Here is a 54,123-nt window from a genome sequence, read left to right on the forward strand (position 1 = left end):
GCGGCTCGGGCCCGCAGTGGCTCCGCGCGAAATCGCCTTCGACCAGCACCTGCCGCACACCCGCAGCGGCAAGGTCATGCGCCGTCTGCTGCGGGCCCGTGAACTGGGCCTGCCCGAGGGCGATCTGTCCACGCTGGAGACGCCGTCCGAGGAGACATCATGACCGGCACACGCAAGCGGACTCCCAAAGCGGAGCCCGGCACGGTGAAGGCCGTGCCCGATACGGCAAAGGCCACGCCCGACACTGCGAAGGCCGCTGAGCGTGCGGCCCGTGCGGACGACGCCGTGGCCAAACACCACAGCGATCTGCTCGCCACGATGCTGCTCATCCGCCGCTTCGAGGAGCGCTGCGTCGAGCTGTACAGCGCCGCGAAGATCCGCGGCTTCGTGCACCTCTACATCGGCGAGGAAGCGGTGGCCACCGGCATCGAAGCCGCGCTCGCACCCGAGGACGCCGTGGTGTCCACGTACCGCGAGCACGGCCACGCGCTGGCCCGCGGTGTGCCCGCCGCATCCGTGATGGCCGAGATGTACGGCAAGTCCACGGGCTGCAGCGGCGGCCGCGGCGGCTCGATGCACCTCTTCGACGTGCGGCGCCGCTTCTACGGCGGCAACGCGATCGTCGCGGGCGGGCTGCCGCTCGCCGCCGGCATCGCGCTCGCCGAGAAGCTGCGCGGCAGCGATGCCGTGGTGTGCTGCTACTTCGGTGACGGCGCGTTCGCCGAGGGCGAGTTCCACGAGACCGCCAACCTGGCCGCCCTGTGGGACCTGCCGCTGCTGCTCGCATGCGAGAACAACCTGTACGCGATGGGCACCCCGCTCGCCGTCGAGCACGCCCAGACCGATCTGGCGATGCGCGCCGCCTCGTACGGCATGCCGGCGTGGGCGGTGGACGGCATGGACGTCCTGGCCGTCGAGTCGGCCGCGCGCCGCGCCGTGGACGGCATCCGCGCCGGGCACGGGCCGCACTTCCTGGAGCTGCGCACCTTCCGCTACCGCGCGCACTCCATGTACGACCCGGACCGCTACCGCACGAAGACGGAGATCGAGCAGTGGCGCGCGCACGATCCGATCACCGCGCTCACCGAACGGATGCGGAACGCGGGCGAGTTGGACGAGGCGACCTACGAAGACCTCGACGCCCGTGCACAGCAGGAAGTGGCACGCGCGGAGGCCGCTGCCGAATCGGCCCCGGTCGAGCCCGTCGGTGACCTGCTGCGCCACATCCACACCGAGCCCGCGGAGGCACAGCCGTGAACAACGTCAGCAACGCGAGCGGCGTGAGCAAGCAGACGAAGCTCACCTATCGCGAGGCCCTGCGCGCGGCGCTGCGTGATGCGCTCGCCGCCGATGAGCGGGTGTTCCTCATGGGTGAGGACGTGGGCAAGTACGGCGGTGCGTTCGGCGTCAGCCTGGGCCTGGTCGAGGAGTTCGGCACCGAGCGGGTCCGTGACACCCCGCTGTCGGAGTCCGCGTTCACCGGCATGGGCATCGGCGCCGCGATCGCGGGCCTGCGGCCGATCGTCGAGATCATGACGGTGAACTTCAGCATGCTGGCCCTCGACCAGATCCTCAACAACGCAGCGACGCTGCGCCACATGTCCAACGGTCAGCTCTCCGTGCCGCTGGTCATCCGTATGACGACCGGCGCCGGACGCCAGCTCGCCGCACAGCACTCGCACAGCCTGGAGGGCTGGTACGCGCACATCCCCGGCATCCGCGTGCTGGCCCCGGCGACGCTGCGGGACGCCCGCGCGATGCTGGCGCCCGCGCTCGCCGACCCCGATCCGGTGATCATCTTCGAGCACGGATCGCTCTACAACCTCGCCGGTGAACTCGACGGCGGCGAAGGCCCCGTGGATCTCACGAGCGCTGCCGTACGCCGGTCCGGTACGGACGTCACTCTCATCACATATGGGGGCTCGCTGCCCAAGACGCTCGCCGCGGCGGACCTGCTCGCGGCGGACGGGATCGAGGCCGAAGTGATCGATCTGCGGTCGCTGCGGCCGCTGGACGACGCCACGATCATGGCGTCCGTGGCGCGCACCCACCGCGCCGTGGTCGTCGACGAGGCGTGGCGCACGGGGAGTCTGGCCGCCGAGATCACCGCGCGGATCACGGAGCAGGCGTTCTACGAACTGGACGCCCCCGTGGGCCGGGTGTGCAGCGCCGAGGTGCCGATTCCGTACGCCGGGCACCTGGAGGAGGCCGCTCTGCCGCAGGCCGCGGGCATCGCGGCGGCGGCGCGGGAGGCGGTGGGCGGCCATGGGTGAGTTCCGGATGCCCGCGCTCGGCGCGGACATGGTCGAAGGCACGCTCACCGAGTGGCTGGTGAAGCCCGGGGACGTGGTGGCCAAGGGCGCGGTGATCGCCGTGATCGAGACCTCCAAGTCGGATATCGAGGTGGAGGTCTTCGAGGCGGGCACTGTGACGCGGCTGCTGGCTGAGCCGGGGGATGTCCTGCCGGTGGGGGCGCCGTTGGCGGTGATCGGGGAGGCGGTCGAATCGGCTCCTGTCGAATCTGCTCCTGCCGAATCGGCTGCGGTCCAATCGGCCGAGGTGGCGGCAGCGCCTGCTGCCGAGACCGTGTCCGCAGCCACCGAGCCACCCGCGTCCACCGTGCCCGCTGCCGTCGAGGCACCGCCTCCCGGCGCAGGGGTCGCGCCACTGCCCGTACGGACTGAGGTGGACGCATCCGCACAGGCGACACGGCCCGCCGGGCCACCGCACCTGGAGGCCGGACCGCTCGTACGGCATCTCGCCCATGAACGGGGCATCGACCTCGCGACGGTGCACGGCACCGGGCGCGGCGGCCGCGTCACCCGGGCGGACGTCGAGCAGCTCCCCCCGCCTGGCAACGGCATACGCATCAGGGCCACCCCCTACGCACGCCGGCTCGCGGCCGAACTCCGCGTCGAGCTCGCCACCGTCCACGGCACCGGCCGGGACGGCGCGATCAGGGCCGCGGATGTACGCGGCGCGAGCGCGCGGAGGCACGAGGAAGAGGCCGTACGGTATCCGGCCGCCCACAAGAAGGCGCCGGAGCGCAGGGGCACCGACAGGACGCCTCAGGCGGCCCCGGCCCCCACGGTCACCGCGGGCCGACCCGCTCAGGGCGGCGCCTCCGGTCGGCGCACCGCCGCGATGCGGCGCGCCATCGCCGAGCTGATGAGCCGCTCGAAGCGGGAGGTCCCGCACTACTACCTGTCCACGACCATCGATCTGACGGCCGCGACGCAGTGGCTGCACCGCGCCAACCGTGACCGCGCCCCGGGTGAACGGCTCGTGCCCGCCGCCCTGTTGCTCGCCGCGACCGCCCGCGCGGCCCGCGAGGTGCCGGAACTCAACGGGTTCTGGCAGGAGGACGCATTCGTGCCCGCCGATGCCGTGCACCTCGCCGTCGCCGTCTCGCTGCGCGGCGGCGGCCTCCTGACACCGGTGATCCACGACGCGGACCGGCTGTCTCCGCAGGACCTCATGGCCCGGCTCAAGGACCTGGTCCAGCGCGCCCGCCGGGGCAGGCTCCGGGCGAGCGAACTGTCGGGCGGCACGCTCACGGTCTCCAACCTGGGCGACCAGGGCGTCGAGTCCGTGCTCGGCGTGATCCACCCGCCGCAGGTGGCTCTGGCCGGCTTCGGCGCCGTGGTCGAACGCCCTTGGGCGTACGACGGCATGCTCGGCGTCCGGCCCGTCGTCACCGCCACGCTCTCGGGCGACCACCGCGCCACCGACGGCGCCGTCGGCGCCCGCTTCCTCACGGCAGTCGACCGACTGCTCCAGAACCCAGAGGGGTTGGCCTCATGAACGCGATGACCCGGACCACGGCGTACGAGATCGTGCAGGACGCGATCCGCGAGATCGTGCCCGACGCGGACTTTTCCGCCGTCGGACCCGACGACAAGTACCGCGAGGCGCTCGAGATCGACTCGCTGGACTTCGAGAGCCTGGTGGAGCTGCTCGCCGAGCGCACGGGGCTGCGTATCGACGAGGACGACTATCCCCGCCTGACCACCCTCGGCGATGCCGCCGACTTCCTCGCGGAGCGGCAGAGCTGACCTCGGCGGGCCCCTTGCATGGAACATCCCCGGCGCGCACTCCGCGCCGGGGATGTCGTGTCGCGGACCGGTGTCAGCGGTTCACGGTCAGCGGCACGGTGTCGACGACGACCGCACGGCCGTCCTTGGGTGAGATGTAGTACGCGGTCAGCAGGCCCTTGCCGGACCGTGCCGCCTTGTACGGAACGGTCACGTCGAAGGTGCCGCGCGTGCCGCTGCCGGAGGTCGCGGTGACCATGACGCCGGCTGCGCGCCGCCCCGACACGTCCGTGATCTTGAGTCGGAACGTCGCCTCGAAGGTGTTGGCGCTCCCCCACACCCTGACCGGGCTGCGCACGCTGTCGCCGGTCATCGGCGACTCGACGAGGACGGCGGGCGAAAGGTCCTCGAAGTCGGCCCGGGTGACCGGGGAGTTGAGGACGATGCCCTCGCCGCCGAAGGTCTTCACGGGCTTGCCGTCCAGTTCGAACTGCACCTTCTGGATGCCCGGGAACCGGGTGGCGGTGAAGACGACCTGCGCGAGCCTGGCCCGCATGGACAGACTGCCGCCGCCGTCGTCGTAGCGCCCGGACAGGTCGACGGTGGCGATGTGGTTGCGGACCACGATGGAGTGCAGGGCCGTTCCCGTCGGGATGGCCGTGGTGCGGCCGTTGCCGCGCTCGTAGGCGTTCGGTCCGGCGAGCAGCGCGCGCAGGGCGCCGGCCGCGGTCGCCGGTGCGGTCACCTGGCGTGGTGCGGGCGACATCTGCTCACCGTGCAGGAAGTACACGCCTGTCCGCATCCGGTGTCCGCCGCCCGGACCCATCGGGCCGGAGGGAGTGGTCGACGGGTTCCCGGTCACGGGTGCTCCGGGAGGGCAGGTGAAGGTGGGGCCGGAGCCGGGGCTCTGCGACCCCTGGCCACCGGTGGTCCCGCCCGTTGCGCCCGTACTCGGCTGTCCCGTACGGGAGTTGCCACTCGATGCGGCCGGACCGGACGTGGCTGATTCGTTCCCGCACGCGCTCAGCGCGAGGGGTGCGACGAGAACGGCGGCGAGCGCCACCGTACGGGCTGCGCGGAGCCGGACCCTGCGGGATGTCGTGCGGACCTGGGTGTTCATGGCGGCCTCCTCCTCCCACACCACCAGCACACACCCGCGGGCCGCGCCGCCCAAGTGCCGTACGGACCAGATCACTTGGACCGTACGGCACCTGTGGGGACCAGTGGTCCCGGGGGTCAGCTCGCCCCGATCGCGACGAGCACCACGACGTCGAGCACCACACCCATGGACAGCCAGGGGTGGAACCAGAGCACCTTCAGGGTCAGACCCACGAGCGCGGCGGAGACGGCGAGGTCCGCAAGGGCCGCGGAGTGTGCGGCGACGGCCGCGGCCGAGAACACGTACAGGACGGCGGCCGCCGCGGCGAGGCCCGCACCCGCCCGGCGGACGGCCCGCGGCTGGGGCAGCCGCGCTGCCGCGAACACCCAGGAGCGCCGCGGATCGAAGGGCGCGGGACGGCCCGCCGCACCGCCGGCGGGCGCCAGCCACACCGGCAGATGCACCAGGCCGTGCGCGATCAGGAAGGCGGCGATCAGCGCCGTGGCCATCACACGGACTCCCGTTCCTCGCCGCCCTGGTCGAGGCGGAACGGCGGATAGACGTCCGTGAGCAGCGCCGCATACGCGGCGACGCGCAGCGCCCAGCGGTTCAGACCGGTCACCAGGTCGAAGAGGCCGCGCGGGTAGCGCCCGGTGAACAGGAGGGAGACTCCGGCGAAGAACACCAGGAGGCCGATGAGTCCGCCGCCGGCCCACGGCACCTTGATCCCGCCCAGCAGGAAGCCCACGACGAGATAGTGCGGCACGGCGAGCAGCCACCACTTGACCAGGACGAGGCCACGCGACAGGTGCTCCGGGTAGACCACGTCCCAGCGGGCCGGGTAGTCCGGCACGTCGGCAAGAGTGAAGGGCGGGTAGCGGTCGGTGCCGAGCGCTCCGTACGCGTAGTACGAGACCCGCCAGCTCCAGCGCAGGACTCCGACGTTGAAGTCGAAGAGCGGCCGGGGGTAGCGCCCCGTGAACAGGATGGCGAAGAACGCGATCACGCTCACACCGACGAAGGCCACCCACAAGAAGGCCAGGACGACCACATGGGGCAGCGCGAGGAGCCACTTGACCAGCCACAGCCAGCGGGACAGCGGCGGGTCGAGCGTGGCCTCGAGCAGAGTGGGGCCGGGCGGAGCGACGGCAGCCCCCGGTCCGTGAAAGGAGTTCTTGCTGGACATGGAACGCGTCCTAACTCGACGGCGGGACGGTTTCAGTGGCGGAAGCGCTCACGGTCCACGGGCGTCATCAGACCGATCAGCGCGGCGATGATCAGGGCCCAGCCCACGACGTGCCCTCCCGTGCCGAAGACGAGCACGGCGCCGAGTACGGCGGCTGCGACGAGAATGAGTGCGGTCATGGCCACGGCCCTCCAGGGGCGGCGGGGTGCACCGAATACACCCTCTGTGGTCAGGCTGCCGGTGGTGCGTCTCCCTGGCACCCGTCCGAACGTCCCCGGCCACTCCCCCGGTCGGCCCTTGTTCAGGCCCGCTCGGCCCCTGGGCTCGCAATGCCCCGGGGAAGGACGCTGGAGGCAGGAAGAGGGGGTGGGGACCATGCTCCTGCCGATCGTCGCGGGGATGGACGGCTCGCCGGAGAGCCTGGCCGCGGCCGACTGGGCCGCACGCGAAGCCCTGCACCGCGGGCTGCCGCTGCGTCTTGTGCACGCGTGGGAAGTGACCCCACCAGCGGACGATGAGCAGCCCGCACTGCCCGAACTCCACGTTCCCCAGTACTGGGCCAGGCGCGTGCTGCGCACCGGTCTCGACCGTCTCACCGAGCGGTATCCGCAGGTCCGCATCACTGCCGAGCAGGTACCCAGGCCCCCGGTTCCCGCACTCATCGGCGCGGCGCAGTCGGCAGAGATGCTGGTCCTGGGCAACCAGGGCCTCGGCCCGGTCTCCGCGGCGTTCGCCGGATCGGTGGCGGGGGCGGTGGTGGGTCAGGTGCGGCAGCCGGTGGTGCTCGTACGCGCGGGCTGGACGCCTGCGGAGGAGCAACTGCCCACAACCGACGGCGACTTGGCCGCACGACGGCCAGTAGTGCTCGCTCTCGATGTCCGCCACGACTGCACGGAGCTGCTCGGCTTCGCCTTCGAGTCCGCCCGCGAACGGTCGGCCCCGCTGACGATCCTGTACGCCTGGCACCTCACCGAAGGTCCGGGCGCCGGGCGCAGCCGGCGGCTCGACCTCGCTCAGCTGGAGGCCGACTGGACGCTGGCGGCGGTGGTCGAGCCGTACCGCGAGAAGTATCCGACGGTGGAGGTTCGGACCGAGGCGGTGCACGACCGCCCCGCGCATGCCCTGGGCCAGGCCTCGCAGGAGGCAGCCCTGTTGATCGTGGGCCGCCGGCTGCGGCATCCGCGGGTCGGCAGCCATCTCGTACGGGTCGCGCACTGGGCGATCCATCATGTGCACTGCCCGGTCGCCGTGGTGGCGCATGAATGAGGGAGACGGAGGGGGCGCGGAGGGCCATCGCCGGTCGGCGGTGGCCCTTCGTGTGTCTGCGACGAGATCGGCTCGGCAGGCGAGGTCTCGCCCGGCTCAGCAGATCCGCGGCAGCTGCTCCCCCAACGGCATGTCCACCACGCGCCGCGCGCCCACCAAGGTGCGCAGCACGACCCGCCCCGCGGGCCCCGCGGTGACCTCGCCGATCCGAACGGCCCCGGCGCCTTCGGGCAGCGACCGCAGGGCCGCCAGGGCGCGGCCGGCGGCTTCGGCCGTGACGAACGCGACCAGGCAGCCCTCGTTGGCGACGATCAGCGGGTCGAGGCCGAGCAGATCGCAGGCCGAGGCGACGGCGGGTGGCACCGGCAGCGAGCGCTCCTCGATCTCCACGGTGACGGCCGAGGCCTGGGCGATCTCGTTGAGCGTGGCGGCCACGCCGCCGCGGGTGGGATCGCGCAGGACGTGCAGGTCGCCCCCGCAAGGGGCGAGGGCCTTGACGAGCCGGTGCAGGGGGCGGCTGTCGGAGGCGAGGTCGGTGGCGAAGCCGAGGCCCTCGCGGGTGGAAAGGACCGCCGTGCCGTGCAGTCCGATCGGCCCGGACAGGAGCACCGCGTCGCCCGCGCGCGCCCGCGTCGCCGAGGGGTCGAGCCCGGGGATCCTGCGGCCGATGCCGGTGGTGTTGAGGAACAGCTTGTCGCAGGCGCCCCGCCCGACGACCTTGGTGTCCCCGGTGATCACCGGCACCTCCGCGTCACGGGCGGCCTTCCCCGCCGACACGAGGACGGACCGCAGCTCGGCAAGCGGCAGTCCCTCCTCCGCAATCACCGCGAGCGACAGGGCGAGCGGCATCGCGCCGCGCATGGCGAGGTCGTTCACGGTCCCGTGGACGGCGAGCGAGCCGATGTCACCGCCGGGGAAGACCAGCGGGCTGACGACGAACGAGTCGGTGGAGAGCACCAGTTCGTCCTGTCCGGGCAGCAGGGCCGCGTCTTCCAGGGCGGCGCCGGGTACACCGCCGAGCGCGGGCAGGACGAGCGCGTCGAACAGCTCGGCGGTCAGCCTGCCGCCGGCGCCGTGCCCGAGCAGCAGGCACTCGTGCTCGGCGTACGGGAGGGGGCATTCGGGGGTCATGTCGGCTCCTGGGACAGGGAATCTGCCGGGGTGTGCGGGTCGCGGGTCCGCCCCGCCGAGTGGAAGGCGGCGCAGGTCCCCTCGGTGGACACCATCGGCGCTCCGAGCGGGGTGCGCGGCGTGCAGCGGGTGCCGTAGGCGGGGCAGTCCGTGGGGAGCGCGGCGCCGGTCAGGACGGCGCCCGCGATGCATGCCGGATCCTCGACCGAGGTGAGCTCCAGGACGCCGAACCGGCGGGCCGCGTCGAACTCCGCGTATTGCGGCGTGAGTTCGAGCCCGCTCGCGGGCAGTGTGCCGATGCCCCGCCAGGCCCGGTCGCCGACCCGGAAGGCCTCCCGCACCGCCGACTGCGCCTGGGCGTTGCCTTCCCGGCGCACGGCGCGCGCGTACTGGTTCTCCACCTCGTACCGGCCGTTCTCCAGCTGCCGTACGGCCATGAGGATGCCTTCGAGCAGATCGAGCGGCTCGAAGCCGGTCACGACGACCGGCACCCGGTAGCGCGCGGCGATCGGCTCGTACTCGCGCCAGCCCATGACGGCGCACACATGTCCGGCCGCGAGAAACGCCTGGACCTCGCAGTCCGGATCGTCAAGAAGCGCGGTCATCGCCGGCGGTACGAGGACATGGCTGACCAGAAGGGAGAAGTTCGTCAGTCCGAGGCGGGCCGCGTGCAGCACGGCCATGGCGTTCGCCGGGGCCGTGGTCTCGAACCCGACCGCCAGGAAGACCACTTCACGGTCGGGCGCGGCCTGCGCGATCCGTACGGCGTCCATCGGCGTGTACACCACGCGGACGTCCGCGCCCCGCGCCCGCAGCGACAGCAGATCGGTCTCGCTGCCGGGCACCCGCAACATGTCGCCGAAGCTGGTGAGGATCACGCCGGGCCTGGCCGCGATCGCCATGGCGCGGTCGAGGGTCTCCAGCGGGGTGACGCAGACCGGGCAGCCGGGGCCGTGGATCATCCGGATGCCGGCGGGGAGGAGTTCGTCGATGCCCTGGCGGACCAGGGTGTGGGTCTGTCCGCCGCACACCTCCATGATCCGCCAGGGCCGGGTGGCGACGCTGCTCAGTTCGTGGAGGAGGCGTCGGGCGAGCGCGGGATCGCGGTACTCGTCGAGGTACTTCATCGCGGTGCCTGCCCGGGGGTGGCCGAAGAGTCGGCGCCTGGGTCGACAGGGACCGCAGGGGTTGCGGCACCCCGGTCGACCGTGAGGTCCAGGAAGTGCGTGGAGCAGGAGATGCACGGGTCGTGGTTGCGGATGGCCCGCTCGGCGAGCACCCTCAACTCCTCGTCGCCCACGTCCCCTTGGGCCAGTGCCCGCTCGGCGATCCGCCGCAGGTCCTCCTCGATCGCGCCCTGGTTCTGCGCGGTCGGCGGGACGAGCCGGGCGTCGGCGACCAGCCCGGCGGAGTCGAGCAGATAGCGGTGGTAGAGCAGCCCGCGCGGCGCCTCGGTCGCGCCGTGGCCGGTCCCCGCGACCGGGGGCACCTCGACGTAAGGGTGCTCGGGCGGCTCGTAGTTCGCGGTGATCCGCAGGGCCTCGTCGATCGCGTAGACGATCTCGACGGCCCGCACGAGGATCGACCGGAACGGGTTGCGGCACACAGCCCCCGCGCACGGATCGCCGAGCCCCGCCTCTCGTGCCGCCTGCACCGCCGTACGGGAGAGCCAGCGGCCGCTGATCGCGAACCGCGCGAGCGAGCCGGTGAGATGGCGGCGTCCGTCGAGGCGGGCGTGCAGCGCGGTGGAGTGCGGCACCTGCTCCTCGCGCACCCTCGACAGGAAGTCGTACACGGGGAAGGTCTCGATGCGGCCGTCGGGTCGCAGTACGGCCGGTGTCCCGCGCTCGATCGCATACGTACCCGGGGCGGCAAGGGCCAGGAAGTCGGCGTCCACCTCCGCGTCCGGGAAGTCGAAGCCGGCGACCCAGCGCACCGTCTGCCATGCGTCGTCGGCGGCGCGCCGCAACTGCTCGGCGAGTGGCGCGAGTTCGGCCCGGGTGGGCGCGCGGTGGAATCCGCCGAGGCGTACGTTCACGGGGTGGATGGCCCGGCCGCCGATCAGTTCCATGACGGCGTTGCCGGACTGTTTGAGCCGCAGCCCGCGCTCGACCTCGGCGCGGTGGGTGCGGGCGAGGTCGATGGCGCTGTCGCGGCCGAGGAAGTCGGGAGCGTGCAGCAGATAGATGTGCAGGGCCTGGCTCTCGATCCACTCGCCGCAGTACAGGAGCCTGCGCAGTTCCTGCACCTGGGGGTGCACGGTGATCCCGCATGCGTCCTCGATGGCCGCGCACGCGCTCATCTGGTAGGCGACCGGGCAGATCCCGCAGACGCGGGCGGTGATGTCGGGCGGCTCGGTGTGGGCGCGGCCGCGCAGGAAGGCCTCGAAGAACCGCGGCGGTTCGTAGATCTGCAACTGTGCGCGGGTGACCCGGCGTCCGCGCACCTTCAGGTGCAGTGCGCCTTCTCCTTCGACGCGGGAGAGCGAGCCGACGTGCAGTACGCGCGATCCTCGGTGCGTCATGAGCGCGGCTCCTCGTCGAAGGCTGCCTCGTCGAAAGCGGCCGCGTTGAACGTCCGCAGGAAACGCTCCACCGCCGCCTCGTCCATGCCGTCGCGCCGCAGCAGCGGGATCAGGGCCGGCAGGTTCGCCGACCGGCCCGGTCCGAAGCAGCCGTAGCAACCCCTGCCGTACGCGGGGCAGATGGCCCCGCAGCCCGCGTGCGTGACCGGGCCGAGGCAAGGCGTGCCGTGCGCGACGGTGACGCAGACCGTGCGGCGCCGCTTGCAGTCGAAGCAGACGCTGTGGTCGGGGATGTCCGGCTTGCGGCCGGCGAGATAGGCGGTGATGACCTCAAGGAGCTGTCCGCGGTCGATGGGGCAGCCGCGCAGCTCGAAGTCGACGTCCACATGGGCGGATACGGGTGTGGAGGTGGCGAGGGTGTCGATGTAGTCGGGGCGGGCGTAGACGGTGCGGCGGAACTCGTCGACGTCGGCGAAGTTGCGCAGCGCCTGGATGCCGCCCGCGGTGGCGCAGGCGCCGATGGTCACCAGATGGCGGGATTCGGCGCGGATCCTCCGTATGCGCAGGGCGTCGTCGGCGGTGGTGACCGACCCTTCGACGAGGGTCAGGTCGTACGGTCCGGGCCGCACCACGCTGGACGCCTCCAGGAAGTGGGCGATCTCCACCTGTCCGGCGAGCGCCAGGAGTTCGTCCTCGCAGTTGAGCAGGGTGAGCTGGCAGCCGTCGCAGGAGGCGAGCTTGACGACGGCGAGCTTCGGGAGCGCGCGCTGCGGGGTGTTCATGTCATAACTCCCTTACTGCCATGAGCGGTTCGGCCTGATCCCACCCCACGACCGCTCCGTCGCGGCACAGCAGCAGCGGTCCCAGCTGGCAGTGCCCGCAGTGCCCGGTGGCGCAGCGCATGTTGCGCTCCAGGGAGACCCGGACACGAGCTGCCGGAACTCCGCGGTGGACGAGCTCGCGGGCGGTGGCGCCGATCATGGGTTCGGGTCCGCAGAGGTACGCGGTGGTCCCGGCCGGATCGAAACGGGCCCGGTCGATGAGCCGGGTCACCAGGCCCTCCTCGCCCGTCCAGCCGCGGTCGGGCCGGTCCACGGTGACGCCGGTGTACGCCGTGGGCCACAGCAGGCTCTCGGTCTTGAAGATCAGGTCGTCCGGAGTGCGTGCGCCGATGAGGACGCTGATCCGCCCGTACGCCTTCCGGTCGGCCAGCGCCGCATGGATCAGTGGCCGCAGCGGCGCGAGTCCGATGCCGCCCGCGACGACGAGGACGTCCTGGCCGAGTGCCTGACCGAGGTCCCAGCCGGTGCCGTACGGGCCGCGCAGTCCGAGGATGCTGCCGGGCCGCGCCGCGCACAGGCCCTGCGATACGGCGCCGACGCGGCGGACGGTGTGGGCGAGGTGACCGCCGGGGAGCAGGGCGCTGACGGAGACCGGGATCTCGCCGCGGCCGAAGGCGTAGACCATGGCGAACTGGCCCGGCGCGAAGGGCCCGAGCGCCTCGCCGGCAGGTTCGATCCGCAGGGTCACCGTGTCCGGGGTCTCGTCCCTGCGGCCGATCACGCGGTACGGCACGGGGAGTTCACTCATCGTCCGCGCCCTCCCGCTCCGCAGCCAGTGCGGCGACCTCCTGCGTGAGGTCGATGCCGACCGGGCACCAGGTGACGCAGCGGCCGCAGCCGACGCAGCCGCTGGAGCCGAACTGGTCGTGCCAGGTGGAGAGTTTGTGCGTGAGCCACTGGCGGTGGCGGCTGCGGGCCGAGGTCCGCACCGCTCCCCCGTGGACGTACGAGAAGTCCAGATCGAAGCAGGAGTCCCAGCGCTGCCACCGTTCGGCGTGGTCGCCGGTGAGGTCGGTGACCTCCTCGGTGGTGGTGCAGAAGCAGGTGGGGCAGACCATGGTGCAGTTGCCGCAGGTCAGGCAGCGGGAGGCGAGGTCGTCCCAGCGCTCGGACTCCGGGCTCGCGCCGAGCAGCGTCCTGAGGTCCACCGGCGGCATCGCGCGGCCCATGCGGTCCCGGGCCAGCGACACGCCGCCTCGGGCGCGGGCCTCGGTGTCCATGTCCGCCACCTCGTGCGGCACCGCGGCGAGCAGCCGCGCCCCTTCCTCGCTGCCCACCCGTACGAAGAAGCGGTGGCCGAGATCGCTGATGACCTCGGTCAGAGCGAGGTCGAAACCGGCGTCGGCGGCGGGTCCGCCCTGCATCGAGACGCAGAAGCAGGTGGCACCGGGCTCGGTGCATTCGGCGGCTATCAGGAGCGCCCCCCTCCGGCGCTCCTGATAGCCGTCGTCGGCGAAGCGGCCGCCGGCGAGGACCCTGTCCTGGATCGCGATGGCCCGCAGATCGCAGGGGCGTACGCCGAGGAAGGCGTACGACGGCTGCTCGCCGCGCTCGTCGCGCACGGTGAGTGCGCCGTCCGGGCCGCGTTCCGCGCTCCACAGCTTCTCGCGCTGCGGGTGCAGGAACGTCTTCCAGGACTGCGGGCCCGAGCTGTGCGCGAAGCCCGCGCCGTCCGTGCGCCGCACCAAGCGGTAGTGCCCGGCGTCGAGTTCGGTGCCCCAGCCCCAGGGCAGTGCGTCGGCGGAGTCGAGCTCGGCCAGGGTGACCGCACCGTCGCGGACGGTCGGGCCGATGACCGTGCGGCCGTCCGCCGTGAGGGTCTTGATGAGGGCGTCGAGGCCGGCGCGGTCGATGACGGCGGTGGCCTCGGTCCGGGCGGTGGCCTCGGTCCGGGCGGTGGCCTTGCCGCGACTGGTGCCCTCGCCGTGCTTGGTGACGGCCATGGCGCCTCCCTCTGCCGGAGTTCGGTCACCTTCACGATCCGGGGCCGGGGCGGCGCGCAGGAGGGGCCGAACGGCCCCGTTCGAGGGCGGTTCAGCTCTCCTCGGAGTGTTGCTCGGCGCTTTGCGGCGCCGCGGCAGCCGGCAGGACTTCGCCCAGTTCGCCCTCGACCGCCCCGGCCATGGCGCGCAGGACCTCGAGGGTCCGTTCGGCCTCGGCCTCGTCGACGGTGGTGATGGCGAACCCGACGTGCACGATCACATACGTGCCGACCTCCGCCTCGGGCGTGTACGCGAGGCAGACCTCGCGCCGTATGCCTCCGAAGTCCACGGTTGCCATGCGCAGTTGGCCCTCGTCGTGCACCTCCTGTACGCGCCCCGGTATGCCCAGACACATCGCTAGCCCCTCTCCTTCGCGAGCCGGGCCGCGGCGACGGCGGCCTGGCCGTAGCTGATGCCGCCGTCGCCGGCCGGGACCTGGGCGCCGACCAGGACCCGAAGGCCCTGGGTGCGCAGCAGACCGCGGACCTCGGTCAGGAGGCGGCGGTTGGCGAAGCAGCCGCCGCCCAGACACACGGTGCGCGGCGCGCCTTCGGCCACGGCGCGGGCCACGAGCCCGGCGGTGACCTCGGCGAGCGTCGTGTGGAACGCGGCGGCGCACCGGGCTGCCGTCTCGCCGTCGGCCAGCCGTACCAGAAGGTCGACGAGTGTCGGCGTCGGGTCGTACACCCACAGCCCTTCCACCCGTACGATCCGGTGCGCGAGCGGCTCCGGGCGCCCGCCGCCGGCCAGGGCTTCGAGGCGGACGGCCGCCTCCCCCTCGTAACTCACGCTGTCCGCAAGGCCGATGAGGCTCGCGACGGTGTCGAAGAGGCGTCCGGCGCTGGAGGCACGTGGCGTGTTGACCCGGTGCTCGATCATGGAGCGCAGCCCGGCCACAGACCGTTGCTCGTGCCGTGCGGTGAACCCGGAGGTCAGCCAGGCGCCGGGCCGGGGCACACCGAGGGGTTCGGTGCCGTACAGGTGGCCGATCGCCATCCGCCACGGGTGCCGTACCGCCGCCTCGCCGCCCGGCAGCGGCGCGGTCGCGAACCGCCCGACGCGCCGGTACTCCGTCAGGTCTCCGACGAGGATCTCCCCGCCCCACAGCGTGCCGTCGTCGCCGAGCCCCAGACCGTCGTACGCGACTCCGGTGAACGGTCCGTGCAGCCCGTGCTCGGCGGCCACCGCGGCGACATGGGCGTGATGGTGCTGCACGGCGATCCGGCGCAAGGGCTGCCGCTGCGCCCACTGCGTGGACAGATAGCCCGGATGGAGATCGTGCGCGAGCACCTGGGGCGGGATGCCGGTGAGATCCCGCAGATGCGCGTAGGAGGACTTGAAGGCCTCGTACGTGGCCACCGCCGCCAAGTCGCCGGTGTGCGGGCCGAGATGGGCCCGGTCCTCGGTGGCGAGCGTGAAGGTGTGCTTGAGCTGGGCGCCCGCGCCGGCCAGTGGGACGGGTGCGGGGATCCGGAGCGGCAGGGGTGCGGGGGCCAGGCCGCGGGCGCGCCGGACGGTCAGGACATGGCGCCCGGCGACCTGCACCACCGAGTCGTCGTAGCGGGCGTGGATGGGCCGGTCATGGGTGAGGAACCCGTCGGCGACGCCGGCCAGTTGCTCCTGTGCTTCGGTGTCGTCGATCGTGATCGGTCCGTCGGTGAGGTTGCCGCTGGTGACGACGAGGGGGCGCGCCAGATCGTGCAGGAGCAGGTGGTGGAGCCCTGTGGTGGGCAGGAAGAGCCCGACGTGGCGGATGCCCGGGTGTACGGCCGGCGCGACATGGTGCGCCGCGGCCTTGCGTGCCCGCAGCAGGACGACCGGACCGGCGGCCGAGGTGAGCGCGGCGCGTTCCGTGCTGCCGAGCCACGCGAGTCCCGCGGCTGCTTCGAGATCGGACACCATCACGGCGAGCGGTTTGACGGGCCGGCGTTTGCGTCGTCGCAGCTCGGCCACGGCCGCCGCGTCGGTCGCATCGCACACCAACTGGTAGCCGCCGAGCCCCTTCACGGCGACGATCCCGCCGCCCGCCACGACCGCGACCCCCTCCCGCAGCGCCTGCTCACCGGTCATGCCCTGCCACGCGAGCCGGGGACCGCAGACCGGGCAGGCCAACGGCTCGGCGTGGAAACGCCGGTCGGCGGGATCGCCGTACTCGGCCGCGCACAGGGTGCACAGCGGGAAGCGGCGCATCGTGGTGCGGGCGCGATCGTAGGGAAGCTCCTCGATCACGGTGGCACGCGGGCCGCAGTCGGTGCAGTTGATGAAGGGGTAGCGGAAACGGCGGTCGGCCGGATCGAAGAGCTCGGTCAGACAGGCCGCGCAGGTGGCGGCATCCGGCGGAACCTCGCGTGCCGGGCCCTGGCCGGCCCGCTCGGCCGACGTGCTCAGCCGGACGGCGAAGCCCGTACCCGCGTCCTGACCGTCCACGGCTTCGTGCAGCCGCACCTGGCGCACCCGGGCGAGGCTGGGTGCTTCCGTGCGCAGTCGGCGGGCGAACTCCTCGATGGCCTCCATCTGTCCGGCGACCACGCCTTCCACGTGCCCGTCGACGTTGGCCGCCCAGCCGCCCAGACCGAGCCGAGTGGCCGTGCGGTGCACGAACGGCCGGAAGCCCACGCCCTGCACGATGCCGGCCACTTCGAAGCCTCGGACCGTACGCGTCACCGGGCCTCACCACCGGCCGTCGCAATACGGTGCCGCACGATCTCGTCCTCGACGCTGCGGACCAGCGGCTCCACGACCGCCTCGACCTGGGCCGAAAGCCCGGTACCCAGCGAGGTGTCGGCGACCTCGACGGCGAACACGACCAGCCGGTCCGGCAATCGGCCCAGCTCGCGGGCGAGCTCCACGGCTTCGCCGAGCCCCAGTCCGTGCGAGCTCGTCGTCGGCGGACTGCTCAACGCCTCGGCGTCCAGCTGGAGTCGGTGGATGCGACCGGGCCGCCCCGGATGCGCGTGTGCCGCGTCGACGACGAGGGCGAGCCCCGCGCCCTCCCACAGCCCGATCAGCCGCCCGGGCTCACCGTCGCATTCGGCGAGCACCGTGCCCGGCGGCAGCGGGCACCCGCTCGCGCGCTCACGCAGCCGGGCGACGACCGCCCAGCCCACACCGTCGTCGCGGCGGAACTCGTTGCCCACTCCGATCACGGCGATCCGAGCGCCGCGCGTTCCCGAAGTGTCCATACCGTCCACGGTCACTGCTCACCGCGGTCCGGCACAGGGGCCGACCGGCCCTCGTTCCGGGGCCATCCGGTTGCCGCCGGCGGCGGAGCTCCCGCGGCCGTGGAGGGCGGTCCGGTGGACCTGGGCGCCTCTCCCACTCCTCTCCGGTCACGCAGTGAGCAGTTCAGTCCGGGTTCTCCTGCGAGGTGCTGTCCATCTCGGTCGCCCAGCGCCGGCTCCAGGCGTCCAGTGGATTCAACGCCTCCACGAGGTCGCGCCCGAGCGGAGTGAGGTCGTAGCCGCCTTCCCGCAGCGCGAGCAGGCGGGCTTCGGTCAGCTCGTCGAGCCGTGTGCTCAGCACGCTGGAGGACATGCGCTCGCAGCGGCGCTGCAGTTCACGGAAGCCCGCCGGCGTCTGACTCAGTTCCCACAGGATGCGCATCGTCCAGCGGCGCCCGAGCAGATCGAGTACCGCCATGACCGGCCGGCCCGACTCGGACCCTCGCACCGGTACACCGGGCCGTGGTGCTCTGCCTTCCATGCCCACTCCTTGCGCTTCGGTTCTCGAAGCATCATAGTGATTCGGAAATCGAAGCAGGAGGTGCCCCATGCCGCGCATCGAACCGCTCCACCCGCCCTACCCCGCCGCGGTCGACGGCGCAATGCGCCGATGGATGCCACCGGACGTGCCGCACGAGCCACTCACGCTGTTCCGCATACTCCACCGCAATCCGGAACTGGCCTCACGGATGTTCGCCCTGGGCGCCGGACTGCTGGGCCACGGGCTCCTCCCTGCCGTCGACCGCGAGCTCGTCATCGCCCGCGTGACCGCACGTGCCGGCTGCGCATACGAGTGGGGCGTGCACGCCGCGACGCTTGCGCGGCAGGCCGGACTCAGCCCGGAACAGCTCCGGGCAACCGCTCGGACCGACGCGGCGGTTGCCGCCGACTGGTCGCCCCGGCATGCGGCACTGCTCGCCGCAGTCGACGAACTGCACGACGCGGCACAGCTCTCGCAACCCTCCTGGGACGCCCTGCGAACCCACTACGAGGACGCCCAGCTGCTCGAACTCCTCGTCCTGATCGGCTGGTACCGCACCATCAGCTGTGTGGCCAACGGGCTTCTCGTCGAAGAGGAGTCCTGGGCCACGCCGTTCCCCACGTCCTAGCAACCCGTCATTCCGTCCCGAAACACAGGAGATCTCCATGGCCAAGGGCTACTGGGTCAGTTGCTACCGCACCATTTCCGACCCCGAGAAGCTCGCCGCCTACAACAAGCTGGCCGGTCCGGCCGTACAGGCGGGAGGCGGGCGGATGCTCGCCCGCGGCGACCGGGTCGTCGCCCACGAGTCCGGAGTCGCCGAGCGCACCATCCTGATCGAGTTCGACTCCTTCGAACAGGCGGTCGCGGCGCACAAAAGCGCGGCCTACCAGGAGGCGCTGGCCGCCCTCGCCGACGGCGTCGAGCGGGACTTCCGCATCATCGAAGGCCTCGACTGAGCTCGCCGCACCGGGCGATCAGATGCGCGTTCTGGTGCACCAAGGCCGAGGCGACGGGCCCGAGTCCCGAGCCGCGCCCGCCCGGCCGCCGATCAGCCGGAGCGTTCCCCCCGAACGGCTGGAACCGGTCTGCCGGGTGGCTGGTGTCCCCGGCGGACGCTCCGGCGATCATCGCGGCGGCCGTACCGTCTAAGAGGCAAGCGATCACCGTACGAGAGCAAGGACGCCCCTCCGCACTCGTACGGATCGCCGCCAGGCGCAGAGAACAGACGAGGGTGAGGCGGAACGCCGCTGATCCGGGTAGTGGTGGTGGACGACGAGGCACTCGTGCGGTCCGGGTTCGAACTGATCCTCAACGCCTCCGACGGCATCGAGGTCGTGGCGACCGCCGAAGGCGCGCAGGCGACCGACGCGATCCGGCGCGAGCAGCCGGACGTCGTGCTCCTCGACATCCGGATGCCGGACGTGGACGGTCTGACCGTCCTGCGGCAGATCCAGGAACTGCCCGCACCCCCGACGGTGGCCATGCTGACCACCTTCGACACCGACGAGTACATCCTCACCGCGCTGCGCTCGGGAGCCTCGGGCTTTCTGCTCAAGGACACCGAGCCCGAACAGCTCGCCCAGCTCGTGCGCACGCTGGCCGCCGGCGGGGTGGTGATGTCCCCGAAGGCCTCGCATGCTCTGCTGCGCGGTCATCCTGGAGGCGCCGGCCCGCAGGACGCAGACGTGGCCCGGGTGGATCTCCTGACCGATCGTGAACGTGACGTCCTCGTCCTGATCGCCGCAGGTCTGTCCAACGCCGACATCGGCAGCCGCATCCACCTGAGCGCAGGCACCGTCAAGGACCATGTCTCCTCGATCCTCACCAAGCTGAGAGTCTCCAGCCGCGTCCAGGCCGCACTGCTCGCGGAACGGGCCGGGCTGCTCGGCCGGCACGACGACGGCTCGGCGCAGGACAGCGCGCGATGAGCACAGGCCAGGCCCTGTGGCGACAGGTCCCGCCCTGGGCCGTCGACACGAGCCTCGTGGTGCTGGCCGCGATCGACGCATGGATCAGCCTCCAGGACGAGGGGACCCCCTCGTTCACATGGGCATGCGCCGCGCTCGGCTGCGCCGCTCTCTTCCTGCGCAGACGTTTCCCGTTGGCCGTCGTCCTGCTCACGCTGCCCATGGCCGTGCTCCAGGACGTGGCCGTCGCGCCGATGGCCGCCCTGTACACACTGGCCACGTCCACCCGCAACCGGCCGCTGCTCGCCGGCTGCGCCCTCCTCAATGCGGCAGCGGCCACCGTCCTGTGGCCCCTGTCCGACACGTTCACCGCCGAGGACCGCACCTGGACGCTGATCCAGTTCGTCTACACACTGGCCACGGCCTTCGCCCCGGTCCTGTTCGGGCAGCTCGTCCAGGCCAGGCACGACGTGGCCCGCCAGCTCGTCGAGGTCGAAGAGGCCCGCGAACACGAGCGCGCCCTGTACGCCCAGACCGTCCTCGCCCGCGAACGCGCCCAACTGGCGCGCGAGATGCACGACGTGGTCTCCCACCAGGTCAGCCTGATCGCCGTACAGGCCGGAGCTCTGCAGGTCGCCGCCAAGGACTCCCAGGCCCGCGAAGGCGCCCGCGCCATCCGCATTCTCAGCGTGAACACCCTCGACGAACTGCGCCACATGGTCACGCTGCTGCGCGCCTCCGGCGGCAAGGAGACCGAGCTGACCCCTCAGCCGACCCTCGCCGACCTCCGGCAGCTGATCGCCAACAGCGGTATCGAAACCACGCTGACCGGCGAACTCCCGTCCGGTATCGGCACCACCGCCCAGCGCACCGTCTACCGCACGGTCCAGGAGGCCCTGACCAACGTGCGCAAGCATGCCCCCGGAGCCCGTGCGCAGGTCAGTCTGTGGCAGGACGCACGGCACTTCGGCGTCACCGTCACCAACACCGCCCCCACCCGCGCTTCGATCGCCCTGCCCAGCGACCGGCACGGACTGGTCGGCCTGAGGGAACGCGCCGAACTGCTCGGCGGCACTCTCACCGCCGAGCCCACCCCGCAGGGCGGGTACAAGATCGAGCTCCGGGCGCCCACCCAGGCCGCCTGACCACGGACCTCGCAGGGACCATCCGCGCAGGCCGGCTGACCACGGTCCGTGCAGCGAGGCCGCTTGACGACAACCCCTGCAGGGGCCCTCAGGACGGCCGGCTCAACCGATGCAGTCGCAGCGCCAGTTGGAACTCCAGCGCCCGCGCCGGCGAGTTCCAGTCCTCGCCGACCAGCCGGCCGATCCGTTCCAGGCGCTGCACCACCGTGTTCACATGGACGTGCAGCGCGTCCTTGGTACGCGTCAGGCTGGCGCCCTGGGTGAAGTACGCGTCGAGGGTGGCGACCAGGGCCGTGCCGCGCTGCTCGTCGTAGTCGAGCAGCGGACCGAGAGTGCGCCGGACGTAGCCCTTCAAGTCGGCCTGGTCGCCGAGGAGTACGCCGAGGAAGCCGAGGTCCGCGAGCGCCGCGCCCTGTCCCGTATGCCCGAGTGCGCGCAGCGCGGACAGACAGCGGGCGGCCTCGGCGTGGGCGGCGGCGAGCGCCGCCGGACCGGGCGCGGGGCCGGCGGCGCCGACCGTCACCGGTGCGCCCAGCGTCTGCGCGAGCTGACCCGCCAACGTCTGGGCGCGGGATCCAGGTTGGTCGCCGGGCAGGACCAGGACGACCTGTTCGTGGTGGATACCTGCGAGCCCGCCCTGCGCGAGCCGCGCACCGGAGGCGAGCAGTCGATGACGGGGCGCGCCCTCGGCGTGCAGCACGAAGACCGAGTGCGGCCGGGTCAGGGTGACCCCGAGGCGGCGGGCCCTGGCGGTGAGCGCCGCCGGGTCGCCGGTCGAGGAGAGCAGATCGCTGAGGAGTTCGCCGCGTACCCGCTCCTCCGCCTCGGCCACCGAGCGCCGCAGCAGAAGGAGCAGCGCGGTGACCACCGCGGCCCGTTCGAACAGGAGCCGGTCCGCATCGGACAGGTCCGCGCGCCCGGTGAGGGCGAGGGAGCCGAGGAGTTCGGGCCCCGCGAGTACGGCGCAGACCCAGGTGCCGTCGCGCTCGACGGCGCGGCCGCTGCTGCGCGACGCGGTCACGTCGGGCGCGGGCAGGGCGCCCGACTGGCCTTCGGTGGCGGCGAGTTCGGCTCCGTCGGCGTCGTGCAGCAGGATCCCGCCGTCGAGGATGTCGGCGAGCGCCGCGGCCACCTCGTCCGCGCCCCCGCCGCGCAGCACCAGATCGGTGAGCTGGTCGTGGGCCTCCTCGGCCCGGCGCATCGCGGCGCTGTGCGCGCGGATGGTCGCGGACGCGGCGTTGAGATCGTCGAGCGCGGCCCGTGTCTCCTCCAGGAGGCGCGCGCTGTCGATGGCGATGGCGGCATGGTCGGCGAGGGACGACAGAAGGTTGACCTCCTGCGGCGAGAAGGTGCGCGGGGAGCGGTCGGAGGCGAACAGGACACCGATCACCTTCGGACCCAGCATCAGCGGCACGCCCAGGATCGCGTGCAGCCCCTCCTCGCCCACCGCGCTGTCGATGGTGAACGTGTGCTTGAAGCGCGGGTCGTCCTGGTAGTCGCCGGTCGCGTACGGGCGGGCGGTGTGGGCGACCAGTCCGCCGAGGCCCTCCCCCATCCCGAGCCGCAGCTGCTGGAACGCGGCCGAGACCGAGCCGTCCGTGACCCGCATGTACGTGTCGCCGGCGGCGTCGTCGTTGAGCGACATGTACGCGACGTCCGTGCCGAGGAGCAGCCGCGCCCGGTGCACGATCGCGCGCAGCACGGCGTCCAGATTGCGCAGCGCGGCCAGGTCGCTGGCCGTGTCGAACAGGGCGGTGAGTTCGGTCTCGCGCCGCCGGTGCTGGCTCAGAGTGCGCCGGATCCGCAGGGCCACCTCGGTGGCCGCGGTGATCTCGCGCAGCTCGGCGGCGTCCGCACCTGCCTCGCGGGCCTCGGCGGCGGGCCGGGCGAACTCCTCGGCCCCGGCACCTTCGGCGAGCAGGTCGAGCAGGCGGCGCAGGGCTGCGCCGCAGGTCAGGGGGTCGTCGCCGAGGCCGTTCATGGTGGGGAGCATACGGTTCCTGTACGGGGTCGGGGCCCGCCGTGCCGCCGGAGAATCCCGGCACGGCGGGCCCGGCGGTCAGCCGTTCACCGAGGCGGTCACCTTCGCCTCGCTCTCGGTGCTCTCACCGTCCTTGGCGAGGTCCCGGCCGAGGGTCTCCTTGGCGATCCAGACCGTGACGGCGGTGACGAGCGCCGCGAACGCCAGGTACAGAGCGACGGGGGTGGAGTTCCCGTAGTCCTTGAGCAGTTCGACGGCGATGATCGGCGCGAGCGCACCACCGATGATCGAGGCCAGCTGGGAGCCCATCGAGGCACCGGAGTAGCGCACCTTCGTGTCGAACAGCTCGGAGATGAACGCGGCCTGCGGCCCGTACATGGCGCCGTGGAAGAGCAATCCGATGGTCACCGCGAGGGCGATCACCGGGAAGGACTCGGTGTCGAGCAGGGCGAAGAAGGCGAACGCCCACAGGGCCATGCCGACCGCGCCGATCAGGGTGACCGGCCGTCGTCCGATGCGGTCGGAGAGGGAACCCCACAGCGGGATGGTCACGAAGTGCACGGCGGAGCCGATCAGGACCGCGTTCAGGGCGGTGCTCTTCGGCAGCTCCAGATGGACGGTCACGTAGACGAGCAGGAAGGCCGTCAGGATGTAGTACGAGATGTTCTCGCCGAAGCGTGTGCCGATGGCGGTGAGCACCTCGCGCCAGCTGCGCCGGAACACCTCGACGACCGGCGCCTCGTCCTTGACGCCCTGCTCGGCGCGGGCCGCGGCCTTGGCCTGCGCCTCCAGGAAGACCGGCGACTCGGAGACGGAGATACGGATCCACAGACCGATCACGACGAGGACACCGGACAGCAGGAACGGGATGCGCCAGCCCCAGGCCTGGAAGGCGGCGTCGGACTGCACGGCGGCGAGCAGCGCGAGCACACCGGTGGCGAGCAGATTTCCGCCGGGTGCGCCGGCCTGCGGCCAGGAGGCCCAGAAGCCGCGCTGCTTGGCTCCGCCGTGCTCGGAGACGATCAGGACAGCGCCGCCCCATTCGCCACCGAGCGCGAAGCCCTGCACGAGGCGCAGCAGCGTCAGCAGGATCGGCGCGCCGACGCCGATGGTGGCGTGGGTGGGCAGCAGACCCATCGCGAAGGTCGCGCCGCCCATCATCAGCAGGCTGATGACCAGGAGCTTCTTCCGCCCGATCTTGTCGCCGTAGTGGCCGAAGACGACGCCGCCGAGCGGACGGGCCGCGAAGCCGACCGCGTAAGTGAGGAAGGAGAGCAGTGTGCCGACGAGGGGGTCGCTGTCGGGGAAGAAGAGGGTGTTGAACACCAGGGCCGCGGCGGACCCGTAGAGAAAGAAGTCGTACCACTCGATGGTGGTGCCGACGAGGCTCGCGGCGACGATCCGGCGGATCCCGCCGGGGGTGGGCGGTGCGGAGCTGACGCTGGTCATGGTGAGGCCACCGTTTCGGTCGGCTGTGCGGGGACGTGGGTGTACGGGCTGGACGGGTGGCGAGGGCTAGTTGGCGCCCCAGCCGCCGTCCACGGGGAGGGAGGTGCCGGTGATGAAACCGGTGTGCGGGCCGCAGAGCCAGAGCACGGCGGCGGCGACTTCTTCGGGTTCGATCAGGCGCTTGATCGCCGAGCGTTCGAGGAGGACCTCGCCCACCACGGCCTCGGGGTCGATGCCGTGGGCCTCGGCCTGCGCGGCGATCTGGCCTTCGACCAGCGGGGTGCGGACATAGCCCGGGTTCACACAGTTGCTGGTGACGCCGTGCGGGGCGCCTTCGAGGGCGGCGACCTTGCTGAGGCCTTCGAGCCCGTGCTTGGCGGTCACGTACGCGGATTTATACGCACTTGCCCGCAGCCCGTGCATGCTCGAGATGTGGACGAGGCGGCCCCAGCCCTGCGCGTACATGTGCGGCAGACACCGTTGGATCATCAGGAACGGCGCCATGACCATGACCTGCTGCAGCAGGGCGAAGCGCTCGGGCGGGAACTCCTCGATCGGCGCCACGTGCTGCAGGCCCGCGCAGTTGACCAGGATGTCGATCTCGCGGGGCAGCGCCCCCAGTGCGGCGGTGTCGGCGAGGTTCACGGCGTGCGCGATGCCGCCGGCCGCCGTGGCGGTCTCCTTGGCCGACTCGGCGTCCAGGTCCACCACATGGACCTGGGCGCCGGCCTCGGCCAAGGCCAGGGCACAGGCCCGGCCGATGCCGCTGCCACCGCCGGTCACCAGGGCGGTACGCCCCGAGAGGTTCACGGCGGCGGCCGCGGCAGGGCCGGGCGGCCCGGAAAGTTGGCTCGTCATGGCGGGAAACGCTAGAGACACACCGCCTGGCGGCCCATGTGTCGCGCGGCCACATATTCAGGGTGCCGAGTGTGGGCGAGCGCTACCGCCGGGGTCTTCAGACCTCCTGGCGCACGCTCACGGCGTCGAGGCGGATCGCGAACTGGGCCGTGTCCTGAAGCGTCAGCGCGAGCACCCGGTCCATCGGCAGGGCCACGTCGATCCGTACACAGAAGGAGATCGCGTACAGCGCGCCGTCCGTTTCCTCGTCCTGCAGGGCGAACAGCAGATCACAGGTGTACGAGGTGGAGTCGGGCCCGCCGTCGAGGAACCGCAGATGGGCGGCGCCCTGGTTGTCGCCGAGGCCGGTGACGGACTCTTCGAGCGCGCTCTCCACGCGCGTCCAGAACGTCTCGTTGGTGAAGGTGTCGACGAGCGCCTGGCGCACGCCTTCCTTCAGAGTCAGCACGACCACCTGTACGGGCGCGGTCTCCTGCAGGCCGAACCCGGGGATCACCCGGACCACACGGCTGTCGGGCAGAACGCGCGCCGCCTTCTGTATCCGTCCGAACACCTCGGCGCGGGGTGCGGCCAGGGCCTCGGTGAAGCGGGCCCCGATCTCCTTGAGTGCCACGGCACTTGAGGCCTGCGTTTCGTGCACCACCCGGTAACCGGCCTCGCCGCGGGTGCCGTCCCCGGCCTCGGCGTGGGTGCCGTTCTGCTCGCTCATCGCTCGCTCCTTGTCACGTGTGCCTGGTGTCCGTCGCGCCCACCCGAGTGATCTTCGGGAGCGCTCAGTATGACGGGCCGCCAGGCCCTGCCGATCGGCCGCCCGGGTTCCGGACAGGGCGGCAACAGCCCAGGTCGCGGGGCGTTGTCAGTGCCGTACGCAAGACTGGTCGGTCCGAGGCCTTCAGGGGGAAGGCCCGAGACCTTGCACGAAAGGGCAGTTGACATGACCGAGCTCGAACTTGTCGCAGCGCAGGCCTACATCCGCCTTCTCCAGACGGCACGCGCCGCGCTCGAGGACCCGCGGAGCGCGCCCATGGCGATCACCGTGCTCACCCCGCCCATGGCCGAGGCGGACCAGGCACTCGCCGCGGCCGGACTCGCGGGCAATGAGCGCCGGTTGTTCGAGCTGGTGCATCAGGTGTGTCCGCGGTTGCCGGTGGATACGCCTGCGTAGGTGGTTGCGGGGGTTGGGAACTCCCCGTGCCTCGCAGGCGTCGCTTAGGGCAGTCGGCTGGATCATCGGGGTGCCTGCGGGGAGGGGGACGGGGTGGGCCGCTTTGCGTTCGGGGCGTACCGGACTCTCGTGCTGCTCGGCTCGGGCGGTATGGGCCGGGCGTATCTGGCGCGTTCGGGTTCGGGCCGGCTCGTCGTGGTCAAGGTGGTGCATCCGCATCTCGCCGACGAGCCCTCGTTCCGGGCCCGGTTGCGCCGGGAGGTGCGGGCCGCGCGAGCGGTGTCGGGTCCGTACACGGCGGCCGTGCTCGACGCGGATCCGGCGGCGACACCACCGTGGCTGGCCGTCGAGTACTGCGCCGGGCCCACTCTGTCCGACGCGCTGCCCGCCGCCGGTCCGCTCGGCTCCGCCGACCTCGCGTCGCTGGGTGCGGCGCTCGCGGAGGCGCTCTCGGCGATCCATGCGGCGGGCCTGGTGCACCGCGACGTCAAGCCGGCCAACGTCGTGGTCACGCGGACCGGTCCGCGTGTCATCGACTTCGGCCTCGCCAAAGCCGTCGCCGGTGGCGGCGGCTCGGCTGCCCGTTCCGCCGAGGACCGCGTGACGGGCAGCGGTGAGTTCATGGGCTCCCCGGGGTTCATGGCACCCGAGCAGATCGCGGGCACGGCCGAACCGGCGGCTCCCAGCGATGTGTTCGCGCTGGGCGCGCTGCTCGCCCTGGCGGCGACGGGCCGTCCCGCGCACGGTGCGGGTTCGGTGGCGCAGATCGTCTACCGGACGCTGCACGAAGAGCCCGACCTGGCAGGTCTGCCGGACGACGCGTGGGCGGAGTTCCTCGGGCGCTGTCTGGCGAAGGCACCGGCCGACCGGCCGCCGCTCGCGGAGGTCCTCGAGTGGTGCGCGGCGCGTGCCGGTGAACAGCCGTGGTGGGAGCGGGCCGAGGTGTCCGCCCTGGTCGACGAGGACGAGCAGGCGTTGGCCCGCAAGGTCGCCGCCGCGTCGCAGGCCGAGGAGACAGGCGCCACCCGCGTCGGGCTTCCGACAGCGCGTACGCATCCTCCTTCCCGTAGGCGGATCATGGCCTGGGCCGGGGCGGCCGCGATGATCGCCGCAGCGGGTACGACGGGGGCGATCGCCCTCAACAGCGGTTCGAAGAGCGGGTCCAAGAGCGGCCGGAAGCCACCGGGACCGACTTGGCGGTCCGGCACCCCGCAGTGGACACGCGAAGTGGGCGCGCTGGAGTACGGAGGCGCCCTGACCGCCGCCTCGGGCGCGGTGTACGTGCGGGTCGACGGCGTGGCGCGCCGGCTCGACGCACGCACCGGTGCGGTGGCCTGGGAGTTCGAGGGCGCCGACACCTTGGAAGTACGCGACGGTACTGGGTATGCGACCGTGTCCGCATCGGGTCTGCCACCCCATGAGGTCGTGGCATTGGACCTGCGTACGGGCAGACAACGCTGGCGCACCGAGCACCTCAGAGCCAACCCGAAGCGGCGTGCGGCCTTCGGCTCGCTGGACGGCGGTTCGGCGCTGCTCGCGGTCACCGGCCGCACCGCGTGCCTGGTCACCTGCGCCGCGTACGACACCCGATGGGCGCGGCGCACCAATCGTGGGCAGCGCTGGCGGGCGTACGGCTTCGATGTACGCGACGGGGGCGCGCTGTGGTTCACCGAGGGGACGGCCGCGCAGGTGACGGCGGTGCACGCCGCGGGAGGCCGGTTCGCGCTCGCCACGGCGGCGCAGGCGCCGGGCCCGCTGGTGGTGCTGCGGGAACGGACCGGGGCGATCGAGGTCGAGATCCGCGACGGTTCGGCCACGCCCGAGGTGCATCCGGGTGCGACGGGTTCCCGGTTCTACGCGGACGGGACGTCGGTACGGCGGGTCGACTCGGCGAGCGGGCGGACGAGTTGGCGGCAGGCGCTGGCCGACGCGACCGTGTCCCCACTGGCAGGCGGGCAGTCGGTCGCCGTGGCGACCGCGGAAGGCCTCGGCGCGCTGCACTCGGCCACCGGGCAGCGGCGTTGGTGGCGCGAGGGCCTGCGCCCGTTGACCGCCACGGACGGACGCCCCGTCACCGACGGCTCGACCCTCTACGCGACGGGTCCCAGCCCCGGCACCGAGGGGACGGGCTCGTGGGGCATCCATGCGCTCGCTGTTTCGACCGGCTCTCTGCTCTGGGCCGTCCCTGTCGACGGTCTCGGCGGGACCTCGTTCGGGGCCGGCTCGGGCGGGTTGGTCCATGTGTGCACGGAGAAGACGCTGCAGACCTTCCGCGCCCCGGAAGGCGCCGCATGATCACCGCGGGAGCCGGCGGCCACCGCATCGCTGCTGCCCACAGGAGACAGCCGATGACGCATCCGTACTCCCCACGTGGAGACGGCCGATGACGCATCCCCACTCTCCACGTGGAGACGGCCGATGACCGCATCCCCACTCCCCACCGGAGACAGCCGATGACCGCACCCCTGCTGACCGAGGACCCACGGGAGCTCGGCCGTCACCGCCTGGTCGGCAGGCTCGGAGCCGGCGGCATGGGGCAGGTCTATCTGGCCCGCTCCCCCGGCGGCCGGCATGTGGCGCTCAAGACGGTCCACGCCCACCTGGCCGCCGACCCCCACTACCGGGAACGCTTCCGGCGCGAAGCCACCGCCGCCCGCAAGGTCACCGGGACGTACACGGCGCCCGTGCTCGACGCCGACCCGGACGCCGAACTCCCGTGGCTGGCCACGGCGTTCCTGCCCGGCGTCACCCTGCGGCAGGCCGTCGCCGCGACCGGCCCGCTGCTCGCACCCGCGGTCCGCGCGCTGACCGCCGCCCTCGCCGAGGCGCTGCGCGACATCCATGCGGCCCGCCTCGTGCACCGCGATCTCAAGCCGTCCAACATCCTGGTCACCCGCGAAGGGCCACGCGTCGTCGACTTCGGGATCGCCCGCGCGGAACACGATGCCGCGCTCACGGAGACGGGCGGCATGATCGGCACACCGGGCTACATGTCCCCCGAGCAGATCGTCGACGGCCGCTCGGTGACGGCCGCGACGGATGTCTTCGCGCTGGGCGCCGTGCTCACCTTCGCGGCTACCGGCGAAGGCGCCTTCCGTGCGGATACGGTCCCGGCACTGCTGTACCAGATCGTCAACGAAGAGCCCGACCTCTCCGGCGTACCCGAGGATCTTCGCGAACTCATCGGGCGCTGCCTGGCCAAGTCCCCGCAGCAACGCCCCACGCCTGATGAGCTGCTCAGGAGCACCGCCGCCGCGCAGCCGGCGACGTGGTGGCGCGACGAGCCCGTCCACTCCCTGGTGACCGACGCGGAGGGCGCCGTACGCGCCCTGCCCGAGCCGGAACCCGCCACCAAGCCGATGCCGCAGGCACCACAACCACCCTCCTGGCGCCGGGAGTTGACCCGTCGCGGCCTGCTCACGGCCGGCGGCGCGGGCCTGATCGGCCTGTTCGGCTACGCACTGGCGCACTCCCCCGCGGACGCGGACGGCGGCACCGGAGAAGCCTGGAAGGTGACCCGAGGAGCGGGCGGCCCCGGCGGCATCCGCTGGCAGCTCGGTACCGAGTCCGGTCATGTGGACGCCCTCCTAGCCACCCCCCTCGGGATCGTGTTGCACGGCGCCGAGGACGTGCCCTCCAGTACCGGCGTGGTCCAGCTGCGCACCGCAGCCACGGGAAAGCGGCGCTGGTCCGCCGAGAGCGGTTCCGACGTCCCTGCCGACTGGGGCGTCACCGGCGACGGCATCCTGCTCGCGGGCGGCCTGGGGCTCACTCCCACCACCGTCGCCACCGGCAAAAGCCTCCCGAAGCCGACGGCCCCGGATCCGGCACAGAAGTGGTACGTACCGGCAGGCACCGTCATGGTGATCTGCGAAGAGCGGCTCCTGCGCGCGGTGTCGCTCACCTCCGGCGCCGAACTGTGGCGGCGTGACCAGTACACCGACCGGCGCCGCCCCGCGGTCGCCGGCGGACGCCTCCTGCTGCCGCACGACTACAACGAACCCGCCTGCGTCGACGCGAAGAGCGGCGAAGTGCTGTGGACCTACAAGGAGTTGGGCGACGGCGCATCGGTGGCGGCGGTCGGCACCCTGCCCGCGGACCGGTACACTGTGCTCACCACCGCCGGAACGCTCCACATCATCGACGCCGCAACAGGCCACCGCCTGGCGAGCCGCACCCTGGACGCCGAGATCGCGCACGGCGCCACGGCCCTCGCCTCCGTCGGCCCTGCCGGTCTGCTGCTCACCGGCACCACCGTGCACGGTTTCACCGCCGACGACGCACGGCTGCGGTGGAGCTCCCCCACCATCGGTCTCGACGCGTCCTGGACCCGCCTCCCGGGCGGCGCCGCTGCCCCTGTCGTCGCGGGCGGCCTGCTCCTGAACTGGCGCGACGACCGCACCCTGACGGCTCTCGACCCGCGTACGGGCCGGATCCTGGGCCGCCCGCAGGAGTTCGACGGCACGAGCCCGGCCCAGTGCCCGCCGGCCGTGGCCCCCGGACAGGACACGGTGTACGCGGCGGCGGGCCGCACCTGCACGGCATTCCGCGCGACCGGCACCGGCCTGACCCGCGTCGCCGGCCGGACGGCCCCCGCACAGGTCACCGCGCTCGCGGCCGACGCACTCGGCTGGTACGCGTGCGCGGGCCGCAAGACCGTGCTCGCCGTGAACGCCTCATGACCAGGCGGCCGTCAGGCGGTCACGCGACGCGGTAGCGCAGCCAGACGAGGCCGTCGTCGAAGGTCTCGTTCGCGATGAGTTCGAGGGTGTGCGCGGAGTGCGAAGCCGACCCGTACCACTGATGCCCGCCCGTCGCTCCGGCCAGGCACGGGTGGACGAGCAGGCTCACCTCGTCGAGCAGACCCGCGCTCAGGAGGGCTCCCGTGAGGGATCCACCGCTGTCCACACGTACGACCTCGGCACCTTCATTGCGCCCCAACGTGTCGATGGCTTCGGCCAGATCGACGCGATCGGTCCCGGTGACCAGTTCCGGTACGGACGACCCCGGGGGCCTGGCGGGAGTGGACTCCGCGTAGAGCGCGATCACACCCGACCAGTGCCCGACTTCGCGCAGGGCGTCCCACTGCCGGATGCGCCGTCTCGCGTCCACGACGGCGAGCAGCGGCCCGTCGGCGGCGGGCCCCGGGCGCGGGGCGGAGGCCAGTGCCTTCTCCTGCGCGAGGATCGTGTCGGCCCCGGCCAGGGTGATGTCCTCGCGCCAGGTGGCGGCCAGCGCGTAGAAGCGTTCGGTATCCGGCGCGAACCCCGTGGTCGCACCGTCGAGTGCGACAGCGGTGTGCGCTACGACATAAGGGCGCCGCTGCGGGCGGGAGTTGAAGGGCGCCATGCCACAAGTCTAGGTCCGCGCTGCCGACGACCGGTTCGTTCCGGCTGCGCCCGACCCCGTGACCCGCACCGGACATCGAACGATACTGAGGGCCGAGACGCACGTGTGGCAGCCGGCACGATCCATCGATCCGGAGGTTCCCATGAAGATGCTCATCAATGTGGCGGAGACGGTGGTCGCGGACGCGCTGCGCGGAATGGCCGCCGCCCACCCGGAGTTGACGGTGGATGTCGAGAACCGGGTGATCGTACGGCGGGACGCGCCGGTGGCCGACAAGGTGGGCCTGGTCTCGGGCGGCGGAAGCGGTCACGAGCCGTTGCACGGAGGATTCGTGGGGCACGGGATGCTGTCGGCAGCCTGCCCCGGCGAGGTCTTCACCAGTCCCGTACCGGATCAGATGGTGCGGGCCGCGGCAGCCGTGGACAGCGGCCAGGGCGTGCTGTTCATCGTGAAGAACTACACTGGTGACGTCATGAACTTCGACATGGCCGCCGAACTCGCCGAGGACGAAGGCGTCCAAGTCGCCAAGGTGCTCGTCAACGACGACGTGGCGGTCACCGACAGCCTGTACACCGCAGGGCGGCGCGGCACCGGCGCCACGCTGTTCGTGGAGAAGCTCGCGGGCGCGGCCGCCGAGGAAGGCATGCCGCTGGAGCGGGTCGAGGCGATCGCGCGCCAGGTGAACGAGAGCTCCCGCAGTTTCGGTGTCGCCCTCAGCGCCTGTTCGACGCCCGCCAAGGGCAGCCCCACCTTCGATCTCCCCGCCGGTCAGCTGGAGTTGGGCATCGGCATCCACGGCGAGCCGGGGCGCGAGCGGCGTCCGATGATGACCTCGGGCGAGATCGCGGAGTTCGCCGTGGACGCGATCCTGGACGACATGCGCCCGCGCAACCCGGTGCTGCTCCTGGTCAACGGCATGGGCGCGACACCTCTCCTGGAGCTGTACGGCTTCCACGGCGAGGTCATGCGGGTCCTTGCGGCACGCGATGTGCCCGTGGCCCGGATCCTGGTGGGCAACTATGTGACCTCCCTGGACATGGCCGGCGCCTCGGTCACGCTGTGCGAGATCGACGAGGAATTGCTCCGGCTGTGGGACGCACCGGTCCGTACACCCGCACTGCGCTGGGGCATGTGAGCCGGCCCAGCACGCGCCGCACCACCTTCAGTCCGCCTCCGAGCCCACCGCTGACAGGAGATCCTGTGCTCGACGCCGAGTTCTTCCGCCGCTGGATGACGGCGACCGCCGCAGCCGTCGACCGCGAGGCGACGCGGCTGACCGAACTGGACTCGCCCATCGGCGACGCCGACCACGGCAGCAATCTGCGCCGCGGGTTCACCGCGGTGGCGGCCGCCCTGGAGAAGGAGGCACCGGCCACACCGGGTGCCGTCCTGGTCCTGGCGGGACGGCAGTTGATCTCCACGGTGGGCGGGGCCTCGGGCCCGCTGTACGGGACCTTGCTGCGCCGCACCGGCAAAGAGCTCGGCGAGGCCACGGAGGTGTCCGAGGAGCAGCTGGCCACCGCGCTGCGCGCTGGTGTGGCGGCGGTGGCCAAGCTCGGCGGCGCCGTGGCGGGTGACAAGACCATGATCGACGCACTCGAACCGGCTGTCGCGGCCCTGGACACCTCGTTCCCGGCCGCCGCCCGGGCCGCCGCGGACGGCGCGGAGGCCACGGTGCCTCTCATCGCCCGTAAGGGCAGGGCGAGTTATCTGGGCGAGCGCAGCATCGGCCATCAGGACCCGGGAGCCACCTCGTCGGCGCTGCTGATGGCGGCGCTGGCCGAGGCGGCCTCCACCGACGACGGGTCCGAGGCCACCGGTGGGGACCACGGAGACGGAGCCGCCGGATGACCGAGTCCCCACTGGTCGGCATCGTCCTCGTCTCGCACAGCGGTCCGGTCGCGACCGCGGTCGCCGATCTCGCCTCCGGCCTGGCCGGCGGCAAGGCCCTGGCCCCGGTCGCCGCTGCGGGCGGCACCCCCCACGGCGGCCTGGGCACCAGCGCCGACCTGATCGCGGCCGCGGCCCATTCAGTGGACCGCGGCGCGGGTGTCGCACTCCTGGTCGATCTGGGCAGCGCCGTGCTGACGGTGAAGCTGCTCCTCGACGACGGCGACCTCCCGCCCCGCTCACGCCTGGTGGACGCCCCCTTCGTCGAGGGCGCCGTCGCCGCGGTCGTCACCGCCTCGGCGGGAGCGGACCTGGACGCGGTCGAGGCGGCGGCCCGGGAGGCCTACGCGTACCACAAGGGGTGAGTCCCGGGGCGCTTACGCGTACCGAGCCGGGGCTCAGAACCCCGTCGGATACGGCACCTTCGCACCGACGAACGGGGTGATGCCCCTGCGGCGGAAGCCGAGAGATTCGTAGAGGCGTATCGCGCCTTCGTTCTCGGTCGACGCATGCAGGAACGGGATCTCGCCCCGCGAACGTATGCCGAACGCCACCGCCCGCACGAGACGCGTGCCGAAGCCGCGGCCGCGGAAGGCCGCGTCGGTACAGACGGCGCTGATCTCGGTGTAGCCGGGCGGGTGCATCCGCTCCCCCGCCATCGCGACCAGGCGGCCTTCGCGCCGTATGCCGAGATACGTGCCGAGCTCCACGGTCCGCGGCATGAAGGGTCCGGGCTGTGTCCGCGCGACGAGGTCCAGCATCTCGGGGGCGTCCGCGGGGCCGAGTCGTACGGCCTCGGGGTCGGGGCGGGCGTCGACGTTCTCGTCGACCAGCTGCACGCCCTGGCCCTCGAAGGTGATCTTCCAGTCGGCGGGCGGCGCGGTGCGCAGACCGGGCAGCGCGACCTCGTTGCCCGGGCCGCGCAGCGCGGCCAGATCCGCCCAGTCCTGAGCGTCGGGCTCGTCCGGCAGCGCCTGCCAGAGCGCCACGTCCGTGGGATAGCTCAGTGCCTGACCGCGCCGCTCGGCGAAGTGGGCGTGGGGCCCAAGGAGCGCGGCGTACGCCGGGTTGTCCAAAACGTGCTGGGTCACCGGCGGTGCGGCGGTCATGGGTCGTGCTCCTCGGTTCTGCCATGAAAATACGCGGCCGCAAAGAGCGACCGCGATCGTAAAGTGCGACAGAACATCCAAGCACATACAAACCCGGGTTATTCCCCGGGCGACCCCTTGCGGCGAGCGGCCTCGTCGTGCGCGGCCCGGCTCTCCATGATCCGCGCGTTGTTCTCCACGGCCCATCCGGCCAGCGCCAACGCCGGCGGGATCAGGCTCCGGCCGAGCGGCGTCAGGGCGTACTCGACACGCGGCGGCACCTCCGCGAAGGCCGTACGGGACACCAGGCCGTCGCGGGTGAGGTGGCGCAGGGTGAGGGTCAGCATGCGCTGCGAGATACCCGGAACGTGCTGATGCAGTTCGCCGAAGCGCATCCTGCGCCCGTCCAGGGTGGCCACGATCAGGAGCGTCCACTTGTCGCCGATCCGGTCGAGCACGGCACGGACCGACCGGCCGCCGTCCCCGCGGATCATGCAGGTGTGCTCGTACGGCGTGTTCGCCGCCGCTCCGTCCGGCTGTGGCTCCGACGCCTCCGGCTGCACCTGTGACATGACCGCTCCTCGCGCTTCAGGCACATCCGTGTGCCTGTCTCAGGCACACGGATGTGCCTTTTGTAAGCCCCTCGACGCTGCCCCATCATGAGGCCACTTCCTGCCCGCAACCCACCCTCGGGGGACTGCCATGACCGTGGCCTACTGGATCGTCGCCGCACTGCTCGGCCTGTTCTACCTCTACTCGGGCGGCGTCAAGGCCGTGCGCAGCCCCGAGCGGCTGAAGCCGATGATGGCCTGGGTGGACACGGTGCCGCTGCCGGCACTCAGAGCGCTCGGGATCGTCGAAGTCCTGGGCGCCCTGGGCCTGTTGCTGCCGCCGCTGACCGGCATAGCCCCGTGGCTTGCCGTCGCGGCCGCCGCCGGCCTCGTCGTACTGCAGATCGGGGCGATGCGCCTGCATCTGTCCCGCGGCGAGGTGCGCGAGACCGGCCTGAACATCACCCTGATCGTGCTCGCGGCGGCGGCCGTGTGGCTGGGGACCGTCTGGGTCTGAGCAATCAGGCAGTCGGCAGTCCGGCAGCCGACCGGCTCAGACCGTCGGGTCGAACCAGGCGGGCTCGTCAAGGAGCGCCTGCTTGATGCGGAACAGGCCGAACTCGTGCAGCGGCGGCAGCGCGTCCACGGAGAACCAGCCGACCTCGAGGGACTCCTCGTCGTTCACACAGGCCTCGCCGCCGACGGCACGGCAGCGCATGGTGATGTCCATGAACTGGCACTGGTCGCCGTTCGGATACGTCGTCGGATCCAGCGTCTGCACGAGGACGACCCGTTCGGGTACGCAGTGGACGCCGGTCTCCTCGTAGACCTCGCGCACCGCACAGGCCGCGGGCTGCTCACCGGGCTCGGGAATGCCGCCGATCACCGACCACTTGCCGGTGTCGGCGCGCCGGCCGAGGAGGATTCTGCCCTCGTCGTCGAAGACGAGCGCCGTCACGCCCGGCAGGAACATGAGTTGGTGGCCCGCGGTGGCCCGGATCTCTCGGATGAAGTCGGGAGTGCCCATACCCCCGACCCTAACCCGCGGCTGATCTACGGCCGGGCCGATCCCCCGGCCGTTCACTCCCCGGCCGTACGACGCTCCTTGACCCGATGCGCGACAGCCCAGCCGATCCCGCCGAAGGCCACGGCGACCAGGGCCAGTTCGGGCGCGATGCCGAGCTTGGTGGCCGGGGTCTGCGAGGAGCGCAGCGGCACCTCGGCGACCAGGGTGTCGGCCGTGAACCAGGTGGTGCGCTGCACGATCTCGCCGTCCGGCATGATCACGGCGCTGACGCCGCTGGTCACCGGCACGGTGACGGTGCGGCTGTGCTCGACGGCACGGATCCGGGACATGGCGAGCTGCTGGTAGGTCATCTCGCTGCGGTCGAACGTGGCGTTGTTGCTGGGCACCGAGATCAGCTGGGCGCCATGAGTGACGGTGTCGCGTACGGCCCAGTCGAACGCCGCCTCGTAACAGGTCGCGAGCCCGACCTTCGCCCCGGCCATCGTGAACACACCGGGCTCGCTGCCCCGGCTGAAGTCCTTGCGCACCATCGAACCCCACTCGGGGTTGATCATGTCGACGACGGAGCGCAGCGGCAGGAACTCGCCGAAGGGCTGGATCTGCCGCTTGTCGTAGGTCTCGGTGGGGCCCTTGACCGGGTCCCACAGGATCTGCTCGTTGAGCAGCCGGCCGTCCTCCTCCTCGACGACACCGCCGACGGAGATGGGTGCGCCCACGGCCTTCGCCGCGGCGTCGATGTCGGCGTACGCGTCCGCGTTGCGGAAGGGGTCGATGTCGGAGGAGTTCTCCGGCCAGAGCACGAAGTCGGGCTTCTTCGCCTTGCCCTCGCGGACCCGCTCGGCGAGCCGCAGCGTCTCCTTCACATGGTGGTCGAGTACCGCCTTGCGCTGGGCGTTGAAGTCGAGTCCGGCCTGCGGCACGTTGCCCTGGATGACGGCGACGGTGGCGGTGCCGTCCTCGGCCGCGTCGGAGACCAGCGGCAGCGAGGCGAGCGCCCCCACGACCGGTACGGCGACGGCGGCGAGCGCCACGGCCGCGGCGCCCCGGTGCAGGCTGCGGGTACGGCGGTACGCGAGAACCACCCGTACCGCCGCGAAGAGACCGAAGCCGCAGAGCACCACGGCGAAACCGAGCACCGGAGTGCCGCCGAGTGCGGCAAGCGGCAGGAACACCCCGTCGGCCTGGCCGAAGGCGACCTTCCCCCAGGGGAAGCCGCCGAACGGTGCCCGCGCGCGGGCCGCCTCGCCCAGCGTCCATACGGCGGCCGCCCACAGGGGCCAGCCCGGCAGCTTGGACACCGCGGCGATTCCGACCGAGGTGACCGCGACGAACAGCGCCTCGATCGCGACCAGCGCGAGCCACGGCCCGGGGCCGACCTCGACGCCGGTCCACACGAGCAGCGGCAGCAGAAAGCCGAGGCCGAAGAGATAACCGCGGCCCAGCGCGCTCTTCCAGTCGCGTCCGCGCAGCGTCCAGGCGAGTCCGGCGAACGCGGGCAGCGCCAGCCACCACAGGGTGCGCGGCGGGAAGCTCACGTACAGGAGCAGGCCGCTGAGCGCCGCGACCGCGAGCGGCACGAGCCGGCGCAGGAGTCGAAGGCCGCGCGGTTCGGGCGCGGGCGGAGTCTGCTCGCCGGTCGGGGTGATGGTGGCTGTCACGCCGCGGAGTCTACGGCGCGCGGCTGTGACCAGGGAAAGGGCGTTCGGTTCGACGGAAGATCAGGCGCCCTGCGCGGGGCCTGCGCTGGGCAGCCGCAGCCGCTCGCGGATGAACTGCACCGCGGCTTCGGCATCGTCGACGGTGACGGTGAACTTCCGCCCGTCGCCCAGGTTCAGGACCAGGCCTTCTCCCCGCCGTACGACGACAGCGGTGCCCTTCTCGGGGCGCCAGCGGCAGCCCCAGCCGCCCCACTGCTGCGGCGTGATCTTGGGGGCGAACTCGGCGGTGACGACATGGTCGAGCAGGATGCGCCGCCTCGGCAGACCCATGTGCCCGCACCGCACTTCGAGGGCGTCCTTGTCCACTCGCACCGCCACATGGACGAAGGCGAGGGTGCCGAACAGCATCAGGAGACCCGCCGCCACGCAGCCGACCACCGCCATCACCAGCGGCGCGAGTCCGGAGGTCCAGGGGGAATCGACGGCAAGCTCGATGCCGAGCGCCATGCAGGCCGCGCCGAAGCTCGCGAGCAGCCACTGCACACGGTTCGTGGCACGGCCGGTCCAGATGTCCGGCTGGGGCGCTGAGCCCCGCTCTTCGTGGGGGTCCCTCATGGCGTGAAGGCTACTAGTGTTCCGCTGCGAAGGCACGGGATCGCGGAGCGTGACATTCGGTTGTGGGACCCATGTATCCGGCGGGTCCCGGCGGCTTCAGTGGGCCGCGCTGGTCACCTTCAGACGACGGCCTTCCGCGTACGCGAGCGCGGCGGCCGGAAGGTCGCCTTCGCGGCCGGTGAGCAGCACGGTCAGGGAGCCCGTGGCGGGGGCGTCGGGTGCGGGTTCGATGTGGGTGCGGCGCAGGGCCTGGGCGGCGACGGCGCCCGCACTCCCGTGCAGGGCGAGGGGAGCTTCACCGGGCTGCTGTACGGCGGCTCGGATACGCTCCGCGACGAGTTCGTAGTGGGTGCAGCCGAGAACCACGGCGCGGACGTTCTTCGGGGTGAGCGCGGCGGCCGCGGCGATCGCACGGTCGATGGCCGCCTCGTCGGCGTGCTCAACGGCGTCGGCGAGACCGGGGCAGGGCACCTCGGTGACGTCGATCCCGGCCGCGAACTCCTTGATCAGGCCGCGCTGATAGGGGCTGCCGGTGGTGGCGGGCGTGGCCCAGATCGCGACCGGGCCGCCGCCGGCGGCGGCCGGCTTGATGGCCGGGACGGTGCCGATCACGGGGATCTGCGGTTCGAGACGGGCGCGCAGCGCGGGCAGGGCGTGCACGGAGGCCGTGTTGCAGCCGACGATCAGCGCGTCCGGGTGCAGAGCGGCGGCGGCCTCGGCGCAGGCGAGGGCGCGGCCGGTCAGATCCTCGTGAGTGCGCTGGCCCCAGGGCATTCCCTCGGGGTCGCAGGTGAGCACGAGATCGGCGTCGGGCCGCAGTCGCCGCACCGCGGCGGCGGCGGGGAGCAGGCCGATTCCGGAGTCCAGGAGCGCGATCTTCACCCGGCCCACCATAGATGATTGCGCCCTTTGGACCGTGGTGTGGGGCATCATCGCGGGGATGAGCGCACTCGCTTGGACCGCCGCCCTGTCGCTCGCCGCCTGGCTGTGGCTGCTGCTCGGACAGGGCTTCTTCTGGCGTACCGACATCAGGCTGCCCGACCGCCGCGATCCCGATCGCTGGCCCTCGGTCGCGCTGGTCGTACCGGCCAGGGACGAGGCCGCGGTGCTGCCGCTGAGTCTGCCCTCGCTCCTGAAGCAGGACTATCCCGGCGAGGCGCGGATCTTCCTCGTCGACGACTCCAGCTCGGACGGCACCGGGGAGTTGGCCCGCACCCTCGCGGCACAGCACGGCGGGCTGCCGCTGACGGTGACGACACCGGGTGAGCCGCCGGCGGGCTGGACGGGGAAGTTGTGGGCGGTGCGGCACGGGATCGCCGAGGCCAGGCAGGCCGCGCACCCCGAGTATCTGCTGCTCACGGACGCCGATATCGCCCACGAGCCGGACAGCCTGCGGGAGTTGGTGGCGTCCGCGCACGGCTCGGGGTTCGATCTGGTCTCGCAGATGGCGCGGCTGCGGGCGACGAGTGTCTGGGAGCGTCTGATCGTTCCGGCGTTCGTGTACTTCTTCGCGCAGCTGTATCCGTTCCGCTGGATCGCCGTGGACGGGGCGCGGACGGCGGCCGCGGCGGGCGGCTGTGTGCTGCTGCGCGACGAGGCCGCGGCCCGCGCACGCGTGCCGGAGTCGATCCGGCACGCGGTGATCGACGACGTGGCACTGGCGAGGGCGGTCAAATCCAGCGGCGGCCGCGTCTGGCTGGGGCTCGCCGACAAGGTGGACAGCGTCCGCCCGTATCCGCGGCTCGGTGATCTGTGGCGGATGGTCTCGCGCAGCGCGTACGCACAGCTGCGGCACCAGCCGCTGCTGCTGCTCGGCACGGTCGCGGGTCTGCTGCTCGTATACGTGGTGCCGCCGGTGGGCCTGGCCGTGGCCTGGGCGGCAGGGGACGGGCCGGCCGCGTGGGCGGCCGGCCTCGCGTGGCTGGTGATGACGGCCACGTATGTCCCGATGCTCCGCTACTACCGGCAGCCGCTGTGGCTCGCTCCGCTGCTGCCGGGGACGGCGGTGCTCTATCTCCTGATGACCGTGGACTCGGCCGTGCAGCACTACGAGGGGCGTGGTGCCGCGTGGAAGGGCCGCACCTATGCGCGGCCCGACCGCACCGAAGCCGCCCCCGACCAGTGAGGCCTCACCAGTGGGGTGTCACTTGCGGCCCGGGGTCCAGTCCAGACCCCAGCCGTACGCGTAGTCGACGGTGCGCTGCGGGCTGACGCCGCGCTCGGGGACCAGGAACCGCGATTCGCGTCGTACAAGCAGATCGCCGTGCTCGTTGGTGAGCAGGGCCAGGGCGCAGACGGTCGAAGGGACCGTGCACTCGTCGAGCGAGAAGTCGATGGACGCGCCGTGCTGCGGGGTCAGCGTGACCGTCGCGTTCAGGTCGGCGAAGCTGCGGGCGCCCTCGTAGATCGTGACGAAGATGAGGATGCGCCGAAAGGCGTTCTTGTGGTCGAGGTTGATCGAGAGGTTCTCACCCGTCGCCAGGGCGCCGGTGCGGTCGTCGCCGTCGAGATGGATGTACGGCGGGTGGTCGAGCGAGCCGAAGGCGTTGCCGAGGGCCTGGATCACGCCCTTGCGGCCGTCGGCGAGTTCGTAGAGCGCGCACAGGTCCAGGTCGAGGTCCGCGTGCATGGCGACGGCGCGGCCGAGTTTGGCGCCCCAGCCCTTGAACTGCTTGCGCACCTGCCAGTTGAGGTTGACCCGCATCCCGCCCGAGATGCCGCCCTGCTTGGTGAGCGAGACCGTGGGCGCGTTCTTGGTGAGCGTCACCTTGGTGAGCTGGACCGGGTTGGGTGCGACCGGCGGAGCGGACGGGGGCGGCGGGGCGACCGGAGGGACGTGGGCCGCGGGGGTGGTCACCGTCGGCGTGGGCACAGGTGCGGGAGCCGGGGTCGGTGCGGGCGCGGGCGCGGGCTGCTGCGGTTCGTCGACCGTGATCCCGAAGTCCGTCGCCAGGCCTTCGAGTCCGCTGCTGTAGCCCTGGCCGACCGCGCGGAACTTCCACGCGCCCTGGCGCCGGTAGAGCTCACCGAGGACGAAGGCCGTCTCGACCGAGGCGTCCGCGCTCTCGTAGCGGGCGATCTGGGCGCCGCTCGCCGCGTCCACCACGCGGATGTTCAGGCCCGGCACCTGACCGAACGTGCCGCCGTCCGCCGATGCCGCGATCACGACCGTCTCGACGGCGGGCTCCACCCGGCCGAGGTCCACGGTCAGGCAGTCGACGGTCTGCCCGCCGTCGGCGCGCTTTCCTTCGTGCCGTACCGCACCGGAGGCGTGCGAGGGCTGGTTGTAGAAGACGAAGTCCGCGTCACTGCGCACCTTGCCGGAGGACAGGAGCAGCGCGGAGGCGTCGGCGTCCGGCACACCCGGACCGGACCGCCAGCCGATCTCGATGCGGACGGCGGGCGCGGGCACCGCAACATTCGAGCCCTTGGGCATGGAGTTCTGCATGGACATTCGTGCCCCCATCAGCGCGTCGTCGCCTCGGAAAAAGTCCCCACCGTCGGGGCCGCCGGCTGTCTTCGCCGGTGGGGCCCCTTGCGTACCCGCACAACTTAGCCCGCCCGCCGGTCAGGCCGCTTGCCGTCTGCACGGCAGATCCACATCCGGCCGGCGCTCCGCGCCCGTCCGCCGCTCCGTTCGGCGGTGCGCCGTTCATGGCCCGTACGCCGGTCCGTCACGGCGAGTCCATCCGCGCACGCGAGCCTGCGACACCCACAAGTGCCTTACTCCCCCCACCACTTGGCTCCGCCGCTCCTTGTTCACGGGGACCACCGGTTCCACCGGTGCCCCCGATTCCACCGGTTCCGCGCGAGACATGAGGTCACCATGCCGTCCCTCGGCCAGCTCTACCCGCAGCTCGACACCGTCGAACTGCCGGAGGATCTTCCGTACACCCAATGCAGCGCCTTCGAGCTGCGCTTTCTCTATCTGCTCGGCAAGCACCGGCTGACCGGTGCACAGGGCGACCTGGTCGAACTGGGCTCCGGCGGCGGAGGTTCCACCTATGCCGCGGCGCTGGGTCTGAGCGAGAACCCGGAGTTCGACCGGAGTTCCGCGAAGCTCCATGCGTACGACTTCTTCCGCGTCGGAAAGGGCACTTTCGCCACCGAGAAGTTCTTCGCGGGCGGGAAGGCCCCGGAAGGGCAGAGTTCCTTCCTGGAGGACTTCCAGGAAGTCCTCGGCCCCTTCCTCGACTTCGTCGAGATACACGCGGGTGACATCTGGGAGACCTCCGACCCGGACGAGAAGCGGCCCATCGAGTTCCTCCATGTCGACATCGCCAAGACCGCGCGCGTGTGGACCTGCGTGGCCGAGCGCTTTCTGCCCCGCCTCGCGCCCGGATCGGTGGTGCTGCACCAGGACTTCGCCGGCCCCCGGCTGCCCTGGCTGCACTACAGCACCGGTGCGCTGCTCCCCTATATCGAGCTCGCGGGGCCGCCGATCCGCTCGACCCTCGCGTTCGAGGTCACCGAGGAGATCCCGGCGGAGGTCCTGCGGGCCGTCGCCGAGGACGACTTCGGCGTCGAGCGGAAACTCGCTCTCATCTCGGCCGTGCAGGAACGGCTCGACCGCGACCACACGGGCGGCATCCCTTTCCGATCCGTACTGGAACTCGCGAAGGCCTTCGTACTGCATTACGAAGGCGATCACCGGCGCGCGTGGAAGATCGCGGAGCCGCTGACGTCCGACGAGTATCTCGCCCGCACCCGCGCCGACCACTTCCGCCAGGTCAAGGACCGGCTGCCCGCACCCGCTCCCGTCCGGCGCTCCGGCGTGCGGCGCAGGCTGGGCCGGCTCGCCCGCAAGGTGGGGCTGCGCTAGGACGTCGTCCTCGAAGCTCACCGTCCCGGGTGAACTTCGTACGGGCTCGGCGGGGGGCAGCCGCCCCCTGCCGCACGCCCCCTGCCCGCGCCGCACTCCCGCCCGTGGAAGCGGCCGGCTCGAACGAATCCGGAGTTCCGTTTCGACACCGGTTCGTGACACCCGCGCAGCCCGAGTCCGAGGTTGTGCGGGCCGTGCCGTACCCGCGGCTGGTTGAGGGAAACCAAACTGGACAATTGAGCGACATTTTGACCGTTCGTATCCGGCTTTGGCGACTGCGAGTTGAGCGCATGGCACGCAAAGCGAAAGGAGCGCGTCAAGTCCTGATGTTTTCCACACAAGCCCCACCGATGTCAGGGCTATCCAACCAGCACATCGTGGGCTTAACTTATGTGCCATGACCTCCCCCCGCTCCACCTACGGCGGCGGTTACTACTCCGCGCCGTCCTTCCCGGACACCCCGATCTACGACTCCCTCGTGGCCGAGCGGGGTACGCCGCAGATCGCCCCGATCCGGGTGCCCTCCGCGTACGACACGCCGGGCAGCTACCTGCCCGCACTGCCGGCCGCGCTTCCCGCGCTGCCTGCCGCCCCTTCGCCGCAGCCGGCGCAGCACTCGTATTCCTACGGCCAGCAGCAGGCGCCCCTGCAGCACGCGCCCGCTCCGTACATCCCGCAGCAGCCTTCGGTGCAGCGCGGCGGCTATGCCGGCCAGCAGCCGATGCCGCAGCAGCAGCGTCCGGTGGCGGGCAACGGGTACGAGGCCATGCGCCCGGCCGCCCCGCGCCCGGCCGCCGCGCCGATGCCGTACGAGGACCCGTACTACCGCCAGCATCCCGGCGGCCGCGGCTACTGATCGACCGGCTGTGGAGTCCCCGGAGCGGACTGGCAGGATGGGCTCCATGCCGACCTCGACAGCACATGCGATGAACCTGCATGCGATTCATGTCCACCCGCTGAAGGCGGCGCGAGGTTTCGCGCCGCCTTCAGCCGTGGTCGAGCCCTGGGGGCTGGCCGGTGACCGGCGCTGGCTCCTGGTCGACACCGACGGCCGCCTGGTGACCCAGCGAGGGCAGCGGCAACTCGCTCTCGTCGAGCCCGAGTTGACCGAGGACGGGGTGCGCTTCGCCGCCCCGGGCCGCGAAGCGCTGAGCGTGGCGGTACCCGAGCCCGAGGGCACCGTGACGGTAGGGGTGTGGCAGGACAAGATCGAGGCGGTGCTCGCCGCGGACGAGGCGCACGCCTGGTTCAGCGAGTATCTGCAGACCGATGTACGGCTGGTCCACCTCGACGACCCGGCCACCCGCAGGCCCATCGACCCCGAGTTCGCGCGGCCCGGCGAGACGGTGTCGTTCGCGGACGCCTATCCGCTGCTGCTGACCACGCTCGCCTCGCTCGACGCCCTCAACTCGCTGATCGCCCAAGGGGATCACGCCGACGAGGGTCCGCTGCCGATGAATCGTTTCCGCCCCAATGTGGTCATCGCGGGTGCCGCCCCCTGGGCCGAGGACGACTTCCGCCGGATCGCCATCGGCGAGGTGGTCTTCCGGGTGGCGAAGCCCTGCGGACGCTGCGTGGTGACGACCACGAACCAGCTCACGGCCGAACGCGGCAAGGAACCGCTGCGCACCCTGGCGCGCCACCGCCGCTTCGGCGACGAGCTGGTCTTCGGCCAGAACCTGATCCCGGAGACGACGGGCACTCTCCACGTCGGGGACCCGGTCCGGCTGCTCGACTGAAGGCTCCCCGGCCACGGGTTCCTCGACCAAGAGCTCCTCAACCAAGAGCTCCTCGACTAAGAGTTCCGCGGCCCGCTGTCACGCCGTGCGTCCACCTCGATCTCGATCTTCATCCTGGGGTCCGCGAGGCCGCACATCAGCATCGTGGCGGCGGGCCGCACCTCGCCGAAGCGGCGCCGCAACACCGGCCAGCAGGGCTCGAAGTCCTTGCGGTCGGGCAGCAGATAGCGGACCCGCACCACGTCGGCAAAGGTGCAGTCCGCCTCGGCCAGCGCGGCCTCGATGTTGCGCAGGCACTGCTCGGCCTGCTCCACGACATCGTCGGAGATCGTCATGGTCGTGTAGTCGAAACCGGTCGTTCCGGACACATGCACCCGGTCGCCGTCGACCACGGCCCGGGCGTATCCGATCTGTTCCTCGAAGGTCGAACCGCTGAGGATCACGCGTCGTTCTGTCATGCGCCGAACGCTAAGTGGCCTGCATCGATACGTCTAATACGCCTACGCGCATGACCTGATATCCCTGAGCCTATGGAGCGTCGTATCCCTGGTCGTGTCCCGGAGCGTATGGAGCGTCCCGAGCTCCCCCTGCCCCAGCTGCACGCCTTCGTCGTGCTCGCCGAGGAACTGCACTTCGGCCATGCGGCCGCCCGACTCGGCATCGCCCAGCCGCCGTTGAGCCAGCAGATCCGCCGGCTCGAGGACAAGGTCGGCCACGCGCTGTTCGTCCGCGCGCCCGGCGGCGTCGCCCTGACCCCGGCGGGAAGTGAACTGCTGCCCGCCGCGCGGCGGATGCTCGACGCGCTCGCCGACGGATTGGCCGCCGCCCGCGCCGTCGGCAGCGGCCGGGCCGGCCGGCTGCGCATCGGCTTCTCCGCCTCCGTCGCCCTGACGGTCCTGCCCGGCCTGCTGCGCACCTTCCACGAGCGGCGTCCCGGTGTGCAGCTCGACATCCGCGAGATGACCACCGCTCCGCAGCTCGGGGCCCTGCACGACCGCAGCATCGACATCGGGCTGCTGCGGGAGCCCCCGGACGACGAGCCCGAGCTCGGCTTCCGTACGGTGCTCAGCGAGCACTTCGTCGCCGCGCTGCCGTCCTCCCACCCTCTCGCCGCCCAACGCACCGTGCGCCTGGACCAGTTGGCCCAGGACCCGTTCGTCCTGCTGCCGCGTGCGGTCGGGCCGACGCTCTACGACCAGATCATGGACCTGTGCACCGCGGCGGGGTTCACACCTCAGCCGGCCCAGCACGCCGTGGAGTGGCAGACCGTCTGCGCCCTCGTGGAAGCCGGTCTGGGCGTCTCGCTCGCCCCCGCGAGCATCCGGCGCATCCGCCTCAAGGGCGTGGCCTTCCGCAAAATCGACCCCGGCACCGCCCGTACCCGCGTGGCCGTCGCCTGGCGCGCGAACGACCCGAACCCCCTGGTCGCACAGCTGTTGGCGACGCTCGCCGAGGAAGCCGGCAGGTAGCCACCGGCACCGGACACCGACCCCCACTGGGCAACCGGCGCGGCACGGAGGAGAATCAAGGGCAGCACGAAATGCCCCGTGGCCGTGACGGGCCCGGAGCCGATCAAAAGGGACGTCATCGCGGGGATGATGCCGTCCGTTTTGGGCACCTGTTGTACGGGACCGTGCCGTGACGTCACCGCGGACACGGAAGGGGTGCACAGTCAATGCGAACGATCACAGGACTATGGCGCTGGCGGGGCAACCCGCTGCGTCGCGCGACCGACCTCGCCGAGGCCTGGGTCGCTCTGGCGGCTCTGCTCGCCATGCTGCTCGTGGCACCGGTGGTCGGGGCCGCGGTCGGGGCTTCGAGCAGCGCGGCGCTCCAACGTGCGGTCCAAGTTCAGCATGACTCCCGGCATGGTGTACAGGCGACGGTAGACAAAATTTCGGGCCATACGCGCCTCGACCCCGACCCCGAGACCTCCGCCGAGCGGGACCCGAGCGTCCGCGTGCACGCGGACTGGCAGGCCCCCGACGGGACGTGGCAGCGCGGTGTGGTGCCCAGCGGCATGACCGACCCCCAGCCCGGCGACCGGTTCCTGCTCTGGGTGGACGAGCAGGGCAGTCCGGTCGCGAAGCCCATGGCGACCGGCACCGCGGGAATCCATGGCGCGCTCGCCGGCATCGGCGCCGCCGGCCTCACCGTCGGTCTGGTCGAGGGCCTGCGCCGTCTCGCCCTCTGGCAGATGCTGCGCCGCCGCTACGCCCGGTGGGACACGGAGTGGGCACAGGCAGGCCCCGACTGGGGACGTACGGGAACCGGCAGTTGAGGCCTCCGGTCACGCACTGGCCATAGGTTTCTCCTCACAGTGACGACCTGCCGGACCGGTCAATGCGGCCGTCGCGCGCACGCTACGGTGGAGCGGCAGACGTGACGGATACGCAGAGGTGGGGGCTAAGCAGCGCCATGGCTCAGGGCACGGTCCAGGTGACGCACACCGGCACGTCGCGGTGGCGGCGCCGCACCGGCGAATACGCCTCCCTCGCCGCCGCATTGGAAGCGGCGGGCGACGGCGATGTGCTGACCGTCGCCCCGGGTACGTATCGCGAGAACCTCGTGGTGCTGCGGGCCGTGACCCTGCGCGGCCCCGAGGGTTCACCCGGTTCGGTGCGCATCGCGCCTTCGGACGGGGTGCCGCTGACCGTACGGGCCTCCGCCGTCGTCCAGGATCTGCAGCTCGAAGGGCAGGACGCGGCGGCGCCCGCGCTGCTCGTGGAGGAAGGGGCGCCCGAGCTCTCGGATCTGCGGATCGTGACGCGCTCGGCCAGCGGACTCGAAGTGCGCGGGGGTGCCCGGCCCACCGTGCGCCGCTGCACCGTCGACAATCCGGCCGGGATCGGCATCGCCGTACTGGACGGTGGCGGCGGGGTCTTCGAGGAGTGCGAGGTCGTGGCCGCCGGGCAGACCGGCGTCGCCGTGCGCGGCGGAGCGCATCCACGGCTCGAGCGCTGCCGGGTGCATCACGCGACGGGTGCGGGCCTGAGCGTCACCGGCGAGAACTCGGCGCTGGAGGCGCTGGGTTGCGAGGTGTACGAGATCAAGGGCGCCGGCATCCAGGTCACCTCCCGGGCCACCGCGCATCTCACCGACTGCGATGTGCACCGTACGACCGCCGACGGCGTCACCCTCGACACGGACGCGGTGCTGACGCTGTCCGACTGCCGGCTGCACGACATCCCCGAGAACGCGGTGGATCTGCGCTCGCGTTCGGTGCTGACCCTGACGCGTTCGACGGTGAGCCGCTTCGGGCGCAACGGCCTCTCGGTCTGGGACCCCGGCACCCGTGTGGACGCCAACCAGTGCGAGATCCACGACAGTACGGGCGACTACCCGGCGGTCTGGGTCAGCGACGGCGCGACGGCGGTCCTCGAGGCCTGCCGGGTGCACGATGTGCCCGACGCGTTGTTCGTCCTCGACCGCGGCTCGCGCGCCGACGTGGTCGACTCCGATCTCTCCCAAGTACGCAACACCGCCGTGTCGGTGAGCGACGGTGCCACCGCCCAGCTCGACGACTGCCGGATCCGGGAGGCCGCGACCGGCGCCTGGTTCCGCGACCACGGCAGCGGCGGCACGCTGAGCGGCTGCACCATCGACGCGGCGCAGACGGGTGTGATCGTCACCAAGGGAGCCGATCCGTCCATCGAGCGCTGCACGGTGACCTCGCCCGCCGAGGCCGGCTTCTATGTGTCGGCCGAGGGCCGCGGCTCGTTCCACGGATGCCGGGTGACGGGCAGCGGCGGCTACGGCTTCCATGTCCTCGACGGCTGCCGTACGACCTTGCGCAAATGCCGTACGGAGCGCTGCGCGCGCGGGGGTTACGAGTTCGCCGAGGACGGTCCGCAGGTCGAGGACTGCACCAGTGACGAGAGCGCGGGGGTGCGGCCGGCGGCCCAGGAGACGGCGGTGCAGACCGCCACGCAGACGGTCGGACTGCTCGGGTCGATCCCCGGCCAGCGCAGCACCGAGCAGGAGGCGTCGGCCGTGCCCGTGCGCAGTTCGAAGGCGGTGCTCGGGGAGCTCGACAAGCTGGTCGGCCTGGAAAGCGTCAAGCGGGAAGTGCGGGCGCTCACCGACATGATCGAGGTCGGCCGCAAGCGCCAGGAGGCCGGTCTGAAGGCGGCGTCCGCGCGTCGCCATCTGGTGTTCACGGGCTCCCCGGGCACCGGCAAGACGACCGTCGCGCGCCTGTACGGAGAGATCCTGGCGGCCCTCGGCGTCCTGGACAAGGGCCATCTCGTGGAGGTGTCCCGGGTCGATCTGGTCGGCGAGCACATCGGCTCGACCGCGATCCGTACGCAGGAGGCCTTCGAAAAGGCCCGCGGCGGCGTGCTGTTCATCGACGAGGCCTACGCCCTGTCCCCCGAGGACTCCGGCCGTGACTTCGGACGTGAGGCCATCGACACCCTGGTGAAGCTGATGGAGGACCACCGCGAGGCGGTCGTCGTCATCGTCGCGGGCTACACGGCGGAGATGGAGCGCTTCCTGTCGGTCAACCCCGGTGTCGCCTCCCGTTTCTCACGGACCATCACCTTCGGCGACTACTCCCCCGAGGAGCTGCTCAGCATCGTGGAGCAGCAGGCCGAGGAGCACGAGTACCGGCTCGCCTCCGGTACGGGCGAGGCGCTGCTCAAGTACTTCACCGTGCTGCCCAAGGGTCCGGCGTTCGGCAACGGACGTACCGCGCGCCAGACCTTCGAGGCGATGGTGGAGCGGCATGCGGGCCGGGTCGCCCAGCTCGCCGAGGTGAACACGGACGACCTGACCCTGCTCTATCCCGAGGACCTGCCCGAACTCCCCTGAGTCTCCTCGGGGTCGGGGCCGGGCTGGGACGGAACGGCTCCCAACCCCTGTGCCGCCGGGGGCCGCAGACGCTGCAGGAGCTCCTCGCGCTCCTCGTCGAAGGCCGGGTCGGCCTGGTAGTCGGAGTGCCCGAGAATCGGCGCCGGCAGCGGACAGGCCTGCGTACGCCCGTACGCCAAGGGGTCCTTGAGCGCTGGATGGTCGACCGCCGGACCGCACTCGCCCTCCAGGCCGATCGGTCCGCCTATGGGGTCGGTGGGCCGGTGCAGGTTGCGCCAGCAGTCCACCTCCCGGTGCAGTGCGGTGAGGGCGGCCGGCCCGAAGTGCGCCGGGAACCACCGCCCGTACAGCCGCTGCAGAGGTGAGCCGTAGGTGAGGAGGCCGACGCCTCTGCGGACCTCGGGGCTCAACTGCCAGACGGCCGCGGCCGCGAGGACGCTGCCCTGCGAATGCCCGGAGATGACCAGGCGGCCTTCGTGCCGCTGTGTCCAGGTGGCCATGCGCCAGGTCAGGTCCGGCACGGCGCGCTCCGCATAGCAGGGCGGGGCGAAGGGGTGGGCGGCACGCGGCCAGAAGGTGCCGACGTCCCACAGGATGCCGATGGTCCGCCGGGCGGAGGCGTCGCGGTAGGCGCGCCGGCCCCAGGTGACGAACAGTATGAAGCCGAAGCCGATCAGCCAGGAGCCGAGCGCCTGCGCGGTCTGGGCGGCCCCGCCGATGAAGCCGGGCGCGCCGGCCGCCGCGACGCCGGGCACCTCGCCGGTCGTCCACGCGCCGACGAGCGCCCCGGCGCCGAGCAGCAGCGTTATGGCGGCGACACAGCCGATGAGCACGGGTGCGCTGTCGGTGAGGGCGGCTCGCGCGCGGGCACCGGCGATCCTCCGCGTACGGGATTCCTCCGGCCGCTCCCCCGCGTAATCCCGCTCCACCCGGGCCTGTTCGCGGCGCCGCCGCCGCAGCGTCCGGGCGATGAAGACCAGGACGAGCAGCAGCACCACGACGAGCAGCAGCGGAATCGCGGAGGCCTGCCAGGTCAGCAGGACCGGCGGGCCCGGCAGCGCCGCGTCGGGGTCGCCGGGGGTGGCGCCGCGGTCCAGCCAGTCGCCGACGCGCTGGGCCACGCCGCCGGACATCACGCCGCCGAGCGCGCAGGCCAGCATCGCGACACTGGGTCCGCCGAGGCCGCGCAGCGCCGTGCTCGCCAGCGGGGCGCTGCGGTACAGCAGCCACGCGACGACGGCCAGGGCCACGACCAGGAGCCCCTGCACCAGGGCGATCCCGCCGAAGGTCTGGTCGCCGGGGAGCCGGCCCGTGGAGATCCAGTCCGGGCGGTCCCAGGCCGCGTACACCAGACAGAGTGCAAGGAGCGCGAGCGAGGCGAGCGGCAGGACGGTCACGACCAGGCGGTCGAGATGACCGTCGACCACCTTGTCCTTGCGGCTGCGCCGGCACACCGCGTAGACCACGATCAGACCGCCCGCGGCCAGTACGCCTTCGAGCGCCCGGCCCGTGACGTCGAGCAGTGCGGGTCCGCCGCTCTCGCGGTCGTGGCGCGCCGCGGCGGAGGCGACGGCGGCGGCGACCGTGAGCAGTCCAGCGGCGGTGTGCGCGGCGCGCAGCCGGGCCACGAACGGGCGGCCGTACCAGAAACCCGGCCGGGAGAGCGCGCTGTGGTGCTGCTCGTCCGGCTGGTCCTCCTGGTGCGGATAAGGCTGCACCGACTCGTACGCGCTCCAGGTGCGATGCGAGAGATACCAGAGCAGACCGGTGAGCGCGGCGGGGACGAGCGCGGCGAGCGCGAGGCGGCGTCCCGGGACGCTCCACCAGCCGCCGCCGGACACCTCGGGTGACAGGAATCCCAGCCAGGCGCGCTCGGCGGCGCACGTCGGGGTGCCCGCGCACTGCCAGGCGGTCAGATCGAGGGCGACCTCGCAGGCCGCGGCGACCAGGAGCACGGTCAGGGTCAGACCGACCAGGCGGACCAGGACGCCGTACGTGCGCACGATGCCGGAGTGGCCGCGGGCGCTCGGACGCATCCAGTGCGCGAGGTTGGCCACCATGAACGGCACGAGGAGCAGCCACAGGGCGCGGGCGCCGTTGCCGGAGGTGAGGCCCGACCAGACGTAGGCCTCGGGGACGGGTTTCTCCCGGTAGTCCTCGGGGCGGCGTTCGGCGTCCGCGTCGTCGGTGCGGCGGTACACCGCAGCGGTGTCATCACCCGTGACCCGTACGGTGCGCGGGTCGCCGAGCATCTTCTCGGGCGTGGCGCCGCCCACCCCGTGGACGAGCAGTTCAAGAGCGGTCTTCTCCGCCGTGGCACGCTGCACCGGTCAGCAGCTCCCCCGTGAGTCACGTACGTACTGAGCGAAATTGTGCGAGCCAAGGATCCCGCCCCGGAGAGCGCGTGTGCACCCCTCGTCACGGAATCTCCCCGCGGTGTGCGGTTTCGCGCCCATCCCTCGGACCGCCCGGAACCGAATGCGGTGTCACGTGCAAAGATGAGGGCTCTTTCGACATGCTGACCGGAGTGGGAGCGGGCGTGAGCGAGAACCAGAACCTCCTCGCGGAGCAGCGCCGCGCCCTGATCCTCGACGAGGTCAGGCGCCGCGGCGGGGTCCGCGTCAATGAACTGACGCGCAAGCTCGGCGTCTCCGACATGACGGTGCGACGCGACCTGGACGCGCTGGCCCGCCAGGGGGTCCTGGAGAAGGTGCACGGCGGCGCGGTGCCGGTGGTCGAGGCGTCCACGCACGAGCCGGGGTTCGAGGCCAAGTCGGGTCTCGAGCTGAGCGCCAAGGAGGACATCGCGCGCTCGGCCGCCGAGCTCGTGGCGCCCGGCAGCGCGATCGCGTTGTCCGGCGGTACGACCACCTTCGCCCTGGCGCACCGGCTGCTCGACGTGCCCGATCTGACCGTGGTGACCAACTCCGTGCGGGTGGCCGATGTGTTCCACTCGGCGCAGCGCAGCGGTGGCTCGGGCCAGGGTGCGGCGACGGTGGTCCTGACCGGAGGGGTGCGCACGCCGTCGGACTCGCTGGTCGGCCCGGTCGCCGATCAGGCGATCGGCACGCTCCACTTCGATCTGCTCTTCCTCGGGGTGCACGGCATCTCGGCCGAGGCCGGGCTCTCCACGCCCAACCTCGCCGAGGCCGAGACCAACCGCCGGCTCGTGCAGTCCGCGCGCCGGGTCGTGGTGGTCGCCGACCACACCAAGTGGGGGACGGTGGGCCTGAGTTCCTTCGCCCAGCTGGACCAGGTCGACACGTGGGTGACGGATGCGGGCCTGCCCGGTGAAGTGCGCGAGGAGATCGCGGACCGGGTCCAGCGGCTGGTGGTCGCGGGCAAGGACGCGGAGGCGTCCGAGGGCTGAACCTCCGTGCCGTCCGCTGCAGTTGCCCATGCCACACGGGGTACGGACCGATCGGCAGGGAGAGTTCTTCCGTTGCTGACACACCCTCAGTTATGGTGACCGGGCCCGGCCGACGGGCGCGTTTCCGGAAGGCAACTGGGGGGATCCCATGGCACGCCGACTCAGCCCGGTGGGACTCGACTTTCTCGAAGTGGCGCCCGTACGCCTGGTGTTCGCGCGGGAGATCAGCGCGTCGCCCGCCGAGGCCTATCACGCGATAGCCGAGGAAGTGGAGACGATGCCGAAGTGGTTCCGTTCGGTGAAGCGGGCCACCCCGCACGACGGGGGTGCGCGCCGCACGGTCGTGCTGGGAGTCGGCATCAGGTTCGAGGAGACGATCCTCGCCAAGAAGCCCGACGAGATCTACGCGTACCGCGTCGACGAGACCAACGCTCCCGGCGTCCGTAACCTCGTCGAGGAGTGGCGGATCACCCCGGCCGGATCGGGCAGCAGGATCCAGTGGACGTTCTCCGTGGACGGTGCCGCGCCGCTGCGCGCGTTCTTCAAGATCGCGGGTCCGGGTCTGGGAGCGGCCTTCCGCGGTGCCGTGTCCTCGCTCGACAAGATGCTGGCCAAGGCGCGGGCCCAGCAGTAGTCCCACGCAGGCCCACAGCAGTCGCCCATGGGGCGGAATCCTGCCCGGTGTACCTTCAGCGGATGTTGTACTGCATATACGCCGAGGACGCGCCGGGTGTCGAGGACCAGTTGATCGAGCTGGGCGAAGAGCACTGGTCCTATATGGACCGTTTCGCCGACCGCCTTGTGCTGCGCGGTCCGACGCTGTCCGAGGACGGCGAGGAGCACACCGGCAGCCTGCACGTGGTCGAGGTGGCGGACCGCGCGGCCGCCGAAGCCTTCGCGACGCAGGAGCCGTACTGGCGCAGCGGTC

The 54,123-nt window shown here is 71.9% G+C and carries 55 protein-coding genes (2 of these 55 cut by a window edge); 27 read left to right on the forward strand and 28 right to left on the reverse strand.

The window, feature by feature from the left end; all coding sequences use genetic code 11:
* The 5 genes in view from acsA to H9Y04_RS25610 are tightly spaced (each overlapping or abutting the next) and all read left to right on the forward strand, a layout consistent with a single transcriptional unit that may run on beyond the window.
* Positions 1-163, forward strand: the 3' portion of a protein-coding gene (gene acsA, locus H9Y04_RS25590) for an acetate--CoA ligase (protein ID WP_187816358.1). It extends 1,634 nt beyond the left edge of the window; the window shows 163 of its 1,797 coding nt (coding positions 1,635-1,797); the start codon falls outside the window, past its left edge; its stop codon occupies positions 161-163.
* A complete protein-coding gene (gene pdhA / locus H9Y04_RS25595; protein ID WP_187816359.1) occupies positions 160-1,257 on the forward strand; it encodes a pyruvate dehydrogenase (acetyl-transferring) E1 component subunit alpha in 1,098 nt (365 codons plus the stop codon). Before acsA ends, pdhA begins: the two co-directional genes overlap by 4 nt.
* A complete protein-coding gene (locus H9Y04_RS25600; protein ID WP_308801098.1) occupies positions 1,254-2,273 on the forward strand; it encodes an alpha-ketoacid dehydrogenase subunit beta in 1,020 nt (339 codons plus the stop codon). The genes pdhA and H9Y04_RS25600 overlap by 4 nt, the downstream gene beginning before the upstream one ends.
* On the forward strand, positions 2,266-3,804 hold the full coding sequence (locus tag H9Y04_RS25605; protein ID WP_187816360.1) for a dihydrolipoamide acetyltransferase family protein: 1,539 nt from the start codon (positions 2,266-2,268) through the stop codon (positions 3,802-3,804). Before H9Y04_RS25600 ends, H9Y04_RS25605 begins: the two co-directional genes overlap by 8 nt.
* Positions 3,801-4,055, forward strand: a complete 255-nt coding sequence (locus H9Y04_RS25610; RefSeq protein WP_236071372.1) for an acyl carrier protein — start codon at positions 3,801-3,803, stop codon at positions 4,053-4,055. The genes H9Y04_RS25605 and H9Y04_RS25610 overlap by 4 nt, the downstream gene beginning before the upstream one ends.
* Positions 4,056-4,128: 73 nt before the next feature.
* Here H9Y04_RS25610 and H9Y04_RS25615 read toward each other — a convergent pair whose 3' ends face one another.
* The 4 genes from H9Y04_RS25615 to H9Y04_RS25630 form a co-directional block, all read right to left on the reverse strand.
* A complete protein-coding gene (locus H9Y04_RS25615) occupies positions 4,129-5,154 on the reverse strand; it encodes a GerMN domain-containing protein (RefSeq protein WP_187816361.1) in 1,026 nt (341 codons plus the stop codon).
* 116 nt (positions 5,155-5,270) lie between these two features.
* The gene (locus tag H9Y04_RS25620) at positions 5,271-5,642 is read right to left on the reverse strand and encodes a hypothetical protein (protein WP_187816362.1); all 372 of its coding nucleotides are present in this window, start codon (positions 5,640-5,642) and stop codon (positions 5,271-5,273) included.
* On the reverse strand, positions 5,642-6,319 hold the full coding sequence (locus tag H9Y04_RS25625; RefSeq protein ID WP_187816363.1) for a DUF4389 domain-containing protein: 678 nt from the start codon (positions 6,317-6,319) through the stop codon (positions 5,642-5,644). Before H9Y04_RS25625 ends, H9Y04_RS25620 begins: the two co-directional genes overlap by 1 nt.
* A 32-nt stretch (positions 6,320-6,351) precedes the next feature.
* Positions 6,352-6,498 (reverse strand): hypothetical protein, encoded by a 147-nt coding sequence (locus H9Y04_RS25630; RefSeq protein ID WP_187816364.1) that lies wholly within the window; start codon positions 6,496-6,498, stop codon positions 6,352-6,354.
* A 196-nt stretch (positions 6,499-6,694) separates the two neighbouring features.
* Here H9Y04_RS25630 and H9Y04_RS25635 point away from each other — a divergent pair, with 196 nt between their 5' ends.
* Complete coding sequence (locus H9Y04_RS25635) at positions 6,695-7,585, forward strand: universal stress protein (RefSeq protein ID WP_187816500.1); 891 nt, start codon at positions 6,695-6,697, stop codon at positions 7,583-7,585.
* Positions 7,586-7,681: 96 nt separating this feature from the next.
* On the opposite strand, the gene hypE is transcribed toward H9Y04_RS25635, so the two are convergent.
* The 10 genes from hypE to H9Y04_RS25685 form a co-directional block, all read right to left on the reverse strand.
* Positions 7,682-8,716 carry a hydrogenase expression/formation protein HypE gene (hypE, locus tag H9Y04_RS25640; RefSeq protein ID WP_187816365.1) on the reverse strand — a complete coding sequence of 345 codons (1,035 nt, stop codon included), beginning with the start codon at positions 8,714-8,716 and terminating at the stop codon, positions 7,682-7,684.
* Complete coding sequence (gene hypD, locus H9Y04_RS25645) at positions 8,713-9,843, reverse strand: hydrogenase formation protein HypD (protein ID WP_187816366.1); 1,131 nt, start codon at positions 9,841-9,843, stop codon at positions 8,713-8,715. The genes hypE and hypD overlap by 4 nt, the downstream gene beginning before the upstream one ends.
* Positions 9,840-11,240, reverse strand: coding sequence for a Ni/Fe hydrogenase subunit alpha (locus tag H9Y04_RS25650; RefSeq protein ID WP_187816367.1), 1,401 nt, complete (start codon positions 11,238-11,240; stop codon positions 9,840-9,842). Before H9Y04_RS25650 ends, hypD begins: the two co-directional genes overlap by 4 nt.
* Positions 11,237-12,022 (reverse strand): NADH-quinone oxidoreductase subunit B family protein, encoded by a 786-nt coding sequence (locus H9Y04_RS25655; RefSeq protein WP_187816368.1) that lies wholly within the window; start codon positions 12,020-12,022, stop codon positions 11,237-11,239. Before H9Y04_RS25655 ends, H9Y04_RS25650 begins: the two co-directional genes overlap by 4 nt.
* A 1-nt stretch (position 12,023) precedes the next feature.
* On the reverse strand, positions 12,024-12,830 hold the full coding sequence (locus H9Y04_RS25660; RefSeq protein WP_187816369.1) for an FAD/NAD(P)-binding protein: 807 nt from the start codon (positions 12,828-12,830) through the stop codon (positions 12,024-12,026).
* Positions 12,823-14,025: a 4Fe-4S dicluster domain-containing protein gene (locus H9Y04_RS25665; RefSeq protein WP_187816370.1), complete on the reverse strand. Its 1,203-nt coding sequence runs from the start codon at positions 14,023-14,025 to the stop codon at positions 12,823-12,825. Before H9Y04_RS25665 ends, H9Y04_RS25660 begins: the two co-directional genes overlap by 8 nt.
* 91 nt (positions 14,026-14,116) lie before the next feature.
* On the reverse strand, positions 14,117-14,419 hold the full coding sequence (locus H9Y04_RS25670; RefSeq protein ID WP_187816371.1) for a HypC/HybG/HupF family hydrogenase formation chaperone: 303 nt from the start codon (positions 14,417-14,419) through the stop codon (positions 14,117-14,119).
* A 2-nt stretch (positions 14,420-14,421) separates the two neighbouring features.
* Positions 14,422-16,728, reverse strand: a complete 2,307-nt coding sequence (gene hypF, locus H9Y04_RS25675; protein ID WP_187816372.1) for a carbamoyltransferase HypF — start codon at positions 16,726-16,728, stop codon at positions 14,422-14,424.
* The gene (locus tag H9Y04_RS25680; RefSeq protein ID WP_187816373.1) at positions 16,725-17,246 is read right to left on the reverse strand and encodes a hydrogenase maturation protease; all 522 of its coding nucleotides are present in this window, start codon (positions 17,244-17,246) and stop codon (positions 16,725-16,727) included. The genes hypF and H9Y04_RS25680 overlap by 4 nt, the downstream gene beginning before the upstream one ends.
* A gap of 163 nt (positions 17,247-17,409) precedes the next feature.
* The gene (locus H9Y04_RS25685; protein ID WP_187816374.1) at positions 17,410-17,766 is read right to left on the reverse strand and encodes a winged helix-turn-helix transcriptional regulator; all 357 of its coding nucleotides are present in this window, start codon (positions 17,764-17,766) and stop codon (positions 17,410-17,412) included.
* Positions 17,767-17,833: 67 nt separating this feature from the next.
* Here H9Y04_RS25685 and H9Y04_RS25690 point away from each other — a divergent pair, with 67 nt between their 5' ends.
* From H9Y04_RS25690 to H9Y04_RS25705, 4 genes are all read left to right on the forward strand, one after another.
* Positions 17,834-18,394, forward strand: a complete 561-nt coding sequence (locus tag H9Y04_RS25690; protein WP_187816375.1) for a carboxymuconolactone decarboxylase family protein — start codon at positions 17,834-17,836, stop codon at positions 18,392-18,394.
* A gap of 37 nt (positions 18,395-18,431) precedes the next feature.
* Positions 18,432-18,725: a DUF1330 domain-containing protein gene (locus H9Y04_RS25695; RefSeq protein WP_187816376.1), complete on the forward strand. Its 294-nt coding sequence runs from the start codon at positions 18,432-18,434 to the stop codon at positions 18,723-18,725.
* A 303-nt stretch (positions 18,726-19,028) separates the two neighbouring features.
* Positions 19,029-19,697, forward strand: coding sequence for a response regulator (locus tag H9Y04_RS25700; RefSeq protein WP_187816377.1), 669 nt, complete (start codon positions 19,029-19,031; stop codon positions 19,695-19,697).
* A complete protein-coding gene (locus tag H9Y04_RS25705; RefSeq protein WP_187816378.1) occupies positions 19,694-20,821 on the forward strand; it encodes a sensor histidine kinase in 1,128 nt (375 codons plus the stop codon). The genes H9Y04_RS25700 and H9Y04_RS25705 overlap by 4 nt, the downstream gene beginning before the upstream one ends.
* Positions 20,822-20,909: 88 nt before the next feature.
* Here H9Y04_RS25705 and H9Y04_RS25710 read toward each other — a convergent pair whose 3' ends face one another.
* From H9Y04_RS25710 to H9Y04_RS25725, 4 genes are all read right to left on the reverse strand, one after another.
* Positions 20,910-22,802: a helix-turn-helix domain-containing protein gene (locus tag H9Y04_RS25710; RefSeq protein WP_187816379.1), complete on the reverse strand. Its 1,893-nt coding sequence runs from the start codon at positions 22,800-22,802 to the stop codon at positions 20,910-20,912.
* A gap of 78 nt (positions 22,803-22,880) precedes the next feature.
* Positions 22,881-24,251 carry an MFS transporter gene (locus H9Y04_RS25715; RefSeq protein WP_187816380.1) on the reverse strand — a complete coding sequence of 457 codons (1,371 nt, stop codon included), beginning with the start codon at positions 24,249-24,251 and terminating at the stop codon, positions 22,881-22,883.
* Positions 24,252-24,317: 66 nt separating this feature from the next.
* Positions 24,318-25,109, reverse strand: coding sequence for a 3-hydroxybutyrate dehydrogenase (locus tag H9Y04_RS25720; RefSeq protein WP_187816381.1), 792 nt, complete (start codon positions 25,107-25,109; stop codon positions 24,318-24,320).
* Positions 25,110-25,206: 97 nt separating this feature from the next.
* Positions 25,207-25,818: a Type-2Aa cytolytic delta-endotoxin gene (locus H9Y04_RS25725; protein ID WP_187816382.1), complete on the reverse strand. Its 612-nt coding sequence runs from the start codon at positions 25,816-25,818 to the stop codon at positions 25,207-25,209.
* 225 nt (positions 25,819-26,043) lie between these two features.
* On the opposite strand from H9Y04_RS25725, the gene H9Y04_RS25730 reads away from it, so the two are divergent.
* The 3 genes from H9Y04_RS25730 to H9Y04_RS25740 all read left to right on the forward strand — a co-directional run bounded on the left by H9Y04_RS25730 (position 26,044) and on the right by H9Y04_RS25740 (position 30,956).
* Positions 26,044-26,274, forward strand: a complete 231-nt coding sequence (locus H9Y04_RS25730) for a hypothetical protein (protein WP_187816383.1) — start codon at positions 26,044-26,046, stop codon at positions 26,272-26,274.
* 93 nt (positions 26,275-26,367) lie between these two features.
* Positions 26,368-28,569: a serine/threonine-protein kinase gene (locus H9Y04_RS25735; RefSeq protein ID WP_308801099.1), complete on the forward strand. Its 2,202-nt coding sequence runs from the start codon at positions 26,368-26,370 to the stop codon at positions 28,567-28,569.
* A gap of 158 nt (positions 28,570-28,727) precedes the next feature.
* Positions 28,728-30,956, forward strand: coding sequence for a serine/threonine-protein kinase (locus tag H9Y04_RS25740; RefSeq protein ID WP_187816384.1), 2,229 nt, complete (start codon positions 28,728-28,730; stop codon positions 30,954-30,956).
* 19 nt (positions 30,957-30,975) lie between these two features.
* Here H9Y04_RS25740 and H9Y04_RS25745 read toward each other — a convergent pair whose 3' ends face one another.
* Positions 30,976-31,623, reverse strand: coding sequence for a dihydrofolate reductase family protein (locus tag H9Y04_RS25745; RefSeq protein WP_187816385.1), 648 nt, complete (start codon positions 31,621-31,623; stop codon positions 30,976-30,978).
* 142 nt (positions 31,624-31,765) lie between these two features.
* On the opposite strand from H9Y04_RS25745, the gene dhaK reads away from it, so the two are divergent.
* The 3 genes from dhaK to H9Y04_RS25760 all read left to right on the forward strand — a co-directional run bounded on the left by dhaK (position 31,766) and on the right by H9Y04_RS25760 (position 33,878).
* Entirely contained in the window at positions 31,766-32,758 is a 993-nt protein-coding gene (gene dhaK, locus H9Y04_RS25750; protein WP_187816386.1) for a dihydroxyacetone kinase subunit DhaK, read from the forward strand.
* Between the two features lie 65 nt (positions 32,759-32,823).
* Positions 32,824-33,474 (forward strand): dihydroxyacetone kinase subunit DhaL, encoded by a 651-nt coding sequence (gene dhaL / locus H9Y04_RS25755; protein WP_187816387.1) that lies wholly within the window; start codon positions 32,824-32,826, stop codon positions 33,472-33,474.
* A complete protein-coding gene (locus H9Y04_RS25760) occupies positions 33,471-33,878 on the forward strand; it encodes a PTS-dependent dihydroxyacetone kinase phosphotransferase subunit DhaM (protein ID WP_187816388.1) in 408 nt (135 codons plus the stop codon). Before dhaL ends, H9Y04_RS25760 begins: the two co-directional genes overlap by 4 nt.
* Positions 33,879-33,911: 33 nt before the next feature.
* On the opposite strand, the gene H9Y04_RS25765 is transcribed toward H9Y04_RS25760, so the two are convergent.
* Both H9Y04_RS25765 and H9Y04_RS25770 read right to left on the reverse strand, forming a co-directional pair.
* Positions 33,912-34,622 carry a GNAT family N-acetyltransferase gene (locus H9Y04_RS25765; protein WP_187816389.1) on the reverse strand — a complete coding sequence of 237 codons (711 nt, stop codon included), beginning with the start codon at positions 34,620-34,622 and terminating at the stop codon, positions 33,912-33,914.
* Positions 34,623-34,720: 98 nt separating this feature from the next.
* Complete coding sequence (locus H9Y04_RS25770; protein ID WP_187816390.1) at positions 34,721-35,173, reverse strand: winged helix-turn-helix transcriptional regulator; 453 nt, start codon at positions 35,171-35,173, stop codon at positions 34,721-34,723.
* Between the two features lie 130 nt (positions 35,174-35,303).
* On the opposite strand from H9Y04_RS25770, the gene H9Y04_RS25775 reads away from it, so the two are divergent.
* The gene (locus H9Y04_RS25775; protein WP_187816391.1) at positions 35,304-35,669 is read left to right on the forward strand and encodes a DoxX family protein; all 366 of its coding nucleotides are present in this window, start codon (positions 35,304-35,306) and stop codon (positions 35,667-35,669) included.
* Positions 35,670-35,705: 36 nt separating this feature from the next.
* Here the strand turns inward: H9Y04_RS25775 and H9Y04_RS25780 are convergent, their stop codons facing one another.
* From H9Y04_RS25780 to H9Y04_RS25795, 4 genes are all read right to left on the reverse strand, one after another.
* Positions 35,706-36,179 carry an NUDIX hydrolase gene (locus tag H9Y04_RS25780; RefSeq protein WP_187816392.1) on the reverse strand — a complete coding sequence of 158 codons (474 nt, stop codon included), beginning with the start codon at positions 36,177-36,179 and terminating at the stop codon, positions 35,706-35,708.
* Between the two features lie 53 nt (positions 36,180-36,232).
* The gene (gene lnt / locus H9Y04_RS25785) at positions 36,233-37,837 is read right to left on the reverse strand and encodes an apolipoprotein N-acyltransferase (protein WP_438818144.1); all 1,605 of its coding nucleotides are present in this window, start codon (positions 37,835-37,837) and stop codon (positions 36,233-36,235) included.
* A 60-nt stretch (positions 37,838-37,897) separates the two neighbouring features.
* Positions 37,898-38,452 (reverse strand): hypothetical protein, encoded by a 555-nt coding sequence (locus H9Y04_RS25790; RefSeq protein WP_187816393.1) that lies wholly within the window; start codon positions 38,450-38,452, stop codon positions 37,898-37,900.
* 96 nt (positions 38,453-38,548) lie between these two features.
* Positions 38,549-39,334 carry a glutamate racemase gene (locus H9Y04_RS25795; protein WP_308801100.1) on the reverse strand — a complete coding sequence of 262 codons (786 nt, stop codon included), beginning with the start codon at positions 39,332-39,334 and terminating at the stop codon, positions 38,549-38,551.
* Between the two features lie 58 nt (positions 39,335-39,392).
* Between H9Y04_RS25795 and H9Y04_RS25800 the strand changes: the two genes are divergently transcribed.
* On the forward strand, positions 39,393-40,577 hold the full coding sequence (locus tag H9Y04_RS25800) for a glycosyltransferase (protein WP_187816395.1): 1,185 nt from the start codon (positions 39,393-39,395) through the stop codon (positions 40,575-40,577).
* Between the two features lie 18 nt (positions 40,578-40,595).
* Here H9Y04_RS25800 and H9Y04_RS25805 read toward each other — a convergent pair whose 3' ends face one another.
* Positions 40,596-41,906, reverse strand: a complete 1,311-nt coding sequence (locus tag H9Y04_RS25805) for a TerD family protein (RefSeq protein ID WP_438818145.1) — start codon at positions 41,904-41,906, stop codon at positions 40,596-40,598.
* Positions 41,907-42,278: 372 nt separating this feature from the next.
* On the opposite strand from H9Y04_RS25805, the gene H9Y04_RS25810 reads away from it, so the two are divergent.
* From H9Y04_RS25810 to H9Y04_RS25820, 3 genes are all read left to right on the forward strand, one after another.
* Positions 42,279-43,274, forward strand: a complete 996-nt coding sequence (locus H9Y04_RS25810; RefSeq protein WP_187816396.1) for a class I SAM-dependent methyltransferase — start codon at positions 42,279-42,281, stop codon at positions 43,272-43,274.
* Between the two features lie 397 nt (positions 43,275-43,671).
* Positions 43,672-44,130: a DUF6643 family protein gene (locus H9Y04_RS25815; RefSeq protein WP_187816397.1), complete on the forward strand. Its 459-nt coding sequence runs from the start codon at positions 43,672-43,674 to the stop codon at positions 44,128-44,130.
* A gap of 46 nt (positions 44,131-44,176) precedes the next feature.
* Positions 44,177-45,013, forward strand: coding sequence for an MOSC domain-containing protein (locus tag H9Y04_RS25820; protein WP_236071375.1), 837 nt, complete (start codon positions 44,177-44,179; stop codon positions 45,011-45,013).
* Between the two features lie 56 nt (positions 45,014-45,069).
* On the opposite strand, the gene H9Y04_RS25825 is transcribed toward H9Y04_RS25820, so the two are convergent.
* Complete coding sequence (locus H9Y04_RS25825; RefSeq protein WP_187816398.1) at positions 45,070-45,471, reverse strand: RidA family protein; 402 nt, start codon at positions 45,469-45,471, stop codon at positions 45,070-45,072.
* Positions 45,472-45,579: 108 nt separating this feature from the next.
* Here H9Y04_RS25825 and H9Y04_RS25830 point away from each other — a divergent pair, with 108 nt between their 5' ends.
* The 3 genes from H9Y04_RS25830 to H9Y04_RS25840 all read left to right on the forward strand — a co-directional run bounded on the left by H9Y04_RS25830 (position 45,580) and on the right by H9Y04_RS25840 (position 49,825).
* Entirely contained in the window at positions 45,580-46,482 is a 903-nt protein-coding gene (locus H9Y04_RS25830; protein WP_187816399.1) for a LysR family transcriptional regulator, read from the forward strand.
* A 206-nt stretch (positions 46,483-46,688) separates the two neighbouring features.
* Complete coding sequence (locus tag H9Y04_RS25835) at positions 46,689-47,294, forward strand: Rv1733c family protein (RefSeq protein WP_187816400.1); 606 nt, start codon at positions 46,689-46,691, stop codon at positions 47,292-47,294.
* A gap of 137 nt (positions 47,295-47,431) precedes the next feature.
* Positions 47,432-49,825: a right-handed parallel beta-helix repeat-containing protein gene (locus H9Y04_RS25840; RefSeq protein ID WP_187816401.1), complete on the forward strand. Its 2,394-nt coding sequence runs from the start codon at positions 47,432-47,434 to the stop codon at positions 49,823-49,825.
* Here H9Y04_RS25840 and H9Y04_RS25845 read toward each other — a convergent pair.
* Positions 49,795-52,152 carry a hypothetical protein gene (locus tag H9Y04_RS25845; protein ID WP_187816402.1) on the reverse strand — a complete coding sequence of 786 codons (2,358 nt, stop codon included), beginning with the start codon at positions 52,150-52,152 and terminating at the stop codon, positions 49,795-49,797. The two genes, H9Y04_RS25840 and H9Y04_RS25845, sit on opposite strands and share 31 nt — an antisense overlap.
* Positions 52,153-52,364: 212 nt before the next feature.
* Between H9Y04_RS25845 and H9Y04_RS25850 the strand changes: the two genes are divergently transcribed.
* From H9Y04_RS25850 to H9Y04_RS25860, 3 genes are all read left to right on the forward strand, one after another.
* Positions 52,365-53,195, forward strand: a complete 831-nt coding sequence (locus H9Y04_RS25850; protein ID WP_187816403.1) for a DeoR/GlpR family DNA-binding transcription regulator — start codon at positions 52,365-52,367, stop codon at positions 53,193-53,195.
* Positions 53,196-53,343: 148 nt separating this feature from the next.
* Entirely contained in the window at positions 53,344-53,829 is a 486-nt protein-coding gene (locus H9Y04_RS25855) for an SRPBCC family protein (RefSeq protein WP_187816404.1), read from the forward strand.
* 62 nt (positions 53,830-53,891) lie between these two features.
* Positions 53,892-54,123 carry the 5' end (the start) of a YciI family protein gene (locus tag H9Y04_RS25860; RefSeq protein ID WP_187816405.1) on the forward strand. It continues 320 nt past the right edge of the window, so only the first 232 of its 552 coding nucleotides appear in the window; its start codon is at positions 53,892-53,894; its stop codon lies off the right edge, out of view.

It is taken from the genome of Streptomyces polyasparticus (assembly GCF_014493765.1).
Taxonomy (GTDB): Bacteria; Actinomycetota; Actinomycetes; order Streptomycetales; family Streptomycetaceae; genus Streptomyces; species Streptomyces polyasparticus.

Excerpts from the sequence above, each read along its gene's own strand:
- pdhA (WP_187816359.1), top strand. The coding sequence starts at position 160 with ATGACCGGCACACGCAAGCGGACTCCCAAAGCGGAGCCCGGCACGGTG.
- H9Y04_RS25605 (WP_187816360.1), top strand. The coding sequence starts at position 2,266 with ATGGGTGAGTTCCGGATGCCCGCGCTCGGCGCGGACATGGTCGAAGGC.
- H9Y04_RS25610 (WP_236071372.1), top strand. The coding sequence starts at position 3,801 with ATGAACGCGATGACCCGGACCACGGCGTACGAGATCGTGCAGGACGCG.
- H9Y04_RS25615 (WP_187816361.1), bottom strand. The coding sequence starts at position 5,154 with ATGAACACCCAGGTCCGCACGACATCCCGCAGGGTCCGGCTCCGCGCA.
- H9Y04_RS25620 (WP_187816362.1), bottom strand. The coding sequence starts at position 5,642 with ATGGCCACGGCGCTGATCGCCGCCTTCCTGATCGCGCACGGCCTGGTG.
- H9Y04_RS25625 (WP_187816363.1), bottom strand. The coding sequence starts at position 6,319 with ATGTCCAGCAAGAACTCCTTTCACGGACCGGGGGCTGCCGTCGCTCCG.
- H9Y04_RS25630 (WP_187816364.1), bottom strand. The coding sequence starts at position 6,498 with ATGACCGCACTCATTCTCGTCGCAGCCGCCGTACTCGGCGCCGTGCTC.
- H9Y04_RS25635 (WP_187816500.1), top strand. The coding sequence starts at position 6,695 with ATGCTCCTGCCGATCGTCGCGGGGATGGACGGCTCGCCGGAGAGCCTG.
- hypE (WP_187816365.1), bottom strand. The coding sequence starts at position 8,716 with ATGACCCCCGAATGCCCCCTCCCGTACGCCGAGCACGAGTGCCTGCTG.
- hypD (WP_187816366.1), bottom strand. The coding sequence starts at position 9,843 with ATGAAGTACCTCGACGAGTACCGCGATCCCGCGCTCGCCCGACGCCTC.
- H9Y04_RS25650 (WP_187816367.1), bottom strand. The coding sequence starts at position 11,240 with ATGACGCACCGAGGATCGCGCGTACTGCACGTCGGCTCGCTCTCCCGC.
- H9Y04_RS25655 (WP_187816368.1), bottom strand. The coding sequence starts at position 12,022 with ATGAACACCCCGCAGCGCGCGCTCCCGAAGCTCGCCGTCGTCAAGCTC.
- H9Y04_RS25660 (WP_187816369.1), bottom strand. The coding sequence starts at position 12,830 with ATGAGTGAACTCCCCGTGCCGTACCGCGTGATCGGCCGCAGGGACGAG.
- H9Y04_RS25665 (WP_187816370.1), bottom strand. The coding sequence starts at position 14,025 with ATGGCCGTCACCAAGCACGGCGAGGGCACCAGTCGCGGCAAGGCCACC.
- H9Y04_RS25670 (WP_187816371.1), bottom strand. The coding sequence starts at position 14,419 with ATGTGTCTGGGCATACCGGGGCGCGTACAGGAGGTGCACGACGAGGGC.
- H9Y04_RS25680 (WP_187816373.1), bottom strand. The coding sequence starts at position 17,246 with ATGGACACTTCGGGAACGCGCGGCGCTCGGATCGCCGTGATCGGAGTG.
- H9Y04_RS25685 (WP_187816374.1), bottom strand. The coding sequence starts at position 17,766 with ATGGAAGGCAGAGCACCACGGCCCGGTGTACCGGTGCGAGGGTCCGAG.
- H9Y04_RS25690 (WP_187816375.1), top strand. The coding sequence starts at position 17,834 with ATGCCGCGCATCGAACCGCTCCACCCGCCCTACCCCGCCGCGGTCGAC.
- H9Y04_RS25695 (WP_187816376.1), top strand. The coding sequence starts at position 18,432 with ATGGCCAAGGGCTACTGGGTCAGTTGCTACCGCACCATTTCCGACCCC.
- H9Y04_RS25705 (WP_187816378.1), top strand. The coding sequence starts at position 19,694 with ATGAGCACAGGCCAGGCCCTGTGGCGACAGGTCCCGCCCTGGGCCGTC.
- H9Y04_RS25710 (WP_187816379.1), bottom strand. The coding sequence starts at position 22,802 with ATGAACGGCCTCGGCGACGACCCCCTGACCTGCGGCGCAGCCCTGCGC.
- H9Y04_RS25715 (WP_187816380.1), bottom strand. The coding sequence starts at position 24,251 with ATGACCAGCGTCAGCTCCGCACCGCCCACCCCCGGCGGGATCCGCCGG.
- H9Y04_RS25720 (WP_187816381.1), bottom strand. The coding sequence starts at position 25,109 with ATGACGAGCCAACTTTCCGGGCCGCCCGGCCCTGCCGCGGCCGCCGCC.
- H9Y04_RS25725 (WP_187816382.1), bottom strand. The coding sequence starts at position 25,818 with ATGAGCGAGCAGAACGGCACCCACGCCGAGGCCGGGGACGGCACCCGC.
- H9Y04_RS25730 (WP_187816383.1), top strand. The coding sequence starts at position 26,044 with ATGACCGAGCTCGAACTTGTCGCAGCGCAGGCCTACATCCGCCTTCTC.
- H9Y04_RS25740 (WP_187816384.1), top strand. The coding sequence starts at position 28,728 with ATGACCGCACCCCTGCTGACCGAGGACCCACGGGAGCTCGGCCGTCAC.
- H9Y04_RS25745 (WP_187816385.1), bottom strand. The coding sequence starts at position 31,623 with ATGGCGCCCTTCAACTCCCGCCCGCAGCGGCGCCCTTATGTCGTAGCG.
- dhaK (WP_187816386.1), top strand. The coding sequence starts at position 31,766 with ATGAAGATGCTCATCAATGTGGCGGAGACGGTGGTCGCGGACGCGCTG.
- H9Y04_RS25760 (WP_187816388.1), top strand. The coding sequence starts at position 33,471 with ATGACCGAGTCCCCACTGGTCGGCATCGTCCTCGTCTCGCACAGCGGT.
- H9Y04_RS25765 (WP_187816389.1), bottom strand. The coding sequence starts at position 34,622 with ATGACCGCCGCACCGCCGGTGACCCAGCACGTTTTGGACAACCCGGCG.
- H9Y04_RS25770 (WP_187816390.1), bottom strand. The coding sequence starts at position 35,173 with ATGTCACAGGTGCAGCCGGAGGCGTCGGAGCCACAGCCGGACGGAGCG.
- H9Y04_RS25775 (WP_187816391.1), top strand. The coding sequence starts at position 35,304 with ATGACCGTGGCCTACTGGATCGTCGCCGCACTGCTCGGCCTGTTCTAC.
- H9Y04_RS25780 (WP_187816392.1), bottom strand. The coding sequence starts at position 36,179 with ATGGGCACTCCCGACTTCATCCGAGAGATCCGGGCCACCGCGGGCCAC.
- H9Y04_RS25790 (WP_187816393.1), bottom strand. The coding sequence starts at position 38,452 with ATGAGGGACCCCCACGAAGAGCGGGGCTCAGCGCCCCAGCCGGACATC.
- H9Y04_RS25800 (WP_187816395.1), top strand. The coding sequence starts at position 39,393 with ATGAGCGCACTCGCTTGGACCGCCGCCCTGTCGCTCGCCGCCTGGCTG.
- H9Y04_RS25805 (WP_438818145.1), bottom strand. The coding sequence starts at position 41,906 with ATGTCCATGCAGAACTCCATGCCCAAGGGCTCGAATGTTGCGGTGCCC.
- H9Y04_RS25810 (WP_187816396.1), top strand. The coding sequence starts at position 42,279 with ATGCCGTCCCTCGGCCAGCTCTACCCGCAGCTCGACACCGTCGAACTG.
- H9Y04_RS25815 (WP_187816397.1), top strand. The coding sequence starts at position 43,672 with ATGACCTCCCCCCGCTCCACCTACGGCGGCGGTTACTACTCCGCGCCG.
- H9Y04_RS25820 (WP_236071375.1), top strand. The coding sequence starts at position 44,177 with ATGCCGACCTCGACAGCACATGCGATGAACCTGCATGCGATTCATGTC.
- H9Y04_RS25825 (WP_187816398.1), bottom strand. The coding sequence starts at position 45,471 with ATGACAGAACGACGCGTGATCCTCAGCGGTTCGACCTTCGAGGAACAG.
- H9Y04_RS25830 (WP_187816399.1), top strand. The coding sequence starts at position 45,580 with ATGGAGCGTCCCGAGCTCCCCCTGCCCCAGCTGCACGCCTTCGTCGTG.
- H9Y04_RS25835 (WP_187816400.1), top strand. The coding sequence starts at position 46,689 with ATGCGAACGATCACAGGACTATGGCGCTGGCGGGGCAACCCGCTGCGT.
- H9Y04_RS25840 (WP_187816401.1), top strand. The coding sequence starts at position 47,432 with ATGGCTCAGGGCACGGTCCAGGTGACGCACACCGGCACGTCGCGGTGG.
- H9Y04_RS25855 (WP_187816404.1), top strand. The coding sequence starts at position 53,344 with ATGGCACGCCGACTCAGCCCGGTGGGACTCGACTTTCTCGAAGTGGCG.